This is a genomic window from Lentzea miocenica (assembly GCF_033949945.1).
Lineage (GTDB): Bacteria > Actinomycetota > Actinomycetes > Mycobacteriales > Pseudonocardiaceae > Lentzea > Lentzea miocenica.
The window spans coordinates 461,374-502,080 of record NZ_JAXAVW010000001.1; the positions used below are offsets into that span (position 1 = coordinate 461,374).

The 40,707-nt window shown below is 68.5% G+C and carries 37 protein-coding genes and 1 pseudogene (1 of these 38 only partly in view); 20 read left to right on the forward strand and 18 right to left on the reverse strand.

Annotated features, from left to right (window positions below; all coding sequences use genetic code 11):
- The 4 genes from SK803_RS02220 to SK803_RS02235 form a co-directional block, all read left to right on the forward strand.
- Positions 1 to 2,087: the 3' portion of an acetate--CoA ligase family protein gene (locus SK803_RS02220; protein WP_319964003.1), read on the forward strand. The gene continues 64 nt to the left of window position 1, outside the view; the window shows 2,087 of its 2,151 coding nt (coding positions 65-2,151); its start codon lies off the left edge, out of view; it ends in the stop codon at positions 2,085 to 2,087.
- Between the two features lie 219 nt (positions 2,088 to 2,306).
- Positions 2,307 to 3,713, forward strand: coding sequence for an Nramp family divalent metal transporter (locus tag SK803_RS02225; RefSeq protein WP_319964004.1), 1,407 nt, complete (start codon positions 2,307 to 2,309; stop codon positions 3,711 to 3,713).
- A 1-nt stretch (position 3,714) separates the two neighbouring features.
- The gene (locus SK803_RS02230) at positions 3,715 to 4,149 is read left to right on the forward strand and encodes a hypothetical protein (RefSeq protein WP_319964005.1); all 435 of its coding nucleotides are present in this window, start codon (positions 3,715 to 3,717) and stop codon (positions 4,147 to 4,149) included.
- A 30-nt stretch (positions 4,150 to 4,179) separates the two neighbouring features.
- Complete coding sequence (locus SK803_RS02235) at positions 4,180 to 5,193, forward strand: TerC family protein (protein WP_319964049.1); 1,014 nt, start codon at positions 4,180 to 4,182, stop codon at positions 5,191 to 5,193.
- Here the strand turns inward: SK803_RS02235 and SK803_RS02240 are convergent.
- Entirely contained in the window at positions 5,184 to 5,384 is a 201-nt protein-coding gene (locus SK803_RS02240; RefSeq protein ID WP_319964006.1) for a hypothetical protein, read from the reverse strand. The genes SK803_RS02235 and SK803_RS02240 overlap by 10 nt on opposite strands.
- 270 nt (positions 5,385 to 5,654) lie before the next feature.
- Positions 5,655 to 6,380: a GntR family transcriptional regulator gene (locus SK803_RS02245; RefSeq protein WP_319964007.1), complete on the reverse strand. Its 726-nt coding sequence runs from the start codon at positions 6,378 to 6,380 to the stop codon at positions 5,655 to 5,657.
- A gap of 97 nt (positions 6,381 to 6,477) precedes the next feature.
- Between SK803_RS02245 and SK803_RS02250 the strand changes: the two genes are divergently transcribed.
- The 4 genes from SK803_RS02250 to SK803_RS02265 are packed head-to-tail and all read left to right on the forward strand — an operon-like array spanning position 6,478 to position 10,268.
- Positions 6,478 to 7,455, forward strand: coding sequence for a 2-dehydropantoate 2-reductase (locus tag SK803_RS02250; RefSeq protein WP_319964008.1), 978 nt, complete (start codon positions 6,478 to 6,480; stop codon positions 7,453 to 7,455).
- A 1-nt stretch (position 7,456) separates the two neighbouring features.
- Positions 7,457 to 8,374 (forward strand): LysR family transcriptional regulator, encoded by a 918-nt coding sequence (locus SK803_RS02255; protein ID WP_319964009.1) that lies wholly within the window; start codon positions 7,457 to 7,459, stop codon positions 8,372 to 8,374.
- A gap of 55 nt (positions 8,375 to 8,429) precedes the next feature.
- Entirely contained in the window at positions 8,430 to 9,587 is a 1,158-nt protein-coding gene (locus SK803_RS02260; protein ID WP_319964010.1) for an NAD-dependent formate dehydrogenase, read from the forward strand.
- Positions 9,588 to 9,635: 48 nt separating this feature from the next.
- Positions 9,636 to 10,268 (forward strand): hypothetical protein, encoded by a 633-nt coding sequence (locus SK803_RS02265; RefSeq protein ID WP_319964011.1) that lies wholly within the window; start codon positions 9,636 to 9,638, stop codon positions 10,266 to 10,268.
- A 3-nt stretch (positions 10,269 to 10,271) separates the two neighbouring features.
- Here SK803_RS02265 and SK803_RS02270 read toward each other — a convergent pair whose 3' ends face one another.
- The gene (locus tag SK803_RS02270) at positions 10,272 to 11,162 is read right to left on the reverse strand and encodes an AraC family transcriptional regulator (RefSeq protein ID WP_319964012.1); all 891 of its coding nucleotides are present in this window, start codon (positions 11,160 to 11,162) and stop codon (positions 10,272 to 10,274) included.
- Positions 11,163 to 11,274: 112 nt separating this feature from the next.
- On the opposite strand from SK803_RS02270, the gene SK803_RS02275 reads away from it, so the two are divergent.
- From SK803_RS02275 to SK803_RS46465, 7 genes and pseudogenes are all read left to right on the forward strand, one after another.
- Positions 11,275 to 12,342 (forward strand): aldo/keto reductase, encoded by a 1,068-nt coding sequence (locus SK803_RS02275; protein ID WP_319964013.1) that lies wholly within the window; start codon positions 11,275 to 11,277, stop codon positions 12,340 to 12,342.
- A 2-nt stretch (positions 12,343 to 12,344) separates the two neighbouring features.
- On the forward strand, positions 12,345 to 13,928 hold the full coding sequence (locus SK803_RS02280; RefSeq protein WP_319964014.1) for a CocE/NonD family hydrolase: 1,584 nt from the start codon (positions 12,345 to 12,347) through the stop codon (positions 13,926 to 13,928).
- Between the two features lie 191 nt (positions 13,929 to 14,119).
- Entirely contained in the window at positions 14,120 to 16,060 is a 1,941-nt protein-coding gene (locus tag SK803_RS02285) for a molybdopterin oxidoreductase family protein (RefSeq protein ID WP_319964015.1), read from the forward strand.
- Positions 16,060 to 17,829 carry an NAD(P)H-dependent oxidoreductase subunit E gene (locus tag SK803_RS02290; RefSeq protein ID WP_319964016.1) on the forward strand — a complete coding sequence of 590 codons (1,770 nt, stop codon included), beginning with the start codon at positions 16,060 to 16,062 and terminating at the stop codon, positions 17,827 to 17,829. The genes SK803_RS02285 and SK803_RS02290 overlap by 1 nt, the downstream gene beginning before the upstream one ends.
- Positions 17,826 to 18,683: a 2Fe-2S iron-sulfur cluster-binding protein gene (locus SK803_RS02295; RefSeq protein ID WP_319964017.1), complete on the forward strand. Its 858-nt coding sequence runs from the start codon at positions 17,826 to 17,828 to the stop codon at positions 18,681 to 18,683. Before SK803_RS02290 ends, SK803_RS02295 begins: the two co-directional genes overlap by 4 nt.
- Positions 18,684 to 18,707: 24 nt before the next feature.
- Positions 18,708 to 20,249 (forward strand): aldehyde dehydrogenase family protein, encoded by a 1,542-nt coding sequence (locus tag SK803_RS02300; RefSeq protein WP_319964018.1) that lies wholly within the window; start codon positions 18,708 to 18,710, stop codon positions 20,247 to 20,249.
- A pseudogene (locus SK803_RS46465) lies at positions 20,246 to 20,527 on the forward strand (acyl-CoA dehydrogenase family protein); the annotation flags it as partial. The gene SK803_RS02300 and the pseudogene SK803_RS46465, both read left to right, overlap by 4 nt.
- A 143-nt stretch (positions 20,528 to 20,670) precedes the next feature.
- Here the strand turns inward: SK803_RS46465 and SK803_RS02305 are convergent.
- The gene (locus tag SK803_RS02305; protein WP_319964019.1) at positions 20,671 to 20,817 is read right to left on the reverse strand and encodes a hypothetical protein; all 147 of its coding nucleotides are present in this window, start codon (positions 20,815 to 20,817) and stop codon (positions 20,671 to 20,673) included.
- A 110-nt stretch (positions 20,818 to 20,927) separates the two neighbouring features.
- Here SK803_RS02305 and SK803_RS02310 point away from each other — a divergent pair, with 110 nt between their 5' ends.
- Both SK803_RS02310 and SK803_RS02315 read left to right on the forward strand, forming a co-directional pair.
- Positions 20,928 to 21,230 (forward strand): acyl-CoA dehydrogenase family protein, encoded by a 303-nt coding sequence (locus tag SK803_RS02310; RefSeq protein ID WP_319964020.1) that lies wholly within the window; start codon positions 20,928 to 20,930, stop codon positions 21,228 to 21,230.
- Between the two features lie 25 nt (positions 21,231 to 21,255).
- Entirely contained in the window at positions 21,256 to 21,537 is a 282-nt protein-coding gene (locus tag SK803_RS02315; protein ID WP_319964021.1) for a hypothetical protein, read from the forward strand.
- 9 nt (positions 21,538 to 21,546) lie between these two features.
- On the opposite strand, the gene SK803_RS02320 is transcribed toward SK803_RS02315, so the two are convergent.
- Positions 21,547 to 24,231 carry an AfsR/SARP family transcriptional regulator gene (locus SK803_RS02320; protein ID WP_319964022.1) on the reverse strand — a complete coding sequence of 895 codons (2,685 nt, stop codon included), beginning with the start codon at positions 24,229 to 24,231 and terminating at the stop codon, positions 21,547 to 21,549.
- Between the two features lie 298 nt (positions 24,232 to 24,529).
- A complete protein-coding gene (locus SK803_RS02325) occupies positions 24,530 to 25,252 on the reverse strand; it encodes a YqjF family protein (protein WP_319964023.1) in 723 nt (240 codons plus the stop codon).
- A 73-nt stretch (positions 25,253 to 25,325) separates the two neighbouring features.
- On the opposite strand from SK803_RS02325, the gene SK803_RS02330 reads away from it, so the two are divergent.
- Positions 25,326 to 26,624, forward strand: coding sequence for a nucleobase:cation symporter-2 family protein (locus SK803_RS02330; RefSeq protein WP_406601464.1), 1,299 nt, complete (start codon positions 25,326 to 25,328; stop codon positions 26,622 to 26,624).
- On the opposite strand, the gene SK803_RS02335 is transcribed toward SK803_RS02330, so the two are convergent.
- From SK803_RS02335 to SK803_RS02345, 3 genes are read right to left on the reverse strand one after another with little or no spacing between them, the layout of a single operon-like run.
- The gene (locus SK803_RS02335) at positions 26,596 to 26,880 is read right to left on the reverse strand and encodes a PASTA domain-containing protein (protein ID WP_319964025.1); all 285 of its coding nucleotides are present in this window, start codon (positions 26,878 to 26,880) and stop codon (positions 26,596 to 26,598) included. The genes SK803_RS02330 and SK803_RS02335 overlap by 29 nt on opposite strands.
- A gap of 6 nt (positions 26,881 to 26,886) precedes the next feature.
- A complete protein-coding gene (locus SK803_RS02340) occupies positions 26,887 to 27,522 on the reverse strand; it encodes a TetR/AcrR family transcriptional regulator (RefSeq protein ID WP_319964026.1) in 636 nt (211 codons plus the stop codon).
- 8 nt (positions 27,523 to 27,530) lie between these two features.
- Positions 27,531 to 29,858 carry a glycoside hydrolase family 3 protein gene (locus SK803_RS02345; protein WP_319964027.1) on the reverse strand — a complete coding sequence of 776 codons (2,328 nt, stop codon included), beginning with the start codon at positions 29,856 to 29,858 and terminating at the stop codon, positions 27,531 to 27,533.
- A 152-nt stretch (positions 29,859 to 30,010) separates the two neighbouring features.
- Here SK803_RS02345 and SK803_RS02350 point away from each other — a divergent pair, with 152 nt between their 5' ends.
- Complete coding sequence (locus tag SK803_RS02350; protein WP_319964028.1) at positions 30,011 to 30,712, forward strand: AfsR/SARP family transcriptional regulator; 702 nt, start codon at positions 30,011 to 30,013, stop codon at positions 30,710 to 30,712.
- Positions 30,713 to 31,049: 337 nt separating this feature from the next.
- Here the strand turns inward: SK803_RS02350 and SK803_RS02355 are convergent, their stop codons facing one another.
- The 5 genes from SK803_RS02355 to SK803_RS02375 form a co-directional block, all read right to left on the reverse strand.
- Positions 31,050 to 33,260, reverse strand: coding sequence for a hypothetical protein (locus SK803_RS02355; protein ID WP_319964029.1), 2,211 nt, complete (start codon positions 33,258 to 33,260; stop codon positions 31,050 to 31,052).
- A 208-nt stretch (positions 33,261 to 33,468) separates the two neighbouring features.
- A complete protein-coding gene (locus SK803_RS02360; protein ID WP_319964030.1) occupies positions 33,469 to 34,053 on the reverse strand; it encodes a hypothetical protein in 585 nt (194 codons plus the stop codon).
- A complete protein-coding gene (locus SK803_RS02365; protein WP_319964031.1) occupies positions 34,040 to 35,647 on the reverse strand; it encodes a VWA domain-containing protein in 1,608 nt (535 codons plus the stop codon). The genes SK803_RS02360 and SK803_RS02365 overlap by 14 nt, the downstream gene beginning before the upstream one ends.
- A 23-nt stretch (positions 35,648 to 35,670) precedes the next feature.
- Complete coding sequence (locus tag SK803_RS02370; protein ID WP_319964032.1) at positions 35,671 to 36,813, reverse strand: toxic anion resistance protein; 1,143 nt, start codon at positions 36,811 to 36,813, stop codon at positions 35,671 to 35,673.
- A gap of 1 nt (position 36,814) precedes the next feature.
- Complete coding sequence (locus tag SK803_RS02375) at positions 36,815 to 37,888, reverse strand: hypothetical protein (protein WP_319964033.1); 1,074 nt, start codon at positions 37,886 to 37,888, stop codon at positions 36,815 to 36,817.
- A gap of 186 nt (positions 37,889 to 38,074) precedes the next feature.
- On the opposite strand from SK803_RS02375, the gene SK803_RS02380 reads away from it, so the two are divergent.
- Complete coding sequence (locus tag SK803_RS02380; protein ID WP_319964034.1) at positions 38,075 to 38,401, forward strand: YciI family protein; 327 nt, start codon at positions 38,075 to 38,077, stop codon at positions 38,399 to 38,401.
- Here SK803_RS02380 and SK803_RS02385 read toward each other — a convergent pair.
- The 4 genes from SK803_RS02385 to SK803_RS02400 are packed head-to-tail and all read right to left on the reverse strand — an operon-like array spanning position 38,362 to position 40,514.
- The gene (locus SK803_RS02385; RefSeq protein ID WP_319964035.1) at positions 38,362 to 38,967 is read right to left on the reverse strand and encodes an ATP-binding protein; all 606 of its coding nucleotides are present in this window, start codon (positions 38,965 to 38,967) and stop codon (positions 38,362 to 38,364) included. The genes SK803_RS02380 and SK803_RS02385 overlap by 40 nt on opposite strands.
- Complete coding sequence (locus SK803_RS02390) at positions 38,955 to 39,311, reverse strand: hypothetical protein (RefSeq protein ID WP_319964036.1); 357 nt, start codon at positions 39,309 to 39,311, stop codon at positions 38,955 to 38,957. The genes SK803_RS02385 and SK803_RS02390 overlap by 13 nt, the downstream gene beginning before the upstream one ends.
- Complete coding sequence (gene tmk, locus SK803_RS02395) at positions 39,311 to 39,958, reverse strand: dTMP kinase (RefSeq protein WP_319964037.1); 648 nt, start codon at positions 39,956 to 39,958, stop codon at positions 39,311 to 39,313. Before tmk ends, SK803_RS02390 begins: the two co-directional genes overlap by 1 nt.
- Positions 39,936 to 40,514: a 3'-5' exonuclease gene (locus tag SK803_RS02400; protein ID WP_319964038.1), complete on the reverse strand. Its 579-nt coding sequence runs from the start codon at positions 40,512 to 40,514 to the stop codon at positions 39,936 to 39,938. Before SK803_RS02400 ends, tmk begins: the two co-directional genes overlap by 23 nt.
- Positions 40,515 to 40,707 lie beyond the last annotated feature (193 nt).

Consider the following 40,707-nt stretch of genomic DNA (forward strand, 5'->3'; position numbering starts at 1 on the left):
GACGGTCGTCGCTCACCGCGCCGGAGGGCAAGCGGGTCTGCGACGCCTACGGGATCGCGACCCCGGCCGAGGCGCTGGCGAAGTCGTCGGAGGGCGCGGTCGCGTTCGCCGAGGAGATCGGCTATCCGGTCGTGCTCAAGATCGTCTCACCGGACATCCTGCACAAGACCGAGGCCGGCGGTGTGCTGGTGGGCCTGCGGAACTCGAGCGAGGTCGCCGAGGGCTACCGCACGATCATCCACAACGCCAGGAACTACCAGGCGGACGCCGAGATCACCGGCGTTCAGGTCCAGCAGCAGCTGCCGACCGGGAAGGACGTCCACGAGGTCATCGTGGGCGCCACCACCGACGAGACGTTCGGCAAGATCGTCGCGTTCGGTCTCGGCGGGATCCTGGTCGAGGTGCTCAAGGACGTCACGTTCCGGCTGGCGCCCACGACTGCCTCAGAAGCCCTGTCGATGGTCAACGGCATCGCGGCCGCGGAGATCCTGCGGGGTGTGCGCGGCGCGGAAGGCGTGGACGCGCGGAAGCTCGCCGACCTGATCCACCGCGTCTCGGCTCTCGTCACGGACTTCCCGCAGCTCGCCGAGGTCGACCTGAACCCGGTGCTGGCAACGCCTTCCGGGGCCACCGCGGTCGACGTGCGGATCCTGGTGGACGAGAACGCCGCGAAACAACCGCACCGGTTCACCCAGGACGAGATCCTCACCTCGATGAACCGGATCATGAAGCCGGCCGCCGTCGCCGTGATCGGTGCCTCGAACGAAGAGGGCAAGATCGGCAACTCGGTGATGAAGAACCTCGTCAACGGCGGGTTCCAGGGAGAGATCTACCCGATCAACCCCAAGGCGGACGAGATCCTCGACCTCAAGGCGTTCGCGAGCATCACCGACGTGCCGGGCGACATCGACGTCGCGGTGTTCGCGATCCCGGCCAAGTTCGTGCCGGCCGCGCTGGAGGAGGTCGGCAGGAAGGGCGTCGCCGGCGCGATCATGATCCCGTCCGGCTTCGGTGAAACGGGCAACCAGGAGCTGCAGGACGAGATCGTCACGATCGCGCGCAAGCACGGTGTGCGCATCCTCGGTCCGAACATCTACGGCTACTACTACACGCCGGAGAACCTCTCAGCGACGTTCTGCACGCCGTACGACGTCAAGGGCGGAGTCGCCCTCTCATCGCAGAGTGGCGGAATCGGTATGGCGATCCTCGGATTCAGCCGTTCCGCGGGCATGGGCGTCTCCGCGATCGTGGGTGTGGGCAACAAGGCCGACATCGACGAGGACGACCTGCTGACGTTCTTCGAGCAGGACCCGAACACCCAGCTCGTCGCCATGCACCTGGAAGACCTGAAGGACGGTCGTTCCTTCGCGGACACGGCAAAGCGGGTCTCGGCCAAGAAACCGGTCGTGGTGCTCAAGGCGGGACGAACCGACCAGGGCGCCAAAGCGGCCAGCTCGCACACCGGCGCACTGGCGGGCAACGACCGGGTCTACGACGACATCCTCAAGCAGAGCGGCGTGATCCGCGCACCCGGCCTGAACGACCTGCTGGAGTACGCGCGCGGCATTCCGCTGCTGACCACGCCGAAGGGCGAGAACGTCGTCATCATCACCGGCGCGGGCGGCTCCGGTGTGCTGCTCTCGGACGCCTGTGTGGACAACGGGTTGTCGCTCATGGAGATTCCGGGCGATCTGGACGCGGCGTTCCGGAAGTTCATCCCGCCGTTCGGCGCGGCGGGCAACCCGATCGACATCACCGGCGGGGAACCGCCCTCGACGTACCGGAACACGATCGCGCTCGGTCTCGCGGACGACCGCATCCACTCGCTGATCCTGGGCTACTGGCACACCATCGTCACGCCACCGATGGTGTTCGCGAAGCTCGTGGTCGACGTCGTGGAGGAGTACCGGGCGAACGGAATCCACAAGCCCGTCGTCGCCTCGCTCGCCGGCGACGTCGAGGTGGAGGAGGCCAGCGAGTACCTGTACCGGAACGGGGTAGTTGCGTATCCGTACACAACGGAGAAACCTGTCGCGGTACTGGGCGCGAAGTACCGGTGGGCACGTGCCGCCGGACTCCTGGGCTAGCAACAGGGTTTTGTGTAGCAAGGGAGAGATGGCCCGTCCGCGACCGTGACACGCCCACGGTCGCGAACCCGCCAGGGAGGTCAACGAAGACAGCCGGTCCTCTGGAGGTTGTTAACCGTGGATGATCCAAATCTGGCTGCTCGCACGGATGTCAGCACGCCACCTGAGAGTGTTGAATCTTCAGGGAAACGTGTCTGGCCCGCGGGCAAGCTGGAAGCGATGCCCATCAGGAAACTCCCCGACGCGCCACCGTCGATCCACCTGCTCGGCCCCACGGTGTTCCTGGTGGCGCTCGGCGTGGGCATGGGCGAGTCCTACATGTGGCCGCGCCTGGTGCTGGTCTTCGGGCCGGACATCAGGTGGCTCTTCCTGATCGGCGTGACGCTGCAGGCCGTCGTCATGCTCGAGATGGCGAGGTACGCGATGGCGACGGGGGAGAGCATCTTCTTCGGCGCCGCACGCGTGTTCAAACCGATCATGTGGTTCTTCTTCGTGGTGGCGATACTCGTCTACATCTGGCCGGGCCACCTCTCCGCGGGGGCGGCGGCCCTGGAGAAGATCACCGGCATACCGTGGACGGTCTCGGCGTGTGTCGGCCTGATCCTGGTCGGGGTGTTGTTCAGCCTGGCCAAGGTCATCTACAACCTGCTCGAGAACCTGCTGTCCATCCTCATCGGACTGCTCGTCGTCAGCACCGCGGTGGTGGCGGCGATGGTCGGCACGTGGGGCGACCTGACCAGCACGATCAGCGGCATGTTCCAGTTCGGGTACTTCCCGGCACAGGCCATGTCGCCGGAGTGGTTCCCGATCATCGTCGGCTCGATCGCGTTCGCGGGACCGTCCGGCATGCAGCAGATGTGGTACACGCTGCACCTGCGCGACAGCGGGGCCGGCATGGGCGCGCACATCCCGAAGCTGCGCGGGTTGCGGCACGCGGGTGAGGAAGAGCAGATGCCGTCGCGCGGTTTCATGTTCGACACCGACGACAAGGCGGAGCTGGCCAAGTGGAAGGGCTGGCGGCGCTGGGTCACGTTCGACGCCCTGTTGTTGTTCTGGGGCATCACGATGCTCGTCACGGTTTCTTTCACGGTCCTCGCGCAGTCGGCGAGTCGCACGAGTCCGGACGTCAAAGCACTCATCGAGTCCGGTGAACGGGAGGCGGCACTCAACGCCATGTCCGACGCCTTCGCGTCAGCCGGCGGACCGGTGCTCGGTGCGGTGTTCCTGGGGTTCATCGCGTTGATCGGCCTGAACGCCACACTGGGCCTGTTCGACTCGTTCTCCCGTGGCCAGGCGGACATGACGTACCACTTCGTCAAGGGTGCGAAGAAGTTCCGCATGTCGCACCTCTACGCGGGATTCCTGTGGGGTGTCATCACGTTCGGCATTCTGATCCTGTTGTTCGGACCGGCCGACGGACCGGGAGCGATCCTCGACGTGCTCGCGTTCCTGTCGACGTTCGCCATGGGCGCCTACTGCGTGGTGCTCCTGCTGGTGAACAACCGGATGTTGCCCAAACCCATCCGCCCCAAGCTGATCACGAACATCATCATCGGCTTCGGCGCGGTGTTCTACCTGGGCATGCTGTTCTTCAGTCTCATCAAATTCGGCGTAGTGGTGGGCTGAGATGCAGATCCGCGAAGGCTTTCTCAAAGAAGCGGTGCCCGGCGCGTTCGTCGGTCTCGCCGCGGGGCTCATCGCGGGAGGGCTGGCCGCGCTCGTCGGCCAGCCGCTCGGGTGGGCTCTGGTGACGACGGTCGCGCTCGGCCTGCCGCTGGGCGCGCTCGGCGGTGGTTTCGGCCTGCTGGTGGCGGCAGGCCGCCTTCCGGCCGGGCGGTTCGCTCCCGTGGCGCTCTACTGGCTCGTGGGATTCCCATTGGCCAGGCTGATGCACGAGATCACCGTGAGCCTGGTGCTCACCGGTCGGGTTCGACTGCCCTCGGACCTGGCCGGTTTCCTCGCCTACCAAGGGATCGTGAGCTTCGGCTGGGCCATCGGTTTCCTGTGGCTGCACGAACGCATCTCGATGCGTCTCCGTGCGCGAGCCACCGCCTCCCGCTGACCTTCCCTTCCGCCGAAGGAGCCAAGGATGTTGGATCTGCCCGTCTGGGTGTGGATCGCGACCATGGGCGGCATCGCCGCGGTGATCGCGTTCGACTTCTATCTGGTGGCACGCAAACCGCACGAGCCGACGTTCCGCGAGTCGTTGTACTGGGTGCTCTTCTACGTCGGCCTGGCCGTCGTGTTCGGACTCGGCGTCACGTTGTTCGCCGGGCCCGGCCACGGCGGTGAGTTCTTCGCCGGCTGGATCACCGAGTACTCGCTGAGCGTCGACAACCTGTTCGTGTTCGTGCTCATCATGGCCAGGTTCGCGGTGCCGCGGGAGTACCGGCAAAAGGTGCTCATCGTCGGCATCATCCTGGCCCTGTTGCTGCGAGCCGTGTTCATCGCCCTGGGCGCACAGGCGATCTCGCGGTTCGACTGGCTGTTCTACCTCTTCGGTGCGTTCCTGATCTTCACCGCGTGGAAGTTGTTGCGGCAGGAGGAGACCGAGGAGGCCGAGTTCTCCGAGAACGCCGCGTTGCGCGCGGTGAAGAAGGTCGTGCCGGCCACGACGACCTACCACGGTGCCGCGTTGACGGCACGCATCGACGGCAAGCGGGTCGTGACGCCGATGCTGATCGTGATGGTCGCGGTGGGCACCACGGACCTGCTGTTCGCGGTGGACTCGATCCCGGCGATCTTCGGCCTCACCAAGGAGCCCTACCTGGTGCTGACCGCCAACGCGTTCGCGTTGATGGGCCTGCGCCAGCTGTTCTTCCTGGTGGGTGGCCTGCTGGATCGCCTGGTGCACCTGAGCAAGGGCCTTGCGGTGGTGCTCGCGTTCATCGGGTTCAAGCTCATCTTCGAGGCGATGCACCACCACGGTGTCTCGTGGGCTCCGGAGATCCCGATCGTGGTGTCTCTCGGAGTCATCGTGGCCACGCTCGCCGTCACCACGGTGTGGAGCCTGCACACCTCACGGCGGGCTGCCCGCTCCGCTGTGGAGGGTGCCGAGAGTGCACAAAGGAGCGAAGACGCTCCGGTGAAGGACAATCAGCCGTGAATCGTGTGGCCCTCGGCGCCCTTCCCCTGGGAGTCGGGGCGCAGCGTCTTGGCCACGGCCGCGACGGCTTCGGCGTCCCTGCGCTGCTCGTTCAGCGCGGTGGACAGTCCGAGGCCGATCGCGCGGCCGTCGGCGGAGGCACCGCCGCGCGGCTGGGTGAGCGAACGCGCGAAGTTCTTGAAGCGGGACATGGTGTTCCTCCTGTCGATGGTCGTGGCTCCCGAGGCGCGCAGAAGCCCGACAGGGACTGTGGCACGGGAGGAGCAGGGGTGCGGGTGGGGTCTTGCCCACCGGCCGCCCATCGCGTGGGTACCCGGTGGGAAACCTCCTGCGGGTCTCCGTTGACCCCGCCCCTGCTGCCATTCAGCATACTGCGTTTTGTATGCAATCCACTGCCATCGTGTCGCGGATCACCCGTGCGGCACCAAATGACCGATTTCGGGTGATCTGAGCGCAATGACTCAGTCGCTCTCCGTGGAGTTCTCGGACGTCCTGCTGTCGTGATAGGTCTGCCTGGTCTGCTCCGCGTGGCGGTGCATGACCTCGCCGGCTCGCTCTGCGTCACCATCGGCGATGGCGGTGACCAGCTCGGCGTGCTCGTTCCACGAGTCGTGGCTGCGCGGGCGGGCGATCGGGGTGTAGTACCAGCGCACCCGGCGGTCGACCAGGCCGATCATCTCGGACAGGACCTTGTTGCGGCCGATCGCCGCGACGGCCGCGTGCAGGTCTGCGTTCGCCTTGACCAGGCGTTCGACGTTCGCCGTGACGAGCGCCTCCTCGCCGGCTCGCTGCAGCTTCTTGAGGATCTTCACGTCGGACGGCGTGGCGTGTTCGGCGGCGAGCTTGGCGGAGTAGGTCTCCAGCACGCTGCGCACGGCGAGCAGCTGGTCGGCCTCCTCCTCGGTCGGGGTGTGCACGAAGGCGCCCTGGGCGGGGCGCAGGTCGACCCACCCGTCGGTCTGCAGTCGCTGGAGCGCCTCGCGCACCGGTTGCCTGCTGACGCCCAGGTACTCGGCGAGCTCGGCCTCGACCAGGTGCTGGCCGGGCGCGAGGGTGCGGTTGATGATGAGCTCGAGCAGGGCGTCGTAGACGGCTTGACGCAACGGTGCGGGCCGTTCTACCCGGCGGCTGGCCGCGGCACTGAGCGAGCCGCGGGCGGCCCGGCGGCCACTGGGCGAAGAAGTCATGCCGGACAGAATACAGCTTTTGGTATGCAAAAAGCACTTCTATCGCCTTGGTCGTGTTGTCCGTATACTGTATGCAATATTTGGAGCGGGGCGTGCTATGAAGATCGCTGTTCTCGGAGCTGGAGCGATCGGTGCCTATGTCGGTGCTGCCTTGCATCGTGCGGGCGTGGAAGTCCACCTGATCGCGCGTGGAGCCCACCTCGCCGCAATGCGGGAGCACGGCGTTCGGGTGCTGAGTCCGCGCGGTGACTTCACCGCGCGTCCACATGCGACGGATTCGCCGTCGGAGGTGGGCGAGGTCGACTACGTGTTCCTCGGCCTGAAGGCGTACTCGTACGCCTCTTCCGGCGATCTGCTGGCACCGCTGCTGGGACCCGGTACCGCCGTGATCGCGGCGCAGAACGGGATCCCGTGGTGGTACTTCCACGGCATGACCGGGCACCCCCTGGAGGGGCAGCGGATCGAGGCCGTCGACCCCGGTGGCTCGGTCACGGCCGTGCTGCCGATGGAACGGGCGATCGGATGTGTCGTCTACTGCTCGACCGAGATCCAGGCACCCGGCGTGATCCGGCACCTGGAGGGCACGCGGTTCTCGATCGGTGAGCCGGACCGGTCGATCTCGCCGCGCTGTGTGGCGCTGAGCGAGGCGATGATCGCGGGCGGCCTGAAGTGCCCGGTGGAGAAGGACGTCCGCGAGGACATCTGGATCAAGCTGATGGGCAACGTGGCGTTCAACCCGTTGAGCGCGCTGACCCGCGCGACGATGGTGGAGATCTGCGAGCACGAGGACAGTCGCGACCTGGTGGCCCAGATGATGGCCGAGACCCTGACCATCGCGCGGGCCGCGGGCTGTGATCCGCAGATCTCGATCGACAAGCGCATCGACGGCGCCCGCCGCGTCGGGCACCACAAGACGTCGATGCTGCAGGACCTGGAGGCCGGCAAACGGCTGGAGATCGACGCGATCATCGGCGCCGTGGTGGAGATCGCCGAGCTGACCCGCGTGCCGGCACCGACGTTGCGGCACGTCTACGCGGCGATCGACCTGCTGTCGCGCACGTCCCTGGTGTCCTGAGTTGCTGTTGCGACAGCTGGAGTACCTGGTCGCCCTGGCCCGTGAACGCCACTTCGCGCGTGCCGCGGAGGCCTGTCACGTGTCCCAGCCGTCGTTGTCGGCGGCGATCAGCAAACTCGAACGCGAACTCGGGGTGCCGATCGTGTCCCGCGGCCGCCGGTTCGAGTCGCTGACGCCGGAGGGGGAACGGGTCCTGCTGTGGGCGCATCGCATGCTCGCGGACCGCGATGCCTTGCAGCAGGACCTGTCACGCATGCGCGAATCCTTGTCGGGAGTTCTGCGGATCGGCGCCATCCCGACGGCTTTGCCGGCCGCGCCGTTGTTGACCACGCCGTTCTGCGAACGGTATCCGCACGTGCGGATCACGCTGGAGTCGTTGTCGTCGCGCGAGATCGTGCGACGGCTCGACGAGTTCGAGCTCGACATCGCGATGACCTACGTCGACAGCACGGTCCGCGCGATGCCGTTGTACGAGGAACGCTATGTGCTCCTGACACCTGCCGACGAGGAGATCGCCTCTCGTCCGGTGGCGCGGTGGGCTGACGTCGCCGCGCTGCCGTTGTGCTTGCTGACGTCCAGGATGCGCAACCGCCGGATACTGGACGGCATCTTCGCGGACGCCGGCGTGCAGCCCGTGCCGGTGATCGAGGCCGACACCGTCGCGACCCTGTACGCCCACGTGGCCACCCGGAAGTGGTCGAGCGTCATCGCGCACGCCTGGTTGCAGATGTTCGGGACGCCCGAGGGCATGCGCGTCGTGCGGATCGAGGACCCCCAGCGAGTGCCGCAGATCGGTCTGGTCGTGGGTGACCAGGTCTCGATGCTGGCGCGGGCGATGCTCGGGCACACGCGGGGCCTGGACGTGCGCGGGGAGCTGGAACGCATGCTGCACAAGCACCTTGATAGACGCGACCTATGACCGCATAGGAACTTTCGCTTGGACGCCAAGGGCCTTCGGCTTCGATGCTGGGGGCATGAAGATTCTCTGCGTGCTCTACGACGACCCGGTGTCCGGCTACCCGAAGACCTACGCCAGGGACGACCTCCCCGAGCTGCCCGGGTATCCCGGTGGCCAAACCCTGCCCACTCCGTCCTCAGTGGACTTCACACCCGGCCACCTGCTCGGCAGCGTGTCCGGCGAGCTGGGCCTGCGTTCGTTCCTGGAGTCTCAGGGCCACGAGCTGGTCGTCACCTCGGACAAGGACCGCGACGGCTCGGAGTTCGACCGCCGCCTGGCCGACGCGGACGTCGTGATCTCCCAGCCGTTCTGGCCCGCCTACCTGACCGCCGAACGCTTCGCCCGCGCCCCTCGTCTCAAGCTGGCGCTGACCGCGGGCATCGGCTCGGACCACGTCGACCTGGACGCTGCCATCGCGCACGGCGTCACGGTCGCCGAGGTGACCTACTGCAACAGCATCAGCGTCGCCGAGCACGTGGTGATGTCGATCCTGAACCTGGTCCGCAACTTCGTGCCCTCGCACCAGATCGTGCTGGACGGCGGCTGGAACATCGCCGACGCCGTGGCCCGCTCCTACGACGTCGAGGGCATGCACGTCGGCACCGTCGCGGCCGGCCGCATCGGGCTGGCGGTCCTGAAGCGCCTGGCCCCGTTCGACATGCACCTGCACTACACCGACCGGCACCGGCTTCCCCTTGAGGTGGAGGAGGAACTGGGCCTGACCTTCCACGCCTCGGCCGCGGACATGGTGCCGCACTGCGACGTCGTCACGATCAACGCGCCGCTGCACCCCGAGACCGAGGGCCTGTTCGACGACGAGCTCATCGCGACGATGAAGCGCGGCGCCTACCTCGTCAACACCGCCCGCGCCCGCATCGCCGACCGAGACGCCGTGGTGCGGGCGTTGCAGAGCGGCCGGCTGGCCGGGTACGCGGGCGACGTGTGGTTCCCGCAGCCCGCGCCGTCCGACCACCCGTGGCGCACGATGCCGAACCACGGCATGACCCCGCACATCTCGGGCAGCTCGTTGTCGGCACAGGCCCGGTATGCCGCTGGTACCAGGGAGATCCTGGAGTCGTTCTTCGCGGGCACGCCGATCCGCGACGAGTACCTGATCGTCGACGGCGGCAAGCTGGCGGGCACGGGCGCCCACTCGTACGCGGTCCGCGGCTGACCTGGTTGAATTCCTCCAGATTCGGGTTTCTGGGGGAGCAGGTCGAACATGAGGATTCGCGCTGCCGTCATGGCCGCGGTGGCTCTGATCGCGGGGTGCGCGACCGCGGCGCCGGTCACGCCAACGGCGCCGCCGGCCACCACCAGTTCGGTGGTCCCGCCCACGCCGGCCGAGCTGGATCAGCGTGCCAAGGTGGCGCTGGCCCCGCCCGGCGCGTTCGACGCACTCGGGGGCAAGGCGGACGACACCGCCGCCCTGGACGACCTCCCCGTCGTGGTGGAGGGCCAGGCGATCGGCGAGGTCTGCGGCACCCTGCCGCGCGTGGACAAGGGCACGTCGGCGGCGCGGAGCCGCTCCTGGTCGGGAGGCGTGAACCTGTTCGAACGGGTCCACGTCACGTCAGAGCTCCCGGCGAGCGCGCTCGTGTCGACGGTGCGACAGCAAGCTCGCGCGTGCGCATCGGACGCCGAGGTTGCGCTCACCAGGCCGGAAGGCGTCGACGAGTCGTTCGCGTACTGCGAGCCGAACGATCCCGGCGCCATCCCGTGGTCGTGTCAGGTGGCGCTCGCGCGGGGCAACGTGTTCGCGCTCGTGGCGGTCAACGGTCAGACCGAGGAAGCCGCATCGGCGCAGCTCACGTCCGTGTTGCCGATCTTCGCGGAGTCGCTGGTCAAGGCGTGAACGTCACTCCTGGACGATGGACGCGTTCTGCAGCCGGAGCGCGTCCTGTCCGGGAGGCGCTCCGAACATCCGCCGGTACTCGCGGCTGAACTGCGACGGGTTGTCGTACCCGACGGAGTGTCCGACGGCAGCGACGTCGTGCGGCGCGGACACGAGCGCGACGCGGGCCCGTTGCAACCGGATCTGCTTCTGGTACTGCAGCGGGCTCATCGCCGTGACGGTGCGGAAGTGCCGGTTCAGCGTCGAGACGCTGGTGCCGATGTCGGCGGCGAGGTCGTCGATGCGGATCACCTGGTCGAACCGGTTCTTGATCCACGCGATGGCGCTCGCCACCAGGGCCAGCCGGCTGTCGGCGGTGCCGGCCTGCCGCATCAACGCGGCCTGCGGGCTGTTGAGCAGCCGCCAGTGGATCTCGCGCCGCACCGACGCGCCCAGCACGCGCAGGTCGCGGGGCTCGTCGAGCAGCCTGAGCAGCCGGACGAGGGCGTCGAGCAGGTTGTCGTCAGCCTCGCTGATCGCCATGCCGGGGCCGTCGTGCGGGCGGATCGGCGGGGAGCCGCCTTCGACGAGCAGTTGCGCGATGGTGGCGGGCTCCAGCTTGAGGCCGAGTGCCAGGAACGGCTTGGACGGGCTCGCCTCGGTGATGTGGCCGGTCAGCGGGAGGTCGACGGTCACGACGGAGATCTTGCCGGGCCCGTGTTCGAAGACGTGGTCGCCGAGCATCGTGCGTTTCGTGCCTTGGGCGACGAGGGTGAGCACCGGTTCGGTGATCGTGCCCATCGGTTCGGTCACCCGGTCGGAGACGAAGACCAGCACGCCTTCGGTCCACAGTGGACGACCGTAGGGTCCGGCGTGCCGGATGATCCGGCGGCCGATCTCGTCCAGGTGGGTCATGGTTCGCAGTCTCGCACGGGTGTGCCGTGATCGGCGCGGACTTGAGCGGATCGTGCAACGGTTCGAGCCCATCGGCCTAGGTGATGGCGCTTGTGGCGCCTTGAATTGAGCCATGTCGCTTGATTCGCACATCACCCTCGGCCGGTCAGGCCTGCGCGTCAGCCCGTTCACCCTCGGCACGATGACCTTCGGTGAGGACCACGGCTGGGGGAGCAGCCCGGAGGAGTCCGCGAAGATCCTCGCGTCCTATGTGGATCGAGGTGGCAACTCGGTCGACACCGCCAACCTCTACACCAACGGCCACTCCGAGAAGATCATCGGCGACGTCCTCGCCGGCACGCCGGGGTTGCGCGACCGGCTGGTGCTGGCCACGAAGTTCTTCGGCAACCTGCACGCGGGCGACCCGAACGGCGGCGGGCCCGGCCGCAAGGCGCTCGTGCACCAGCTCGAGGACTCGTTGCGGCGCCTGCGAACCGACTACGTCGACCTCTACTGGCTGCACAACTTCGACCCGGTCACCCCCGTCGAGGAGACCATCCGAGCCCTGGACGACCAGGTGCGCGCCGGCAAGATCCGCTACATCGGTTTCTCCGACGTACCGGCCTGGGCGACGGCGCACGCCGCCACCCTCGCGCAGTGGCACGGCTGGTCACCGATCATCGCGTTGCAGCTGGAGCACTCGCTGCTCGAACGCACCCCGGAAGGCGAGCTCATTCCGATGGCACAGGCGATGGGCATGGGCGTCATGCCGTGGTCGCCTCTGCGTGGCGGCTTCCTGTCCGGCAAGTACACCTCCGGTGCCGCTCCGGCTTCGGAGCGCGGGCGGGTGCCTTCCGCGGCGGAGTTCGTGGTGGTCGACGCGGTCAACGCCGTCGCCGCGGAGATCGGTGTGCCGGCGGCTCAGGTCGCGCTGGCCTGGTTGCGCGGACGGCCCGGCATCAGCTCGGTCGTGATCGGCGCCCGCCGGCTCGACCAGTTCGAGACGAACCGCGGCGCGCTGGACGTGACGCTCGCCGACGCGCAACGGGCCACGCTCGACGAGGTCTCCGCGCCTCACCTGAACTTCCCCGCCGAGAACAACCGTGAGCTGGCCCCTCATCTGCAGTTCGCGGGAGCCACCGTGGACGGACGGCCGTCCGCCGCGATGCCGATGTTCTTCGAGCCGGGTACGAGGTACTGACCGTGAGCGTGGCGAGTGCGGTGCTGGGCCGGATGTGGGGACTACCTCCGCGGCGCAACCGGGTGCGGGTCGAGCGGGCGGTCGAGGTGCCGATGCGCGACGGCGTGCGGTTGCTCGCCGATCACCACGTCCCGGTGACCGTTGAACACGCGCCCACGATCCTGGTGCGCTGCCCGTACGGCCGCGGCGCCCCGTACGCCCTGCTGCAGGCACGCATCTACGCCGAGCGCGGCTACCACGTGTTGTTCCAGAGTTGCCGCGGCACGTTCGGCTCCGGAGGCGTTTTCACACCGGGCGTCGACGAGGCCCAGGACGCGCAGGACACCGTGGCATGGCTGCGCACGCAGAACTGGTTCGACGGCAGGCTCGCGGTCCTCGGCGGCAGCTACCTCGGGTTCACCGGCTGGGCGCTCGCCGTGGATCCACCGCCGGAGCTGACCGCGATGGTGGTGATGATCGGCGTGCACGACCTCGGCGCCGCCATGTACCGCCAAGGTCCGCTGGAGCTCTACAACGGGCGTTCGTGGGCGGATCTCGTCGCCAACCAGGAATCCGCGGGACCGCTCACGAGCCTGGTCAGGACGCTGCGGGCGGAGCGCAGGCTGGCGGCCGAGATGGCCCGGCTGCCGTTGGGCGGCACCGGCGTGCCCTGGTACGACGACTGGGCCGGTCAGCCGGACCTGACCTCACCGTACTGGGACCGGTTCCGGGTCACCGAGGCGCTGCGCCGGACCGAGGTGCCGACGCTGCTCATCGGTGGATGGCACGACTTCTTCCTCAACCAGACGATCGAGCAGTACGAAACCCTGCGCGCACGGGACGTCGACGTCGCGATGACTGTCGGGCCGTGGACCCACCTGAACGTGGACAACCGGATTTCCCTGGCGGAAGGCATTTCCTGGTTCGACACGCACACCGCCCGCCGGGCTCCGGTGGGCCGCGAAGCTCTGGTGCGCGTGTTCGTCGGCGGCGCCGGCTGGCAGAACCACGGGTCCTGGCCCCCGGACACCCGCTCCAGAACCTGGTACCTGCGTTCCGGGCAGCGGCTCGCCGAACTTCCGTCCACTGAGGACGACGGCGGTACCTCGTTCCGCTACGACCCGCGGGATCCCACGCCTTCCGTCGGCGGACGGCTGATGGCGCTGAGCGGTGGCGCAAAGGACAACCGGGAGCTGGAGGCCCGTCAGGACGTGCTCGTCTTCACCTCCGAACCGTTCGCCACGGCGGTCGAGGTGCACGGCTCGCCCGTGGTCGAGCTGCACGTGACATCGGACAACGCGAACGCGGACCTGTTCGCGAGGCTCTGCGACGTCGACCCGTCCGGCAGGTCCACCAACGTCACCGATCAGATCGTGCGCCGCACCGGGCAGGACATGGTGCGCATCACCCTTGATCCCACGGCGCACCGGTTCGAGGCCGGTCATCGAGTGCGGCTGCAGGTCTCCGGTGGCGCCTTCCCCCGCTTCGCCCGCAATCTCGGCACCGGTGAGGACCCCGGCACCGGCACGGCGATGCGGCAGGCGTCCCACGTCGTCCACCACGACGCAGGACGGCCGTCGCAGATCTCCCTGCCGGTCCGCCGTTAGCCGCGCAGGAAGGCGACAGTCTGCTCGACGAACACCTCGCGGTGCTGGAACAGCGGCGCAAATGGGAGCTCATCGCTCGCCTGATCGCCGCCGCCGAGACGGACTTCTCACTGCCGTCCACGTGAAGAAACCGCAACAGGGGCTAGCGCATACCGAAGATTGCATACAGTATGGGCGGAGGAGGTGTCGTGATGAGCAGGCGGAAGAAGACCGAGCCCTACGTCCGGCTGACCCAGCCGTTGGTGCGCGACTCAGGCATCCTGCGCCCGGCCACCTGGGACGAGGCACTGGATCGCGCCGCAGAGGGTTTCCGCAGGAACGTGGCCAACGGGGGTCCGGACGCGTTCGGCATGTTCTCCTGTGCGCGTGCTACGAACGAGATGAACTACATGGCCCAGAAGTTCACGCGTGCGGTCATCGGTACGAACAACGTCGACTCGTGCAACCGCACGTGTCACGCCCCGAGTGTGGCCGGGTTGGCCAAGGTTTTCGGCAGTGGTGGTGGCACCTCCTCGTACCAGGAGATCGAGGATGCCGACCTCATCGTCCTGTGGGGCTCGAACGCCCGTGAGGCGCACCCGATCTTCTTCCAGCACGTGCTCAAGGCCGTCAACAAGGGCGCGAAGCTGTACGTGGTCGACCCGCGGCTGACGAGCACCGGCAGGTGGGCGCACAAGTGGTTGCGGCTCAAGGTCGGCACGGACATTCCGCTGGCCCACGCCATCGCGCGCGAGATCATCGCGTCGAACCTCACGAACATGTCGTTCGTCGAGCGGGCGACTGAGGGCTTCGCGGAGTTCGTGAAGACCGTCGAGCCGTGGACGCTGCCGGTCGCCGAGCTGGAGACCGGGGTGCCGGCCGAGCTGATCCGCGAGCTCGCCCACGCCTACGCCAAGGCGGATCGCGGTCAGCTCAGCTGGACCCTCGGCATCACCGAGCACCACAACGGCACCAACAACGTGCTGAGCCTGATCAACCTGGCGCTGCTGACCGGTCAGGTAGGGCGGTACGGCGCGGGGCTGAACCCGTTGCGCGGGCAGAACAACGTCCAGGGCGGCGGCGACATGGGCGCCATCCCCGACCGGCTGCCCGGCTTCCAGGACATCACGGACCCGGACGTCGCGAAGAAGTTCAACGACGCCTGGGGTTCGAACTTCAAGGCCGCCAAGGGGTGGAACCTCACCCAGATGCTCGAGGCGATGGAACGCGGTGACATGACCACCGTGTACATCATCGGCGAGAACCCGGTGCAGTCAGAGGCCGACTGCGAGCACACGATCAAACGACTGTCCAACTTGGACCACGTCGTGGTGCAGGACATCTTCCTCACCAAGACCGCACAGCTCGCGCACGTCGTGCTCCCGGCCGCGGCGGCGTGGTGCGAGACCGACGGCACGTTCACCAACAGCGAGCGCCGGGTCCAGCGCGTCCGCAAGGCGCTCACGCCACCCGAGGGTGCGCGGGACGACATCGAGATCATGGGCGAGATCGCCACCCGGCTCGGGGCCGACTGGCAGCACAAGACCGGCCAGGACGTGTGGGACGAGCTGCGCGGTCTGTCGCCGATCCACACCGGCATGACCTACCAGCGCCTGGAGGACCTCGGCGGCATCCAGTGGCCGTGCCCGGACGAGAACTCCCTCGAACCCAGCTTCCTGCACGGCCGGTTGTGGGAGGAGGACCCGGTGAAACGCGGCATGCCCGCGACGTTCTCACCGGTGCCGCACAGCCCGCCCGTCGACGAGCTGACGAGTGAGTTCCCCTTCCGGCTCACCACCGGGCGCCGGCTCGACTCCTACAACACCGGGGTGCAGTCGGCCGGGTTCGAGTCGCCGCTGCGCATGGGCGAGACGCTCGACCTGTGCCCGCAGGACGCCGCGATGCTCGGGGTCACCGCGGGCGAGGAGGTCCAGATCACCAGCAGGCGCGGGCAGATCCAGGCGCCCGTGCGCATCGACGACGGGCTCACGCCCGGTCTGGTGTTCATGACGTTCCACTTCCCGGACGAGATCGACGTCAACATCATCACGATCGAGGCGACCTGCCCGATCGCGGGGACGGCCGAGTACAAGGCCGCGGCCGTCCGCATCGACAAGTTGCCGGTGCCCGCTGTCGCCGGGGCGGTGGGCTGATGGATCTGAAGCTCCTCGACATCGAGCCCACGGAAGCGGAACGCGTCGTCGTCGACCTCTTCAACGGCATGGGGCGCGACCAGTTGCTGCCCGCCCTGCACGCCGTCAACGACCGGGTCGGCTGGATCAGCCAGGGCGCGCTGAACCACATCTGCCGCGTCCTGCACGTCCCACCGGCCGAGGCGTACGGGGTGGCGAGCTTCTACTCGCTGTTCTCGCTGACCGAACGGCCCGCGAAGATCGTGCACGTCTGCGTGGACCTGGCCTGCCAGGTCAACGGCGCGAAAGCGTTGTGCGACAGGCTGACCGACGAGCTCGGCCCGGCCGGCGCGCGGAGTGGATGGCTGCGCGGCCCCTGTCTCGGTGTCTGTGAGAAGGCTCCGGCGGCGCTCGCGTTCGAGGCGGGGGAGGTGGCGAAGGAACAGCTCCTGGCGCCCACCCACGCCGGCGAGGTGATCGCGGTGGCGGCCGCTGGTCCCTCCCACGTGGGCGGTGAGCGCGCGGAGGTGCCGCAGGCCGGTGACCCCGGCCTGCGGCTGCTCAAGCGGGCCGGCGTCGTCGATCCGGAGTCGCTGGACGACTACCGGGCGACGGGCGGCTACACGGCGTTGCGGACGGCTCTCCTCCTGGGCCCGTCCGGGGTGATCCGCGAGATCTCCGACGCCAAGCTGATGGGCCGCGGCGGTGCGGCGTTCCCGACGGGTCGCAAGTGGGACGCGACCGCCCGCCAGCCCGTCCGGCCGCACTACCTGGTGTGCAACGCCGACGAGAGCGAACCGGGCACGTTCAAGGACCGGTTGCTGATGGAGGGCGACCCGTTCTCGGTGATCGAGTCGATGACGATCGCCGGGTTCGCCGCCGGGTGCTCACGCGGCTATCTGTACCTGCGCGGCGAGTACCCGCTGGCGCTGCACCTGCTGCGCAACGCGATCGCGAAGGCGCGCGAGCGGGGCTACCTCGGCACGAACATCATGGGCCACGAGGGTTTCTCGTTCGACATCGAGATCCGCCGCGGTGCCGGCGCGTACATCTGCGGCGAGGAAACCGCGATCTTCAACTCCATCGAGGGCTTCCGCGGTGAACCGCGGTCGAAGCCTCCCTTCCCGGTGGAAGCAGGGCTCTTCGGCAAACCGACCGTGGTCAACAACGTGGAGACGCTGGTCAACGTGCCGGTGATCCTCACGGAGGGCTGCGAGGCGTACACCCGGATCGGCACCGCCGGTTCCACCGGGTCGAAGCTGTTCTGCCTGTCGGGAAACGTGAGTCGTCCGGGCGTGTACGAGGTGCCGTTCGGCACCACGCTCGGGGAACTCCTCGATCTGGCGGGTGGCGTGCCGCCAGGCCGGGAGTTGCGAGCGGTACTGCTCGGCGGGGCGGCAGGCGGGTTCGTCCGCCCGGACGAGCTCGACCTGCCGCTCACCCTGGAGGACGCGCGCGCCGCCGGCACCACCCTCGGCTCCGGTGTCGTGCTGGTCCTCGACGACACGGCTGACCTGGGCAGCTTCCTGTTGCGCATCGCCGCTTTCTTCCGCGACGAGTCGTGCGGGCAGTGCGTGCCGTGCCGGATCGGGACCGTGCGGCAGGAAGAAGCGCTGCACCGGCTCGTCGGCAAGCGTCCGCTGAGCACCAGCGCGCAGGATCTCCAGCTGCTGCGGGAAGTCGGGCAGGTCATGCGCGACTCGTCGATCTGCGGTCTCGGGCAGACCGCCTGGAACGCCATCGAATCTGCTCTTGATCGACTGGGTTACGCGGAGGAGGCAGCATCGTGACCATCGTCGAGATCGGGCTTCCGAAGCGGCTGGTCGAGCTCACGCTGGACGGCGAAAGCGTTCGCGTACCTGAGGGTGCGACGATCCTGGACGCCTGCACGGCATCCGGGAAGTCGATCCCGACTCTGTGTTACGGCGACACTCTGAAGCCGGCAAACGCTTGCCGTGTCTGCATGGTCGAGGTCGAGGGATCGCGCACGCTGGTGCCGTCGTGCTCGCGCAAGGTCGAGCCGGGCATGGTCGTGCGCACGGACTCCGAACGAACGCAACACAGCCGCAAACTGGTGCTGGAACTTCTCGGGTCCGCGACGGACCTTTCCACCACGCCGCACGTGGACGAGTGGATGTCCGCGTGCGGTGCCGACCCCTCCCGGTTTGGTCCTGACGCCGCCACGAAGCTTCAGCCGACCATTGTGGACAATCCGCTGTACGTACGCGACTTGGGCAAGTGCATCATGTGCTACAAGTGCGTCGACGCTTGCGGCGACCAGTGGCAGAACACCTTCGCGATCTCGGTGGCCGGCCGCGGCTTCGACTCGCGGATCTCCACGGAGTTCTCCACTCCACTGCCCGAAAGCGCTTGCGTCTACTGCGGAAACTGCATCGAGGTCTGCCCGACCGGTGCGCTGAGCTTCAAACGCGAGTACGACAAGCGGGAAGACGGCACCTGGGACGAAGAGGCCCAGACCCAGACCACGACCATCTGCACGTTCTGCGGTGTCGGGTGCAACCTCACCCTGCACGTGCAGGACAACGAGATCGTGAAGGTCACGTCGCCGCACGAAAGCACGGTCACGCACGGAAACCTGTGCATCAAGGGCCGCTTCGGCTGGCAGCACGTGCAAAACCGCTGATCAAAGCACCGGGAGGGCGCTCCGATGTCGTTGATCCTCAAGCCCGGAACTTCCTGGAACGACGTGTATTCGCAGTGCGTGAAGGTCGCACCCGAGGCGTTCCACGACGATCGGCTGCTCAACCACTTCGGCGGCGGGTGGAGTCGTGCCGGCGAACCGATGCCGGCCACCAGCCCCGTCGACGGCTCCACCATCGCGGGCCCGCCGTTCCTCGACTTCGACGTCGCGGGACGGGCGGTGGTCTCCGCCGTCGAGCAGCACGTGGAGTGGCGTGAAGTGCCTCTCGCGGAACGCAAAGCGCGCGTTTCGGAAGCGTTGGACGCGTTGGTCGAGCACCGCGACCTGCTGTCGTTGCTGCTGGTGTGGGAGATCGGCAAGCCGTGGCGGCTCGCCACGGCCGACGTCGACCGCTGCATCGAAGGGGTGCGGTGGTACGTCGAGGAGATCGACGGGATGCTCGCCGGCCGGACCCCGCTGAACGGCCCGGTCAGCAACATCGCCTCGTGGAACTACCCGATGAGCGTGCTGATGCACGCGATGCTGGTGCAGGCGTTGGCGGGCAACGCCGTCATCGCCAAGGCACCGACCGATGGTGGCGTGAGCTGCCTGACGCTGGCGACCGCTCTGGCCGTGCGGTCCGGGCTGCCGTTCACACTGGTCAGCGGCAGCGGGGCCGAGCTGGCGCCGGTGCTGGCCGGGTCGTCGTTCCTCGGTTGTGTGTCCTTTGTGGGCGGTCGCGATGCCGGCAGCGCCATCGCGACACGGCTGGTCGACTCGAACCGGCGGCACGTGCTGGAGCAGGAGGGCCTGAACTGCTGGGGCGTCTGGGAAACCGACTCCTGGGACATGCTCGGCACGCAGATCCGCAAGGCCTTCGACTACGGCAAGCAGCGTTGCACCGCGTACCCGCGGTACGTCGTGCAGCGTTCGTTGTTCGACAAGTTCCTGAACGTCTACCTGCCCGCTGTGCGGGACGTGAAGTTCGGGCACCCGCTCGCCGTCGCTTCGCCCGGCGACGAGCTGCCCGCCCTGGACTTCGGGCCGTTGATCAACGACGCGAAGGCCAAGGAACTCGGTGACGTCGTGGACGAGGCGATCCGGGCGGGCGGTGTGCCGCTCTACCGGGGATCGCTGGACTCCGGCCGGTTCCTGCCCGGCCAGCAGACCGCCGCCTACCTGGCACCCGTCGCGATCCTCGACCCGCCGCGTTCGTCGGTGCTGCACCACGCGGAGCCGTTCGGGCCGGTCGACACGATCGTGCTGGTCGACACCGAGGCCGAGCTGCTGGCCGCGATGAACGCCTCGAACGGCGCGCTGGTCGCGTCCCTGGCATGCGACGACGAGGCCACGGCTCGGCGGTTGAGCGCGGACGTCCAGGCGTTCAAGGTGGGCATCAACAGGCCGCGGTCGCGGGGTGACCGGGACGAGGTGTTCGGCGGCCGTGGTGCTTCGTGGCGCGGCGCGTTCGTGGGTGGCGCGTTGCTCGTCCACGCCGTCACAGAAGGTCCGCCCGACGAACGGCCGTACGGCAACTTCCCCTCCTACTCGCTCTACCCGCCAACGTGACGTACCGCGCGGACCTGCTCCGCATCGTGCAGAACGTGGTGGCGCCGTCCGCCGCTGATGTCGATCAACAGGCCAGATTCCCGCGCGCGGCACTGAACTCGCTGGGCGCGAGCGGCATTCTGGGAATGACGATCTCGCGCACGGTCGGCGGGGGAGGACAGGACCTGCGGTCGGCCGGGCGGGTGGTCGAGCACGTCGCTCGCGTCTGCGGCGCAACGGCTTCCGTCCTGCGCTCGCACTACTCCGCGGCCGCCGTGCTGGACCGCTCCGGCCCGCACTGGCTGCGTGCGGAGATCGCGGCCGGCCGGCATCTCTCGACCCTGGCGGCGTTCGGCTCGGCCGGTGCGATGTCGGTGCACGGCGACGTGGTCCAGGTGCGGGCGCGCAAGAGCTGGGTGATCGCGGCCGGCGAGGCGGACAGCTACGTCTGGTCCTGCGGCGCGGCGTTGTGGCTGGTACCGGCGGAGGCGCCGGGGCTGCTGGTGCCAGCCGACCACGTCGGCATGGGCTTGCGCGGGACCGTCGCCACGTGCGTGGAGGCGGATCCGGTGCGGGTGCCGGCGTCCAATCAGCTGTGGTCGGAAGAGCTGGCGTTCCCGTGGTTCCTGGTGCTGGGAGCGGCGGTGTCGCTGGGGCTGATGGAGGGCGCGCTGGCGGCGGCGTTGGGCCACCTCGGCGGTGGTTCCGCGCACACGGGCCGACCTGGTCCGGATGCGGCTGCGCACCGACTCGGTCCGGGTTCTCTACAACGACACCCTGTCCGCGGTGAGCTGGCATCCGGAACGGTCGGTGGACCGGGTCCGGCTGCTGGCGGTCACGGCGACCGAGGCCGCGGTGGCGGTCACCGACCTCGCGATGAAGGTGTGCGGGGACGCGGCGTTCCGCCGGGACCTGGGCATCGAGCGCAGGTTCCGGGACGCACGGGCGGCCGCCGCGATCGAGCCGACGGTCGACGCCCTGTTGGATTCAGTGGAGATCTAATTGTCGGTTGGTTAGGGTCGCGGGCATGTCCTACGGACCGTCTGCCCAGACCAAGGGGCCTGCGCTGGGTTTGCTGGCGCTGGCTCTCGGATTGGCCGGGGTCGTGGTGACCTTCCTGCCGATCAACCTCGACGGCGTTCGCCCCTACCTGGCGTGGGCGTTCGGGTTGCCGGGATTCGTGGTCGCGATCCTCGGGCTGCTCGGACCCCGCCAGGGCAAGGCTTTCGCGGTGATCGGCGCGCTGCTGTCGTTGCTGGCGGTGTTCGTCGGCATGATCACGCTCGGCAACCTCACCGGCTTGCTGTGACGCCAGCGGCTACAGGCGGGCACGCACCTCGTCGGCCTTCGGTTCGCCCAGCTCCTCGAACAACGTCACGGACTCCAGCCAGCACTTCTCCGCGCCCCGCCGGTCGCCGATGCCGTCGAGCGCCAGCCCGAGGTTGTCCAGCGACTCAGCCTGCCCGTAGAGGTCGCCGATCGCCCGGAACGTCTCCAACGCCCGGTCGACGTACGACACGGCCTCGGGGAAGTCGAGCAGCCCCCGGTACACCTCGCCGATGTTGTTGAGCAGGATCGCCTCGCTGTACGGGTCCTTGATCTCCTGCCGGATCTCCAACGCCCGCAGGTAGTGCGACAGCGCCACGTCGAACCGGCCGGCGTCGGCGTGCAGCAGGGCGATGTTGTTGAGCGTCACCGCTTCCGAGTGCAGGTTGCCCAGTTCGCGGGCGATCTCGGCCGACTGCTCGTAGCACGACAACGCGTCGTCGACCCGGCCCAGCACCATGTACACGATGCCGAGGTTGTTCAAAGTCGGTTCCTGGCGCGACTTGTCGCCGATCGCGCGGAAGATCGCCAACGCCTGTTGGTAACAGTCGATGGACTCGTCGTGTCGCCGGACCTCGCGCAACGCGATGCCCAACGTGATCAGCATCCGTCCCTCGGCGCTGCGGTCGCCCACCGAACGGGCCGCGGCCAGTGCGACGCCGTGCGTGTCGATCCAGTCGGCCCAGTGCTTGCGCAGGTTGAAGAAGTCCCACAGGCACTGGGCGAGACTCCACGAGTGCTCCGGCAGACCGTGGTCGGCCGCGTCACGAACGGCCGCCACCAGGTTCGCGCGTTCGGTGTCGCACCACGACAACGCGGCGTCGCGGTCGGCGAACGCGCGCGGGTGCACGGCCGGGTCCGCGGTGCTGATCTCCAGCTTGCGCTGGGGATTCAGCTGCTGCGCGCCATGCCACGACGTGTGCACGTACCAGTCCAGCACCCGCCGCCGAGCCAGCGAACGGGCGGGCGGCGGTTCAGTGGCCGTGACCTGCTCGACGGCGTACGCGCGCAACAGATCGTGCAGGCCGTAGCGGCCAGGTGTGTGCTGCTGGAGCAGGTGTTCGTCGAGCAACGTTTCCAGCAGGTCCTCGGCCTCGTACGGGGTCAGCCCGGCGAGAGCGGCGGCGGATTCGGCCGTGAAGTCCTCTCCCGGGTGGATTCCGAGGAGTCGAAACAGACGCCTCTGGTTCTCCGGCAGTGCCTGGTACGAGAGGTCGAACACGCCCCGCGCACCGAGACCGCCCCCTCTTTCCAGCTGTGCCACGAGGTCCAGCACAGTCCACTGTGGACGTCGAGCGAGTCGTTTCGCGGCGAGTGCCACGGCGATCGGCAGGTGCCCGCACAGCTCCGCGACCCGTTCGGCCGCCTCGCGGTCGGCGTGCACCCGATCCTCGCCGGCGATCCTGGCGAGCAGCGCGACCGCCTCACCGGGCGTGAAGACGTCCAGCGAGAGCGATTTCACCCCGTCCAGCATCAACAACGTGCGGCGGCTGGTGATCAGCACGAAGCACGAGGCACTGCCCGGCAGCAACGGCCGGACCTGGTCCTCACCCGCCGCGTTGTCCAGCAGCACCAACGCGCGTTTGCCCGCCAGCCGGTCGCGGTACAGCGCCGCGCGTGACTCCAGCGACTCCGGAATCTGCCCGCCCGGCACGCCCAGCAGGCGCAGGAAGCTCTCCAGCACGGCGGCAGGGTCGGCGGGCAGCTCGTCCGCGTCGAAACCGTGCAGATCGGCCCACAGCTGCACGTCCGGATACCGCGAGACGAGCTGATGCGCCGCCCGCACAGCCAGCTTCGTCTTGCCGACACCGGCCATGCCCTCGATCGCGGAGATCACGACCGTGGAATGCGGTCCCGGCTCGCACAGCCGCCGCAGCTCGGACTCGCGCCCGGTGAACTCGGCGATGTCCATCGGCAGCTGCCGGTGCGCGCTCAAAGCCGCGGGAGAGGGCACCCGGCTTTCGAGGATCACCTGCTGCAACTGCCGCAGGCGCGCACCCGGCTCCACACCGATCTGCTCGACCACGTGCTTGCGAGCGGCCGCATAGGCCTCCAGCGCCTCGCTGCGCCGGCCGGAACGGTCCAGGGCCACCATCAGCTGCGCCCACAGCTCCTCGCGCAACGGGTGCTGTGCCGTCTCCCGCCGCAGCCGGTCGATCACGTCGTCGAACCGGTTCAACTCCAGCGCGGCCTTCGCATACCGTTCGACCGCGGTGAGCCGCCGTTCCTGCAGCCGGGTGAACTCCGCGCGCAGCAACGGTCCCGCCGACAGCTCGACGCTCGGGACGCCGTGCCACTTGGCCAGCGCCTGGGCGAACAGATCGGCCGCGGCCTCGGTGTCGCCGTCCGCACCGGCTTCCTCGCCGGACCGGACCAGCTGCTCGAACTCGTCCAGGTCGAGCTCACCGGGCTCGACGACGAGCTGGTAGCCGTGACCGGGCCGGGTGATGAGCCGGTCGCCGAGGACCTTGCGCAACCCGGCGACGTATGTGCGCAGGTTCGACTCGGGCGACACCGGCGGTGAGTCCCAGACCGCCTCGGTCAGCTGTGCGACGCTGACCGCCTCGTTCGCGTGCAGCAACAACATCGTGAGCACCGCGCGTTGCCGGGGCCCACCAAGCTCCAGCGGTGTGCCCGTCCGCCGTACCGCCAGCGAGCCGAGCAGCAGGAACTCCACAGGTGCATTTCTCCTCGATGATCGCGATCGTTCGGATCAAGCCATCCTCGCGCACAACCCCGACCGTCTGTGCACGGCCTGGGCGAAATCTGTGCGCACCACCTGACACCTTTGTACCCAGATCCGGTACCTGCGCCGCCAGGTTCGAGAACACCTGGACCCAGGGGGTCGGCACAGTTACCGGATCTGGTTCCCCCAAGAACCCGGCCGACGTGTGAAAGTCACCGCGCACGTCGGCCACCTACCGCAAGACCGGTGGCCCGGACGGGTCCCCCAGACTGGAACCGGGCCACCACCCCTACTTCGACGGAACGCCGAACCGCACCGGCACACCAGGTGAGTGCAGCACGCTCACCGGCGGTCCCACCGGGACTTCCAGACCGGCGGCGGCCACCAGTTCGTCATCGAGCTCCAGCAGTTCGGCGCTGTGCAGCCGCCACTCCGGATGGTCGTTGGGCAGGTAGATGGTCCTGCCGTACCAGGACACGTGCAGGCCCCAGCGGGCGGTGAGGAAGCGGCTCAGCTCGTCGGGTTCGACGGCGGGCCCCACCCGCACCACCACCCTGCTCGACGCGCCCCGTGGCGCGGGCCAGAGGCGCCGGCAGGTGTAGGTGATCACGTCGCCGTCGCGCTTCAACCGCATCGACGACCACTTGTACGGCAACCGTGAACTGATCCGGGCGCCCATCACCGGCACTACGCGGCTCGCGTCGAGTGACAGGAACACAACCCCGCGGCGGCCGGCCTCGTCGACCGAGTACAGGCGGACGTTGGTCTCGCAGAACGTGCCGACGTAAGGCAGTCGCGGTCCTACCGTCCCGCCGATCGGGTGCATCCGGAACGGCACCAGGCCGATGTAGGTGAGCCCGTTCAGCGTGTCCGGCCGGGTGCCCGCCGGCAGGAACCCCGCGACCGACTCGGGTGGCACGGCCCAGTGCAGGAACGTCACGTCGCGCCACCACTGCCCGACGGACGCGATCCGCACCGGACGCGGGGTCAGCGGCGTCACCGGCTCGGTCATGGTTTTGAAAGTACCGCTGAGCGGGCGAGTTCTCCCGCGTGTGATGCCGTCGCAACGATCAAGCACTACACAGATGTGCATGGCTCTCAAGCATCCGGTGGACCAGGTACTGCCACCTGCGCGGCTCGGGCTGCTCGGTTTGCAGCACGTCCTCGCCATGTACACCGGCTGCGTGGCGGTGCCGCTGGTCTTCGGCGCCGCCGCCGGGCTCGACACCCACACCATCGGCCTGCTCGTGAACGCCGACCTGCTGGTCGCCGGACTGATCACGCTGCTGCAGTCGCTCGGCATCGGCACCGTGCTGGGCATCCGGCTGCCGGTAGTGGCCGGCGCGACGTTCACCGCCGTCACGCCGATGATCCTGATCGCGGGCCAGTACGGACTGCAGGCCGTCTACGGCTCGATGCTCGCCGCGGGCGTGTTCGGCATCCTGATCGCGGTGCCGTTCGCCCGCGCCGTCCGGTTCTTCCCGCCTGTCGTCACCGGCTCGGTGATCACGGTGATCGGGTTGTCGCTGATCGGCATCGCGGCCGGGTTGATCACCGGCCAGGACGGGGAGGGCTCCGGCAAGGAGCTCGCGCTGGCGTTCGGGATCGTGCTGGTGATCGTGCTCGTCGGACGGTTCGCGCGCGGTCTGCTCGGCCAGCTGGGCGTGCTGATCGGCCTGGTCGGCGGCACGATCGCGGCGATCTTCCTGGGCATGACGGACTTCTCGAACGTCGGCGGCGCGGCGTGGCTGGGCATCGCCGCGCCGTTCCACTTCGGCGCGCCCCAGTTCCCGCCGGCCGCCGTGATCTCCATGTGCGTCGTGATGCTGGTGACCTTCACCGAGTCCACCGCCGACATGCTCGCGGTCGGCGAGATGACCGGCCGTCCGGTCACCTCACACGACCTGGCGCGCGGGTTGGCGGCCGAGGGGGTCTCCGGCGTGCTCGGCGGGATCATGAACGGGTTCCTGGACACCGTCTTCGGCCAGAACGTCGGCCTGGTCGGCATCACGAAGGTGCGCAGCCGGTACGTCGCCGCGGTCGCCGGCGCGATTCTGGTGCTGCTGGGCCTGATCCCGAAGCTGGGCGAGATCGTCGCGGCCCTGCCCGGTCCGGTCGTCGGCGCGGCCGGACTGGTCATGTTCGCGACGGTCGCCGCCGTGGGCATCGGGATTCTGGGCAGGGTCGACTTCGAGAACACCGGGAACCTGCTGATCATCGCGGTGACGATCGGTGTCGGTCTGCTCCCGGTGGTCGCCCCGAAGATCTACCAGTCGTTTCCCGCCTGGGCACAGGTGATCGGCGGCAGCGCCATCACCAGCGCGGCGCTGACCGCCTTCGTGCTCAACCTGTTGTTCAACCACACTCGTCGAAGTACTTCGTAGCTTCACGGTGCGGGGGCAGCGGACGACGCGGTTCGCGCACACCGCTGCCTTCACCATCGCCCTCGACCCACACGGTCACCGCACCCCAGCGTTGAACGCGCGTGCCCGCAGCAGGACGCTGCGCCACGACGACGCCGTTCAACAGGGGATGGGGACTGTCCGGATCGGGACCCTGCAGGAGCAAACCCGCGTCATGGCCTACCAGCCACGCGTCGAGCGCCTGCTTTCCGTGGAAGTTGGGAACCACCACTGTCACATGACTTCACCCGGAGCCGACGATACTCCAACGCGCCCGCAGAGTCCCGACGAATGCCTCGAAATCCGCGGTCATCGACACCTCTCCAGGTTGCAGCAACCACTGCTGCTGCAACCCGTCGATCACCGCGATCGTCGTGCGCACCACGGTGCCGACCGGAGCGTCCGCCGCGATCTCGCCGCGGTCCTTGCCCGCCTGAACGGCCTCGGTCAGCCAGCCCCGGATGCCCGCATAGTGCTGCTGCACCCACGTGTGCGCCGGATGTGACGGTTCGACGGCCTCCGCGGCGAGCCGTACGAACAACCCCACCAGGTGCGGCCGCGTCGAGTTGCGGGCCGCGAGTGCGGTCAGCGAGTCGAACGCCGCCCATCCCAGCGGTGGCGCGGTGGTGCCGGTGAGGAAGTCGCCGTCCTGCCGGTCGCGTTCCTCGAGCACGGCCGCCAGCAGGGCCGCCTTGCTCGGGAAGTGGTGCAGCAGACCGGATTGCGAGAGGCCGGTCTTCGCAGCCACGGCCGCGACCGAGGTGCCCTTGAAGCCCGCCGTCGCGAACAGTTCGGTCGCGACGGCCACCGCCTTCGCCCTGGACTCCTCACCCGAGAGGTCCACTCGCGACTTGGCCCGGTACCTGGGCGGGAACGACACCGCTCACCTCACTCCTGATCGGCCGGCAGGACAACCCGGACGTCGCCGAGCCCGCGGGCGATCAGCACCTCGCCGCCCCGCAACGGTTGCCAGCCGTCCGCCCACACCCGCCGCACCCGTGCCGAGCACGGCACTTCGACCTGCACGGTCTCCCCGGTGGCGACGTCCGCCACCGCCCAGCCCGCGAGCCGGACCGGTTCGTCCCGCGGGCGGAGGTAGACCTGCACGACCTCGCGTCCTGGCCGGGAGCCGGTGTTGGTGATCCGCACCGACACGGTGCCGTCCACAAAGGACGCTTCGCCGTACTCCCACGTGGTGTAGCCGAGGCCGTGGCCGAACCAGAACAACGGGTCAGACGCGCCGCGGTACCCGATCGCGGTGCCTTCGTCGTAGGGCAACGCACCGTCGGTCGGCACCGGCGTCAACGCGTCGGAGTCCGTCCGCGGGAACGTGGTGACCAACCGTCCAGCAGGTTCGACGTGACCGAGCAACGCGGCTGCCACGGCGTCACCGGCTTCCTGGCCGGGCAGTCCGGCCCACAGCACGGCGTCGACCTCGGCGAGCCACGGCATCAGCACCGGCGTTGCCGCGTTGACCACGACGACCGTGCGCTGAGCGGCCGCCGCCACCGCCGCGACCAGCGCGTCCTGCTCGCCCGGCAGCACCAGCGTCGTCTTGTCGAAGCCCTCGGTCTCCTGCTCCTCTGTCAGGCCGACGACCACGACCGCCACGTCCGCCTCGCGCGCCGCCCGCACCGCGGCACCGATCACCTCGGCGGGAGGCCGGGGGACCGGTCGCGTGATCAGGCCGACCAGCGCGGCCGCCTCGCGAACCCGTGCGGTGATGCGGTCGCCGGGGGAGAGCAGCACCTCGGTGGTCCAGAACGGCGGCTTCAGCAGCGCTTCCTCCACGATGCCGTCCGCCCAGGCCAGGCGCATGGCGTGCGACTCACCGGCCACCTCCAGCGTCCAGTCGCCGAAGCCGCGGAAGCCGACCTGCAGCCGCGTCGGTTCGGACAGCACCACCTCGCCGGACACCTCGATCGACGCGGCACCCTGCGCCCACCCGCCGTACGCCGCGAGTTCGGCGATCTCCATCTCACGTGACGCCAGCACCTCGCCGGACGCGCCGAACGTCGTGGCACGGATGTCCCGCAGCACCCCGGCACCGGGAGAAGCGTGCCGGAACCGGACCTCCACACCGTCCACAACGGACACCCGGTCGCCCAGCAGCGAGGTCAGGCCGTCGGCGATGCTGATGACGTGCGGCGGCCGCACCCCGGCCGAACCACCGCCCTGCGCGACGGTCTCGACCGCGTGCCGGCCGATCAGCGCGACGTTCGGCGAGTCCAGCGGCAGCACGCCGTTGTTCGTCAGCACGGTCATGCCACCCGCCGCGAACCTCCGCAGTTGCTCGCGACGCACCTCGCTGTCCGGAGCGGGCAGGTCGGACGGCCATGAGCGCTGCTCGCCGAGCGCGCCGGTCCGTGAGGCCAGCAGCAGCAGGCGGCCCAGGTGGTCGTCGATGGCCGACTCGGCCACCTCGCCCGCCTCGACGGCCGCGACCAGCCTGTCCTCCCACGGCCCGCCAGGACCGGGCATCACCAGGTCGAGGCCGCCGTTGGCGCTCTCGGCAGTGGACCGGGTGGCGAACCAGTCGGACATGATCAGGCCGTCGAAGCCCCACTCGCCCTTGAGCACGCCTTCGATCAACTCCGTGTGCTCGGTCGCCGGGATGCCGTTGACCTTGTTGTAGGCAGCCATGATCGCCCACGGCGAGGCGTCCTCCACGACGATCTCGAACGGCAGCAGGTACACCTCGCGCAACGTCTTCTCGTCCAGCTCCGAACTCGCGGTGCGGCGCTCGGTCTCGGACTCGTTGGCCACGTAGTGCTTCGGCGTCGCGGCGATGCCCTTGCCCTGCAAGCCCCGCACGTAGGCGGCGGCGAGCGCGCCGGTGAGCAGTGGATCCTCGCTGTAGGCCTCGAACAGGCGGCCACCGAGCGGCGTGCGGTGCAGGTTGATCGTCGGACCGAGCACGACGTGCACCTGCTGCGCGGCCGCCTCGTCCGCCAGCACCTCGCCGACCTCGTGGGCCAGCGCGGTGTCCCAGTGCTGGGCGAGCAGCGTGGCGTTCGGCAGCACGCAGGCGATCGTGCCGCCCCTGAGCTCGGCGCCGCGCACCCCGGTCGGCCCGTCGGACAGCTTCAGCGACGCCAGCCCGATCTCCGGCTCCGCGTGCAGCGCGAACAACGCGCAACCGGTCAGCAGCCGCACCTTCCGGGCCAGGTCCAGGCTCGCCACCAGATCCCTGATGGCTGCCTTCTCGATGTCCATGCGCCGAGCGAACCACCACTACCGACCGAGTGGTCGGTCGGTATGTCTTGCTGAGATCTGCCCGTTATCTCCGGGTTACCTTGATGGGTGTGCCATGGCGTGGCACACCCACGGCACGCCTCTTCTTGTGTCCAAGGGGAGGGGAATCGGTGATGAGGGTTGAGGTGCGGCTGCTCGGGCCGCTGGAGGTTCGTGGACCGGAAGGCCCCGTGCACTTCAGCGGGGCGCGGCGGCGTGCGGTGTTCGCGATGCTGGCGTTGAGAACCGGCCGGCTGGTGTCGAGATCGGCGCTGGTCGACGGCCTGTGGGGCGAGGACGTGCCACCGACGGGGACCAAGACGCTGCAGGGGCACGTGGCGAAGGTCCGCAGGGCGCTGGAACTGGCAGGGGCGGACGGCGTGGTGCTGACCCGTGAACCCGGCTACCTGCTCGACGTCACGCAGGTCGTCGTCGACGTCGAGGAGTTCGACGAGCACCTGCGGTGTGGCAGGTATGCGGAGGCGCTGCGGCTGCACCGGGGAGATCCGCTCGCGGACTGCCCGGTCGAGGGCTGGGCGAGCGCCGAGATCGTGCGGCTGCGGGAAGCGCTGGCGTTCGCGGAGGAGAACCACGCGGCGGCGCTGTGCCTCGACGGCCGGCACGCGGAGGCGATCGGGCAGCTGGAACGACTGGTGGCGCTGTACCCGTTGCGGGAGTCGTTGTGGGAGCTGCTGATGGAGGCCCAGCACCGGGCAGGACGGCCGGGTGACGCGCTGCGGACGTACCGGCGGGTGCGCGCGCTGCTCGTGGAGGAGTTCGGCATGGAACCAGGCGACGCGTTGCGCCGCAGGGAAGCCGCGGTCCTCGCCGGATAGCCGGAGGCACCGAGGCCCGTGTCGGGGGTGCGAGCCTCGGTGCCGGATCGGGATGCGCGGCGGCCCGCACTGGGGTAGCGAGCCGCCGCGCTGGTCGTGCGACCGGGCGATGCCTCCCCCTCGGAGGCACCGACCGGAGGTGGATCACCCTGGGGGAGCGATCCGTGTTCGACTGGAACGGGTTCAGCTCGCCGGTACCCGCGCGATCTGGTTGACGCTGACGGTCATGGTGCCCTGCCTGGTCGTTGTTTCCTCTTGTCCTGCCGGGCGCCCCACCGCCGTCCCCCGTGCACAAATTCTGCCGATCCGCGGTGGCGATCCGGTTGCCGTGCGGTGGTCAAGATCCACCGGGGTGGTACGAGCAGCGGTAACCCGTGGTCACGGCGTCGCGCAGGGCGTCCGCCGTGGACTGTTCGGTCGCCGCGATGGTGTCGATGGCTCGCCGGATCGCTTTGCGCACGGCGGTTCTGGCGCGTTCGGCCGGACCGGCGAAGTTCCGGCTGCGGCCACCGATCCCGCTCTCGCGTTCCAGGTGGCTGAGCAACGCCTCCAGTTCGGCCTCCAGCTTCGGCGACGGATTCTCGTCCAGTTGCTCGCGGAGGTCGCGGATGCGCGCGAGGTAGGCGGAGCGGGCCTCCTCGTCGAACACGGGCTGGTTGCCGTTGTCCTCACCGCCGACGAGCTCCAGCGCGGTGACCTCGACGCCGGGCTGTGCCACCAGCCGGGCGAGGTACCGCATGCCCACGAGGTCGTCGACGCGGATGTCCTTGCCGTGGTGGGAGACGACCCACCACACGTTCTCGCGGCGGATGGAGATCCGGCCGGCCAGCCCGTCGCGCTCCCTGGCCCACATTGCGGCGCGAGCGTCCATGCCGATCGCGTTCGCGTCTTTGATGGCGATGTCGAACAACGTCCGGCCTCGCTCGCCGCCGACGGTTTGCGCGAGCGTCGCGCGGGCGTAGGCGGTCATCGGCCGGTTGCCCAGCCGGATGTTGGTGGTGACCGCGCGGTCGAGGTGCCCGGCGGCCAGCTCGTTGTCGCCGAACGTGGTTGCGGCGATGCCCAGCAGCAGTTCGGTCGAGCCGAAGCAGACGATCGCGGTGGCCGGTACGACCGGCTGGTTCGCGAACGGTTCGAGCAACCGGTAGGCCTCACGGGCGATCGCCGCGTCACCGAGCCCCGCGGCGACGTGCACCACGCAGAACATGCAGGTGATCCAGGTGCTGGACAACGGAACCGCGCTCAGCCCGTTGATCGTCAGCCGGTGCAACGCCGAGCGCGCCCGGTCTCGTTGTCCTGCCTCGAAAGCCAGCAACGCGAGCGCCGCCTCGAAGCTGAACTCCAGATCCGGCAGCGTGGGGGAGTGCGTGACCTGCTCGGCGAGGTCGACCAGTTCGGCGCCGCGGCCCTGCAACCACCGGATCGCGAACAGATGCGTGCTGTGGAACGTCTCCGCGTCGACGTCCCCCACTTCCATCCCGATCCGCAGGCAGGCCAGCGACTTCTGCTCGGCCTCGGCGAACCGTCCGGCGCGGATCGTCCGCATGACGTCCATCGCGGCGTGGAAGAACAGCACCGCCGGATACCCCGCCGCTCTTCTGGCCAGCTCGACCTGCGACCGCTCCGCGTGCGGGTCACCGAGGCAGAACAGGTCCATCGTGCGCCGGCACAAACCGCTGAGCGCCAACAGGTCCAGCCCCGCTGCCGACGCCACCGCGATCAGCTCACCGGTCAGCGCGAGCCGATGTGCGTTGTGCTCCGGCGACCACAACGCGTGATGTGCCAACGACAAGGCCTCGGCCAAGGTCAATTGGTCACCGGTGTTCCTGGCCTGCTCCAACGCTTCGAGCACGCACTCGGTCTCGCGCCGGTCGTACGCGTGCTCTGCCGCGAGCCGGACGACCAGCCGGGTGCGCAACGGTTCGGCCGGTTCCGCTGCCAGTGCCTCGCGCAGCCGGGCGATCGCCAGCGCGCGGTCGGCCCGGCCGCGGAACTTGTTGACCCACATCCCCGGCAGGCCCAGCGCTGCTTCCGGGTCGCCGTCCCTCGCCGCCTGGTCGAGCAGGTCCCGAGCCTCGGTGATACGTCCTTTCGCCAGCACGGCGTGCGCCCGTTCGACCAACCGGACGGTGTCGTCGAGCGCGGTGGTGCCGGTCGAGGTGACAACGATGACCACTGGCAGGTGATGAACGCTCCCCGCCACGAACTGGGTGAGCTGGAACGCCTCCTCACCAGCCAGGTCGATGTCGTCGATCATGATCAACGCGGGCGCCTCGCCCAGCGCGTCGACGACTTTCTGCGCGCAGACGTCGGGTTCGGCGTCGAGCGCCGCCGCGTCACCGCCCAGCCCGGCGAGAACGGCGTGCCACGGCCAGTACGCGGGTGCGTCCACGCGGCAGCCGACCCAGGTGACGGCGAACCCGTTTGCCCGAGCCAGTTCCGCCGCCTGGATCAGGTACTGCGTCCGTTCGGCTCCCGGCGGCCTGTTGACCGCGAAGAGCTGACCGGTTCCCCGTTTGGCCCGTTCGAACGCCGATTCCGGCAGCACTGCTTCACCTTCGAATGCACTTCCTCAGCCAGGACGCGGTGGAACCTAGCGGAGTCCGCAGACCGCCACATACGCGGTCGACACCCATTTAAGGGCGAAGGTTCTGGTTCATGGATGCGAAACTCGCGGCGCTCGCGTTCGGACACCGCGCCGGCGGCCTTGCCGGTGAGCACGATGACCAACTGCTTGCGCGGAGGCGCGCCCGAGGCTACTCGCGATCTTCCAGGTAGCGGGTGTGGTCGGTCTGCCGTTGCGCGTCCGCCGCGTGGAACCGTTCCGCGACCCGCACGGCGTCGGTCCGCAGCAGGTCCAGCTGCCGCACCAGTTCCGCGCCCGACCCGCGTGCGACGGCGTACCACCACGGCAGGTTCAGGTAGGTCTGCACGGACAGCGGCAGGTCGGTGCCCACGAGCCGGGTGACGGCGTGCAGGGCGTCCGGGTCGGCGCGCAGCACGCGTGGACGGTCCAGCATGCCGCGCAGGATCTCGGCGATCTCCGCGAGCTTCGGTGCCACCTCGCCCGGCACGCGGCCGCCGAAGCCGCGCACCCGTTCGACCAGCGCGTCCAGCTCGGTGCGGAGCTGGCTGGCTTCTTCCTCCGGGTCGGTCACCAGCACGATCCGCTCGGGTGGGGCGGCGAGCGCGCCCACGCCGTACAGACCGATCACGACCAGCACCCAGTAGGAGCCGGCGAGCCCGGCGAAGTGCAGCAGCAGGCCGATGATGCCGCCGGTGCAGCCCGCCAGGTTCTTCCAGGACGCCAGGTAGCGCAACACCGGGTTACTGGTAGCCACGGATCTCCTTGAAGGCGGAGGAAAGCGAGCGGCTGCGGGCGTCGAACACCTTGCCGCCGCTCATCTTCGCGACCCGCTCCATCTCGGCCGTCGCGCTCTCGCCGAACAGCACCGGGAAGATCGGGATGCCCTTGAGGTTCTGCGGCAGACCCTGGTGGAACAGCTGGAAGTTGTCGATGCCCTCGCTGCCGGTGTTCTCGCCGTCGGTCATCAGCACGATCGAGGTGAACCGGTCCGGGTCCGCGTCGATCTGCTCGCGCAACACGTCGTACCCGCCGCGCAGGCTGCTGTAGATCGCCGTGCCGCCGGACGCGTCCAGTGACGTCGCGGTGTTGCGGATCTGGTCGAGGACCGGGCGCGGGTCGTCCTTGGGCACCTCGTACTTCAACGCCGGCCGCGCACTGCTGTTGAACGGCAGCAACGTCACCTGCTCGCGCCCGTGGAACCGGTTGAACTTGCCGGCGAGCGACTCGTCCGCGCCCGTCAGCCCCACCAGCGCCTGCCGGAGACTCTCGATCCGGTCGCCCTGCATCGACCCGGACGTGTCCAGCACGTAGAGCGTGCGCGACGGGCGGCGGAGCTGGTCGAAGTACGTGGTGATCAGACCGTCCACAGCGGACTGACTGCCGGGGAACGGCAGCTCGACGAGGTCCTTCACGGCGAACTTCGCGTCCAGCTGGACCTGCGGCACGGCCGGGCGGCGGTGGGTGGTGTCCATGATCTTGCGCTGGACGTCGGCGCTCTTCAGGTGGTCCGAGAGCTTCCGGTGCGCCTCACGGGCTTCCGAGGTCGCGGACGTGAGCAGCGTGAGCGGGTAGTCGGCGGTCACCACGCCATCGCTCGGGTAGACCAGCTTCAACGGCGCCGTCTGGTTCTGCGACAACAACACCGACTCGTAGTTGATCAGACCGTCCACTTTGGCGCCGGGATCCTCGCCCCTGGCCCTGCGCTGGTAGGCCTCGGACAGCCAGCCGGACGAACCCGCGGACAGCTGCTGGGCCGAGAAGAACTGCTTGAGCTGCGGCGCGACGGCGTTGATCCGGTTCGCGTCCAGCGCGGAGCCCGAGCCGGACAGCGCCGCCGCGACCCCGACCAGCGCCGAGAAGCCGGAGTTGGACGCGGACGGGTCCGTCATGCCGTAGGTGAACTTCTGCGCGCCGGCGGCTTCGGCGATCTCGGACCAGCCGACGCGTTTGGTGTCCCAGCCGAGTTCCTTGACCTTCGCCTCCGGCAGACCCAGGACGACGGGGGAGGACATGATCTTGGCCGGGGTGCCGAGCCGCTTCTGCGCTTCCGGCACCAGTTCCAGGTAGCGGTTGGAGGAGAACCAGACCGCGTCGAAGCCCTGTTCGGCGGCGCCGCTCGCGACCTTCTCGGCACCCTCGATGGTGCCGGTGAAGCTGAACTTCACGCTGATGCCGGTGGCTTTGGCGGCTTCGTCGAGGACGGGCTGGAGGTCGGCGAGTTCGCTGCCGGCCAGGACGCGGAGGACGCCGGGTGCGGGGTCGCCGACCGGTCTGGACGGGTCGGCCTCGTCGGAACATCCCGCGAGCAGCGCCAGCGTGGCGACCGCGGGGATGAGACGGCGGATCATGCTCGCTCCTGGGTAGTGGCGGGTCACTGTTGTTCTCCGGTCTCGCGGACCCGGCTCAGGTGGTCGTGGGCGCGCCGGATCTCGGCGTCCAGCGCGGTCACCGTGCTGGACATCGAGTCGGCCGCGCGGGCCTTGAACGTGTCGATCGCGTCGATCGCCGCGTAGATCTGGTCGAACGAGGTTCGGACCGCCTCGATGCCGACGGCCGGGGTCGAGGCGATGCGCTGGATGTCCTCGCCCTGCAACGACATCAGCGTCGCGTTCGACTTCAGGATCGAGTCGGTGAGACCGCGCACGGCGTCGACCTGGTCGATGACCTCGCGTTGCCCGGCCAGGGCCGCCGCCACCGCCACGCCGATCCGCAGGGCCGTGACGGTGGTGCTGACCGCGCGTTCGATGCCCTTGATCAGCTCGTCGTTGTTGCGGCGCACCACGTCCAGGGCCATGTAGCCCTGCGCGCACACGGCGAGTTGGGTCAGCAGGTCCTGGTGTCGTTGCCGCAGGCCGAAGAGCACGTCGGCGCGCAACGCCTGGGCGCGTGCGGGATCGGTCAGGTCGAGGACCGCGACCTGCCGGTCCACCGCCTCGTCCATCTCACCGGCGAGCGCGGCGTCCTGCGACAGCTTGGTCATCAGGTCCCACAACCGCTGCCGCTCGCCCTTGATGGCGGCGTTGTCGCGTTTCAACGCGTCCTGGCCGGACCGGAGCCTCAGCACGATCCGGTTCACCGGTTCGTCGGCCGCCCGCAGCCGCGCGAGCAGGCCGCGCGCCGCGTTGCCGCCGGGGATGAACCCGAGGATCTTGCGGCCGGTCAGCCTGGAGAGGTCCTGCGGGTCCAGTTCGCGCACGGAACGCCGCAGCTCCACCAAACTCGTCGACACCTGCGCGGAGTGCGGTGAGGAGACCGACGCGAGCGTGCGGTCCAGCAGCCGGCCCGCGATCTGGGCCGCCACGCGCATCTCCGCCTCGCCGAGCACCAGCGCCTCGTCGACGATCCGGCCGAAGTCCGGCGACTGCGGGTCGACGGCGTTCAACGCGTCGATGAAGGCGACGGCCCGCGTCGACAGCTCCACTTTGGACTCGTCGGAGACCGGGATCAGCCCTGCCGCGCGGGAGACAGGAACCGGCTCGACGGGATCTGGTGGCGTCAGAACGAAATCGGTCATCTCAGTACTGCTTCGCGATCGCTTCGAGCATCCGCTCCAGCGTCTCGTGCGCGGGCGGTTCGACGACGTCCACGATCGTCTGCGGCACGGTCAGGTTCTTCTCCTTGACGATGTCGTTGAAGTGCTTGGGATCGGCGGTCCGGAACCCGAACGTCGCCGCGAGCTTGCCCAGTTCGGCATCAGTCGACAGCAGCTGCCCGACGCGGTCGCCTGGTTCGCGCAACGGCACCAGCGTGTGCTTGGACAGCACGGTCGGCGCCGGGTAGAGCAGCTTCATGTCCGGCCGGATCGTCGAATCGCCACGCACCACCCGGTCGACGAACTGCGCCTCGTAGGCCAGCACCAGCGGCGTCTTGCCCATGCCCGAGGACAGGTAGTCCTCGAACGGCCCCTCGCTGCTGCTCTGCGTGTAACCCTGGTCCAGGAACAGTTTCGACACCGCCGGCAGCACCTTGGCCTCGGCGTCCTGCGACGACACCACCCCGCCGTTCGCGACGAACGACGTGATCGCCAGGTACATCGCGGCCGAGTTCGAGTCACGCGGATCGGTCGTGGTGACCAGCAGGTTCTTGCGCGCGGGATAGGCGGTGTTGCCCGGCAGCTGGTCCCAGCGCGTGCCCTTCGCCGCGATGTCCAGGTACGTCTGCACGTCGAACGTCTGGTAACCCTGCCCCGCCTTGACCACGCCTGCCTTGGTCAGCAGGTCGACGATCGGGTCGAACGTCGCGATCACCATCGGCGACGAGAACGGCGCGTACGTCCGCGCGGCCTTGCGATCCCGCTGGATCTTCTCTGCCGCCGGTGCGGACGAGGGGAACGCGAAGTCGTACGAGTTCAGGTCCGTGGCCGTCGCGATCTGCCGCGACCCGGCCGGGTCCACCTCGACCTTGAGCCCGTGCTTCGCGAACACGTCCTTGACCCGCTGGTCGGCGAAGAAGGCGAGCTTCTCCGAGCCGATCACACCGCGCACCGTCTGCAGCTGGGCCTGGTTGTCGCCGCCCTGCCCCAGGACGATGGCCGTCACCACACCTACCAGCAGCACGACCGCAAGACCGATGCCGAGCGTTCTCTTCACGGAGCCACTTCTTTCTGGCCTGCCTCTGCCGAAAACCCTGTCGGAGAAGAGATCTTTCGTCACTTCGACGCCGCATCAGGGTGGGTCGTCGCAATCGTGAGATGAACAGTCGGTGAACGGGCCGATGAGTTTCGAGCGGCACCTGAGTCGGTATGGCTGAAGGGTTCGGAACGAGGAGGATCAGCGATGAAGTTCGTGACGATCGGCTACGGCAGCCGCGACGACTACGACCGCACCGACCAGGCCGTACGCGACGAAGCACACGCCCACGACGCACGCCTGCGCGCCGCGGGAGTGGAGATCGGCATCGCCGGGTCGCCTGTGCAGGTGCGCAACCCTGGCAACACCGGGACGAAGGTGGAGGACGGGGCGTTCCAGACGTCCGCGCTGCCGATCGCGGGATTCGCGATCATCGAAGCGGAGTCCGTGGAAGAGGCGATCAAACTCGTAGCGAACACTCCGTGCGCGGTTGCTCACGGAGTGGTGGAGGTGTGGCCGCTAGAGCAGGGGTGACCTGTCGCCCACAGACCACTTGTGGCCGAACGGATCCGTGAAGCCGCCCTGCCGATGCTTCCCCACACGGCATCTGATGCGTGAGGTAGGCCGGCTTCGGCGCGTCCGCACACGGCTAGTTCCGCCCAGTTCACCCGTCCCTGCGGAACGATGAAGGAACCCCACCGGTTGGCAAGCGTGTCGACCAGGCCGAGCCCGTGGCCCTCGGGGACACCAGCATCGGAAGGAAGCGCGAGAGGCTCACCGTGTACGTCGGTGACCTCAAACACGATGTGCCTCTGATAGCCGAGCATCCTCAGGGTGATCGGGTTCGACACTTCGGCTTCGCCTGTCTGCTCCACGGAGAGCGTCACCAGTTCGACGGCGACGGCCGCCATGTAACCCTCGATGAACAAGGCATGCCAGCGTTTAAGCGTGTCGAAGATGAACATGCGTGCAACCGGCATGGCCGTGGGGAGCGCAACCAACTCGAGGGTGTCGATGAACCGAGGTACTTCGTGCATCCGAGGCACCTTGGTCGAAACGATCTCACCTGCATGAACCGGAACGGTCATCACGGCGTCCACAGCAGGCGAGACCTCTTGACCAAGTGGGGGGCTCCTGACTCGCCCGGCTCGGGCAGCCCGAGCAGATCTGTCACGACTTCCTGAAGGTCCGCGCCGGACTTCTTCCACACGCACCCACCGCCGTACTCGTCGGCCAGAAGGCGTACGGCGCTCACGTTGGTGCTGTCGAAGATGAAGAGCGCGTCGGTGTACTGCCTCCGGCTCATGCTCGCGGCCAGACCGGTCAGCCGATGCGCGTCGTCCTCGATGACGCGGAAGTTCCAACCGGCACGCTTGACGTCCAAAAGCTGTTGCAGTTCCGGAAAGCGCTGAAGTGCGTCTTCCTCCGTGATGACCGTGCTCATCAGCTCACCACCTCGCTTCGCGTGGGAAGCTCGATGAGCTGGTTGTGGATGATCGCGGCGATCTGCTCGGGGAGACGGCTTGAGCAGTCCACCTTGAACACCCCGAAACCCGTGCTGTACAAGGTCTCCGCGGCGTGCCGGTAGAACTCCACCTCGGCGTGGCTGCTGCCGGCCGTGTGCTGGAAGCGGTTGTGTGGACCGCGCTCCGCCAGGCGACTTGCGATCACTTCAGGATCGGCTTCGAGGATGACGGTGAGATCTGGCCGCTTGGCTTCTTCATTGAGGTGCCACAAGAACATCGGGTCCACGCCGTCAAAGCGCTGAACCACCAGGCCCGAGGCGATGTAGCGATCGGAGATGACCGTGTGGCCGGCTTCCAGAAGCGGCATGATCTCGTGCTCGACGTGGTGATACCGGTCGGCCGCGTACAGACAGGCGAGCGCGCGCCCCGTTACCGTCTCCGTCAGCTCCAGAGCCAGCTTGCCAACAGGGCCGCTCGAGGGCTCGGCAGTTAGGTGGACGTGTTCGCCCTGGGCCAGGAGCATCTGCGCGAGGTGGCGAACAATCGTTGTTTTCCCTGCGCCGCTCGGCCCGTCAACGGTCACGAACAAGCCGCGGCCGCGGTCAGAAGAGAGCGGGCTCTTCATCAGGGCCACTCCCTGCCGGTTGATCCCGTAGCTCTTCCAGGTTCCGCCGGCCTGCCAGAAGAACGAAGAGCCTTGCCGTCACGATCGCGTCGTACTTGGCCCTGTGCGGCTTCTCTTCGTCGTCGAGTCCGCTTGCGAGCTCGTACTTCTCGACGAGTGCGCTGAGCTTGTAGGACGGTAGGCCAGGTAGGAAGCGTCGGGCGAGCTTGAGTGTGTCGAACACTTCCGGGCACTCCCAGTCGCCGAGCTTGCGCTGGATCACCCCGACATCAACGTGAGCGTTGTGGCCGATGAGTGCCGAGGCGTCCAACGCCTTCAGCACTTCGGCCTCCACGTAGGCGAACAGCGGCGCGGAAAGCACGTCGTCGTTGCTGATGCCGTGAATCCGCTTGGCGAATCCCGTGATGGGCTGATCGGGCTTGACCAGCCACGTGCGCGGCTCACCGATGACGCCCTGCACGATCGGCACGGCGGCCAACTCGACCAAGTCGGGCGGCTGGTGACCGTTGCCTTCGACATCGACAACGACGTAGTTCAACGAACTCCAGTCCGTCATGCGGATGCTCCATTCCAGCCGATGTCCGCGCGGCCGTGCCGCTTCTCGTGGTGTGGGTGGCGCTCGTCGTGCACCTGGAAACCGAGCGCGTGCTGGAGGAAATAGCGTGGTTGCTCGGTTGCCAGACCGCCAACGACAGCAGCCCGCTCGCTGATGCTTACGACCTTGAGGCCGGATGCCTCGGGCAACACGC

Coding starts and splice junctions, on each gene's coding strand:
- SK803_RS02315 (WP_319964021.1), top strand. CDS start 21,256: ATGTCCTACGGACCGTCTGCCCAGACCAAGGGGCCTGCGCTGGGTTTG.
- SK803_RS02265 (WP_319964011.1), top strand. CDS start 9,636: ATGAGGATTCGCGCTGCCGTCATGGCCGCGGTGGCTCTGATCGCGGGG.
- SK803_RS02240 (WP_319964006.1), bottom strand. CDS start 5,384: ATGTCCCGCTTCAAGAACTTCGCGCGTTCGCTCACCCAGCCGCGCGGC.
- SK803_RS02225 (WP_319964004.1), top strand. CDS start 2,307: ATGCCCATCAGGAAACTCCCCGACGCGCCACCGTCGATCCACCTGCTC.
- SK803_RS02290 (WP_319964016.1), top strand. CDS start 16,060: ATGGATCTGAAGCTCCTCGACATCGAGCCCACGGAAGCGGAACGCGTC.
- SK803_RS02350 (WP_319964028.1), top strand. CDS start 30,011: ATGAGGGTTGAGGTGCGGCTGCTCGGGCCGCTGGAGGTTCGTGGACCG.
- SK803_RS02365 (WP_319964031.1), bottom strand. CDS start 35,647: ATGATCCGCCGTCTCATCCCCGCGGTCGCCACGCTGGCGCTGCTCGCG.
- SK803_RS02300 (WP_319964018.1), top strand. CDS start 18,708: ATGTCGTTGATCCTCAAGCCCGGAACTTCCTGGAACGACGTGTATTCG.
- SK803_RS02260 (WP_319964010.1), top strand. CDS start 8,430: ATGAAGATTCTCTGCGTGCTCTACGACGACCCGGTGTCCGGCTACCCG.
- SK803_RS02370 (WP_319964032.1), bottom strand. CDS start 36,813: ATGACCGATTTCGTTCTGACGCCACCAGATCCCGTCGAGCCGGTTCCT.
- SK803_RS02245 (WP_319964007.1), bottom strand. CDS start 6,380: ATGACTTCTTCGCCCAGTGGCCGCCGGGCCGCCCGCGGCTCGCTCAGT.
- SK803_RS02380 (WP_319964034.1), top strand. CDS start 38,075: ATGAAGTTCGTGACGATCGGCTACGGCAGCCGCGACGACTACGACCGC.
- SK803_RS02285 (WP_319964015.1), top strand. CDS start 14,120: ATGAGCAGGCGGAAGAAGACCGAGCCCTACGTCCGGCTGACCCAGCCG.
- SK803_RS02250 (WP_319964008.1), top strand. CDS start 6,478: ATGAAGATCGCTGTTCTCGGAGCTGGAGCGATCGGTGCCTATGTCGGT.
- SK803_RS02275 (WP_319964013.1), top strand. CDS start 11,275: ATGTCGCTTGATTCGCACATCACCCTCGGCCGGTCAGGCCTGCGCGTC.
- SK803_RS02400 (WP_319964038.1), bottom strand. CDS start 40,514: ATGACGGACTGGAGTTCGTTGAACTACGTCGTTGTCGATGTCGAAGGC.
- SK803_RS02270 (WP_319964012.1), bottom strand. CDS start 11,162: ATGACCCACCTGGACGAGATCGGCCGCCGGATCATCCGGCACGCCGGA.
- SK803_RS02325 (WP_319964023.1), bottom strand. CDS start 25,252: ATGACCGAGCCGGTGACGCCGCTGACCCCGCGTCCGGTGCGGATCGCG.
- tmk (WP_319964037.1), bottom strand. CDS start 39,958: ATGAAGAGCCCGCTCTCTTCTGACCGCGGCCGCGGCTTGTTCGTGACC.
- SK803_RS02345 (WP_319964027.1), bottom strand. CDS start 29,858: ATGGACATCGAGAAGGCAGCCATCAGGGATCTGGTGGCGAGCCTGGAC.
- SK803_RS02330 (WP_406601464.1), top strand. CDS start 25,326: ATGTGCATGGCTCTCAAGCATCCGGTGGACCAGGTACTGCCACCTGCG.
- SK803_RS02390 (WP_319964036.1), bottom strand. CDS start 39,311: ATGAGCACGGTCATCACGGAGGAAGACGCACTTCAGCGCTTTCCGGAA.
- SK803_RS02230 (WP_319964005.1), top strand. CDS start 3,715: ATGCAGATCCGCGAAGGCTTTCTCAAAGAAGCGGTGCCCGGCGCGTTC.